Genomic DNA, 57,671 nt, shown 5'->3' on the forward strand with positions numbered 1-57,671 from the left:
GTTTAATTTAATGAAACATAAAGAAATTGTTAAATTCGAGCAGAAGATTGTCGAACTTTGAGAAAAAAGAAAGCTCTGCTGATACGATAACAGCAGAGCTTTTCCTTTATAAATTATGACTATGTTGTTTTTCGAAATTCTCAAATTGCTCTGTAGTTTCTTTTGAAGGCTGTGTTAGTAAACTAACAATTACGATTACTAGTAAACTAATAGTAAAACCAGGAATCATTTCATATAAGAATTCTTTTAAGAATTTGAATTGCGTCCATATAATAACAGTAGCGGCACCAGAAATCATACCAGCAAGTGCGCCCCACTTCGTCATACGTTTCCAATATAAGCTTAATAAAATAGCAGGTCCGAATGAAGAGCCAAATCCAGCCCAAGCGTATCCAACAAGAGCTAAAATCGTATCATTTTGTTTAAACGCTAATGCACACCCAACTAATGCAATAACAAGAACAGCCATACGGCCGACAAATACAAGCTCTTTATCAGAAGCAGAACGTTTAAAGAAAGTACGATATAAGTCTTCCGTTACAGCACTAGAAGTAACGAGTAACTGAGATGAAATTGTACTCATAATAGCTGCTAAAATAGCTGCTAATAAAAATCCAGTAATAAGCGGGTGGAATAAAATTTTCCCCAGTTCAAGGAAAATTGTCTCTGGATTGGATAGCTTTAATCCTTTGTCTGAGTAGTATGCAATACCGATAAGACCAGTAAACATAGCTCCAACAACAGAGAAAATCATCCAGCTCATACCAATTCGTCTTGCACTTTTAATTTCTTTTACAGAAGAAATTGCCATAAATCGTACGATAATATGTGGTTGTCCAACATAACCAAGGCCCCATGCGAATAATGAAATAATACCTAATACAGAAGTGCCTTTAAAAATGTCTAATAATGTTGGATCAATTGATTTAATTGTGCTAAATGCTGGACCAAGCCCATTTACATTCATAATTGTAACAGTAGGAACAAGAATAAGAGCAATTACCATAATGATTCCTTGCACGAAGTCTGTCCAACTTACTGCTAAGAAACCACCAAATAACGTGTAAGCGACAACAACGCCTGCAACAATGAATAATCCAACATGGTAGTTCATACCAAATGAATTTTCAAATAATACAGCGCCTGAAACTAATCCTGAAGCTACATAAAAAGTAAAGAAAATCATAATAACAAGTCCAGATACTAAGCGTAGCATATGGGATTTGTCTTGGAAACGGTGTTCCAAAAATTCTGGGATAGTAATAGAGTTGTTTGCAATTTCTGAGTAGGTACGTAAGCGAGGAGCGACATATAGCCAGTTTGCGTATGCGCCTAGTGTTAGGCCGATCGCAATCCAACTACTACTTAATCCAACGCTAAACATTGCACCGGGTAACCCCATTAAAAGCCAACCACTCATATCGGATGCTCCAGCACTTAATGCTGTTACTGCGGGGCCTAGTGTACGCCCGCCAAGCATATAATCTGTTAAGTTGGACGTTCGTTTATAGGCGAAATAGCCAATCACTAACATCCCGAGCATGTAAATAGAGATAGAAGTTAAAGTTAACATCTGCGTACTCATGTAGTTCCCCTTCCTTTTGTCATGTCTTTTGATGCGTTATGCATATTTATCCCGCATTAACGGGCAGTAAAACTCCCACCTTAAAATCGGCTGGGCAAGGAAGTTAGGTGGGAGATCAACTGCCCGTAAATGCCCGATTGGTTCAACTAATAATCAGTGGGGGATGGACAAAATCCCCACTGATTAAAGTTTCACTTTATAATCTATCATGATTATTCTGAAAAATCCATACAGAAATACGAATTTTCAGAAATGTAAGCGTTTTTTGATGTCATTTTACTTTTTTAGTATATAATATTCATACAAAAAACCTTATTTTTAATAGAGTATTTATTATATTTACATAAAAAGAGGTTGTTTTGTCAATATAATATTGAAAGAAGAGAAAAATAAATTTTTTTAAAAAGTATTGACTTGTGAAAAAAGTTAGGTCTATAATGAGTGCAACTTAAAAAAATGCAAGCGTTGATGAAGAAGAGTACACATGATGAACATGTCAGAGAGCTGATGGTTGGTGCGAATCAGTATGGAATTGATGTGGAATGGGCTTCGGAGCTTCCAAACCGAAACGAAAGAAGTAGGCTTTGGCGACATGATCTCATCGATACGAGAGACACGTATTGTTTTTGATACGGTAAAGTGCGTTACATTCGTAACGAATTAAGGTGGCACCACGGGAGTACCCGTCCTTTCTATAGGATGAGTACTCCCTTTTTGTGTACAAAAAATTAAATAAATGAAATCGTTGAAGTAAGAAGAGTACGTATATTGGAGACGTTACAGAGAGCCGGGGGTAGGTGGGAGCCCGGTGCGGTGCCATATACGGAATGGGCTTACGAGAGGTATGCTGAACAATTCTTTTCAGTAGGCAACCCGGGTTCCGCCGTTACAAGGATAAGGTATATATTTTGTACCTGAATAAAGCGGGATGCTTTTGCGTCCAACATGAGGTGGTACCACGGTAAATTTATCGTCCTCTACATATTTTCGATATGTAGGGGACTTTTTTATTTTTCAGATTGAGGTGAAAGGCATGATGACAAAAGAGGAATTTATGAAGCAAAAAGAACAGGGAAGAGCATTTTTAGTAATCGCTGAAGAAGAAGGAGATAGCATTACGCCAATTTCTTTATATAGACGTATGAAAGGGAAGAAGAAATTTTTATTAGAAAGCTCACAGCTTCATCAAGATAAAGGGCGCTATTCTTACTTAGGTTGTAATCCATATGGTGAAGTGAAAAGTGCTGGTACAGAAGTGGAACGAACCATTTACGGCAGGTCAGAAAAGTTGCAAAGTAACGTACTACAAGTGTTAGAAGAAGAAATCGCGTCAGCTCAAGTAGACAGTCCATTTCCGTTTTGCGGAGGAGCAGTTGGTTATATTGGCTATGACGTCATTCGTCAATATGAAAACATTGGAGCAGATTTACACGATCCATTGAATATTCCAGAAGTACACCTTTTACTGTACCGTGAGTTTATCGTGTATGACCACTTACGCCAAAAATTATCATTTGTATATGTATGCAGGGAAGATGCTTCAGCAGATTATGAAGAAGTATATGAAAGATTGCAAGTATACAAAGAGCAAGTGTTACAGGGAGAAGAAGCGGAAGTAATTGAAACAAAATCGACATTATCATTCACATCTTCTATAACAGAAAAAGAATTTTGCACGATGGTAGAAACGGCGAAAGAATACATTCGGGCCGGGGACATATTCCAAGTCGTATTATCCCAGCGTTTGCAAAGTGAATGTATTGGTGATCCATTCGCGTTATACCGAAAACTACGAATTGCCAATCCATCACCATATATGTTCTATATCGATTTTCAAAATTATGTTGTACTCGGTTCTTCGCCGGAAAGTTTGTTATCAGTAAGAGAAGATAAAGTGATGACGAATCCAATTGCTGGTACGAGACCGAGAGGGAAGACAAAGCAGGAAGATAAGGAAATTGAAAAAGAGCTGTTAGAAAATGAGAAAGAACGAGCGGAGCATATGATGCTTGTGGACCTTGGGCGGAATGATATTGGCAGAGTAAGTGAAATTGGATCCGTGACGATAGATAAATATATGAAAGTAGAAAAATATTCTCACGTTATGCACATTGTATCTGAAGTTTACGGAACATTGCGAAAACGAATGAGCGGATTTGATGCATTAGCGTATTGTTTACCAGCAGGAACAGTGTCAGGCGCTCCGAAAATTAGAGCGATGGAAATTATAAATGAGCTAGAGAATGAAAAAAGAAATGTATATGCAGGTGCAGTTGGATACGTTAGTTTTTCAGGGAATCTTGACATGGCGCTCGCCATTCGAACGATGGTCGTAAAGGATGAAAAAGCATACGTTCAGGCAGGAGCGGGTATCGTTTACGATTCAGATCCAGTAGCTGAATATGAAGAAACATTAAATAAAGCGAGAGCGCTATTGGAGGTAATGAAATGATTGTACTGATCGATAATTATGATTCATTCACATATAACTTGTATCAACTATTAGGCGAATACGAAGAAGAGATTGTTGTCGTAAGAAATGATCAAATAACGATAGAACAATTAGAAGAAATGAAGCCGAAAGGAATTGTACTTTCACCAGGACCAGGAAAACCAGAGGAGGCTGGTATTTGTATTGAAGTAATTCGTCATTTTTATAAGAACGTTCCCATATTAGGTATTTGCCTTGGCCATCAGGCGATTATATCAGCGTTTGGAGGAGAGATTGTAAGAGCAGAGCGCATTAAACACGGAAAAACATCGCGTGTGAAACATAACGGAACGTCAATCTTTTCATATGTGACGCAGCCGCTAACAGCGATGCGCTATCATTCTCTTGTTGCAGCACAAACGAGCTTGCCACAGTGTTTTGACATATTAGCGACAGCGATGGACGATGGAGAAATAATGGCAGTTCGTCACAATTATTATCCGCTCTTCGGATTACAGTTTCATCCGGAATCAATCGCGACAGAAGAAGGCGGAAAGTTAATACGTGCCTTTTTAGGCGAAGTGAAAGAGGAGGAAAGAGTATGAATAACTATCTTCGTAAATTGGTGGAGGGACAACATTTAACAGAAGAGGAAATGTATAAAGCGGGGCTTCTTTTATTAAATGAAAACATATTGGAAAGTGAAATTGCAGCTTTCTTAGTCTTACTGAAAGCGAAAGGTGAAACGGCAGAAGAAATATACGGTCTCGTTCGAGCTCTTCGCGAAAAGGCATTACCGTTTTCGAATCATATACAAGGCGCGATGGACAATTGCGGGACAGGTGGTGACGGTGCCCAAACGTTTAATATTAGTACAACATCAGCATTTGTACTGGCAGGAGCTGACGTAAAGGTTGCAAAACATGGTAATCGTGCTGTTTCTAGTAAAACAGGAAGTGCAGATTTATTAGAAGAACTCGGTGTAAATATTAGTAGTACGCCAAACGAAATTGATTATTTATTAGAGCATGTCGGAATCGCATTTTTATTCGCACCAGCGATGCATCCAGCATTAAAGCGCATTATGAAAATAAGAAAAGAATTAAACGTTCCGACGATCTTTAACTTAATTGGACCGTTAACGAATCCGGTGAATTTAGAAACACAATTTGTCGGCATTTATAAACGAGATATGTTACTACCAGTTGCGCAAGTACTACAGAAACTAGGAAGAAAACAAGCACTTGTTGTAAACGGAAGTGGGTTTTTAGATGAAGCATCATTGCAAGGAGAAAATCATGTTGTCATTTTAAAAGAAAATGAAATAGTAGAAACGAGTATTAAACCCGAGAAATACGGTTTCTCAATAGTGAAAAATGAAGAGATTAGAGGCGGAAGTTCGAAAGAAAATGCAAAGATTACACTCGGAGTATTAAGCGGAGAAAAGAGTGTTTATCGCGATACAGTTTTATTAAATGCAGGGCTTGCTCTTTTCGCAAATGGAAAAGCAAAGACGATTGAAGAAGGAATTAAACTCGCGGCACATAGCATTGACTCTGGAAAAGCATTAGCCAAATTAAACTTATTAATTGCAGCAAGTAACGAAAAATTAGAAAGGGTGAATTAAAGTGGGGACGATTTTAGACAAAATTGTAGATCAAAAGAAAAAGGAAGTTGCGGCATTATATGAAACATATACACCAGTAAAAGAAAAAAGAAAAACGCGCTCACTTGTAAAGGCTCTAGAGCAATTTACTGTCATTGCAGAAGTAAAGCGAGCATCACCATCAAAAGGAGATATTAATTTACATGTTGATGTACGAAAACAAGTGAAGACATATGAAGAATGCGGCGCTGGTGCAGTTTCTGTTTTAACAGACGGTCAATTTTTTAAAGGATCATTTTATGATTTACAAACGGCAAGAGAAGAAAGTAGCATTCCGCTTTTATGTAAAGATTTCATAATCGATAAGATTCAAATTGATAGAGCGTATGAAGCTGGTGCAGATATTATTTTATTAATCGTAGCGGCGTTAACGAAAGAGAAATTAAAAGAGTTGTATAGCTACGTACTAGAAAAAGGATTAGAAGCGATTGTTGAAGTTCATGATGAACAGGAATTAGAAATTGCAATCGAATTAAATCCGCACGTTATCGGTATTAACAACCGTAATTTAAAAACATTCGAAGTCGATTTAAGTCAAACAGAAAAGCTTGGAAAACGATTAAATGAGGAGAAATTACTTTGGATTAGTGAGAGCGGGGTTCATTCAAAAGAAGACATGCTCCGCGTTAAACGAGCTGGGGCAAAAGGTGTACTAGTTGGAGAAGCGCTTATGACATCGTCTTCTATTCATACCTTTTTTGAAGATTGTAAGGTGAACATATGAAAGTGAAAATTTGCGGGATCACTGATATGGAAACAGCAAAACGTGCTTGCGAATACGGAGCTGATGCACTTGGATTTGTTTTTGCAGAAAGTAAAAGAAAAATTACCCCAGAGCGAGCGAAAGAAATTATTGCAGAACTTCCAGCCAACGTGTTAAAAATCGGTGTTTTCGTAAATGAATCAGTAGAAGGTATCCAGAAAATTACAGAGGATTGCGGGTTAACACATGTACAACTACATGGGGGTGAAGACAATCATCAAATTAGAAGATTGAATATTCCGTCTATAAAGTCGCTAGGAGTAACTTCAGAGAGTGATATGAAAAACGCTCAAGGGTATGAAACGGACTATATATTATTTGATAGCCCGAAAGAAAAGTTTCATGGAGGAAATGGAAAGACATTTTCTTGGGGGTTACTTGCGCATATGCCAAAAGAATTAAGAGAGAAAACGATATTAGCTGGTGGATTAAACACTCTTAATATAGAAGAAGCAATTCGAACTGTTCGGCCATATATGGTTGATGTGAGCAGCGGAGTAGAGACAGAAGGAAAGAAAGATGTAGAGAAAATAAAACAATTTATTATAAAAGCGAAGGAGTGTTCTAAATGAACTACGCATATCCAGATGAAAAAGGTCACTACGGTATATACGGAGGACGATACGTTCCAGAAACGTTAATGCAATCTGTATTAGAACTAGAAGAAGCATATAAAGAGGCGATGGAAGATGAAGCATTTCAAAAGGAATTAAATCATTATTTAAAAACGTATGTCGGAAGAGAAACACCGCTTTATTTCGCTGAGAATATGACGGAGTATTGCGGAGGTGCAAAGATTTATTTAAAACGTGAAGATTTGAACCATACAGGAGCTCATAAAATTAACAATACAATTGGTCAGGCACTTCTTGCGGTGCGAATGGGCAAGAAAAAAGTTGTCGCTGAAACAGGGGCTGGACAACACGGTGTTGCAACAGCTACTGTATGTGCCCTTCTCGGTTTAGAGTGCGTCATCTTTATGGGAGAAGAAGATGTGAGACGTCAAAAATTAAATGTGTTCCGAATGGAATTACTCGGAGCGAAAGTAGAAAGTGTATCGGCAGGTAGCGGTACATTAAAAGATGCGGTAAACGAGGCGCTTCGTTACTGGGTTTCACACGTGCATGATACGCACTACATTATGGGATCTGTTCTCGGACCACATCCATTCCCGCAAATTGTCCGTGATTTCCAAAGTGTAATTGGGAATGAGACGAAAAAACAATATGAAGCGTTAGAAGGAAAGTTACCAGAAGCAGTCGTTGCTTGCATTGGTGGTGGGAGTAACGCAATGGGAATGTTTTATCCGTTTGTACATAATGGAGAAGTTGCTCTTTACGGCGTAGAAGCAGCTGGAAAAGGTGTTCATACAGAAAAGCATGCAGCAACTTTAACGAAAGGAAGCGTCGGTGTTTTACACGGATCGATGATGTATCTTCTGCAAAATGAAGAAGGTCAAATTCAAGAAGCGCACTCTATTTCAGCAGGGCTTGATTACCCGGGAGTTGGTCCAGAACATAGCTTGCTAAAAGATATTGGCCGCGTTTCTTATCATTCCATTACTGATGATGAGGCGTTAGAAGCGTTTCAGTTATTAACGAAAAAAGAAGGGATTATCCCGGCATTAGAAAGCTCGCATGCTGTCGCATACGCATTAAAATTAGCGCCGCAAATGAAGGAAGATGAAGGACTTGTCATTTGTTTATCCGGCCGTGGTGATAAAGATGTAGAGAGTATAAAACGTTATATGGAAGAGGTGTAAAAAATGGGAGTAGAAAGAATTAAAGCAGCATTTGAAAATGGTAAGAAAGCATTTATTCCGTACGTAATGGGCGGAGATGGTGGCCTTGAAAAATTAAAAGAAAGAATTCGTTTTCTTGATGAAGCAGGAGCAAGCATCGTTGAAATTGGTATCCCGTTTTCAGATCCAGTCGCAGATGGCCCAACGATTCAAAGAGCAGGGAAACGAGCGCTAGATGGTGGTGTAACATTAAAGGGCATTTTTCAAGCATTAATAGAGGTAAGGAAAGAAGTACAAATTCCGTTTGTACTTATGACATATTTAAATCCAGTACTCGCATTCGGAAAAGAACAATTCATCGAAATTTGTATAGAAGCAGGGGTGGATGGTATTATCGTTCCAGATTTACCGTATGAAGAACAAGACATTATTGTACCGCTTCTCCGAACTGCAAATATCGCTTTAATCCCACTCGTTACCGTTACAAGCCCAATTGAGCGAATTGAGAAAATTACGAGTGAATCAGAAGGATTCGTCTACGCCGTTACAGTAGCGGGCGTAACAGGCGTACGTCAAAATTTTAAAGAAGAGATTCATAATTACTTAGAAAAAGTAAAATCACATACGCATTTACCGGTAGTGGCAGGGTTCGGTATTTCAACAAAGGGACATGTAGAAGAAATGGTTACAATATGTGATGGTGTTGTCGTTGGAAGTAAAGTGATTGAGCTATTAGAAAATGAAAAACGAGAAGAAATATGTGAATTAATACAGGTAACAAAACAAAAAGAAGAGGCGTAAGTCTCTTCTTTTTGTTTTCCGCAATAAATGTTAAAATATACAGAAAATACATATAATTTAGAGGGTGAGAAAGCATGCTAAGACGTAAACTACTATATCTTCTCTTAACTGTACCACTATACGCTTGGCTCATTAGCATGACGAAAATAGAATTGATGGCTCTATTTTTAGGATATGTATTCATCTTTTCCAACTTAAATCGCATTCAAGAGCAATCTATTTTAGAAATATGTATATTTTCGATTAGTATAGAATTATTTAGTATCGTTTCGATTGTATTGTTAAATGAATTATTCCGATGGATCCACTCATTTGAATTAATGAAATTTGGGAATGTTGTATTGCAAGTCATATGTGCTTATATTGTGTTTGTTGTGTTAGACAAAATAGTCGGCCAGCAGACGGTTTTTGAGGATAATAGATAAATTATTGTGTACTCAAAAAAGAAGCCTATGTTATTAAGATATTTTATTTTGATATGATTTTTAAAACTGAATTTGGATTTCTTATATACATAGGATTTACTATTATAGCTGCAATGCAGATTGACAATAAATTTGTTTTCCATACGTGAAAACAAATTTTGTAAGCAAAAATTCCGTTAATTTTTAAGTGATTGTTTATCATTTAAAATAATTAAATAGATAGTAGCATAAATGTATATGTAATTATTATATTCCAATTAATTACATATTGTTGTTTTGTTTGAAAAAAATTACATATAATGGGTTTGTGGCAAAACTATTATAATTAGGGAGGAATACTATGAAGAAAACTAAAGGTTTGTTTTATGCAAGTCTAGCTTTATCAATTGGTTTTACTAGTTTCATTGCTCCTACTTCTAGCTTAGCTCAAACACAAGATGCTCCAGCGATTAAAAAAACTACTGGGGAATCTAAAATTAAAGATGTTAAGAAATATGATGAAATTACAGATTTAAACGTATTATATGAGAGAGCAAAAATCAATAAACAAGATTTTAAAGACAGTCTAAAATTTAAATCAGAAGCGAAAATCACCCCAATCCAACAAGGAGTTGCTATTAGTGAAAGCACATCAAATACATTAAACGCTGACGATTATCAAACTTCTCAATTACTTGAAGAAATAACTTATGCAGACGGAACGAAAAGCAAGACATATGTTGTTACTAATCTTGCTGTTATCCAAGAGGCTGAGAATGATTCTAAAAAAGGTATTGTCGCTTTAGCAGATAAATATAGAGAAAAATGAGATGACACTGGTGGTTTGAAAGCTTATAGTAGACTCTATATAAATGAAACATCAGGATGGATATCTCTTTCAAGTGTACAAGGTGGTTGGCAAATAGCAGATAGTAGTTACACTATACCAAACAGACGTGTGAGATTAAACCAATCTGGAGTTGGTGTAAATGGGGCAGTGATGAAGCAACAAGATTACTACCCAGGAGGTCTTACATTTAACTACACGGCACCTTCATGGCCAAAAGTATCAACTATTACATCAGGAGCTGGACAAGCGTATGTAGGGGCTGGACAATATGTAACAATTAAACGAGGGGGTTCTTCTTGGCAATTTAGTTGGTCAAATAACTTTTAATATTATACAAATATATAGTAAAACAATCCTCTTAAAATAGAAGGGGATTGTTTTACTATATAGAATTAAATATTAAATTGGAAGATTGTTTTTCAACAACTTATATAGGCATAGAAAAAATTGTGATTATAGGAGGAAAACATTGAAAAAATTAATTGCTTTTTTATTAATTTTTATTCCCATTTTAGGAAGCTGCTCAAAAGAATACAGTGTTTTTTCTGGAGAAAGTCAACATTGGGCAGGAAGATATTCAGTAAACATTGATGGGAATGAAGAACATGGGAATTATGATTTTCATTATAAGAATGGTGATAAAGATACAAAATTTGAGAATTTAGAAATTAGTATTAGTAGTAAATTTGAACAGACTTCTAAAAAGGTAGAGATTCATAAGGGGGCAACTATTTTTTTATCCTCTAATTGTCAGGGATGTATGGCAACTGATAAAAAGGAGAGTATAAAAGTTACCATTAAATGGAATGGTAAGAATGAAGAAACGTTCTTGTTGAAATCAAAAAAATAAAATGTTCCAAGTACTATAGAGGGACTGAAAAAGTAATTAATTAAAAAAACAAGAATTTTTATCAAAAGTCTCTTTTTTCTTATAAAATGGGCTTTTTCGGTACCCTTATACTATAACACCTAACTTTTTCATGAATAGCTGTAGTAATAAATTATTCAATTGTGTTTTTATAGGGACGTTGCAACCAACTTACAAACTCTTCTAGTCTCATACGTTTGAGATCTTTCCTAGTTTCTTGTATATATATAAGAAATATTACTTTAATGCATAACAGTACGTTTTCTATGTGTTCCTACTGGCCTCTGTATAATCCAAATACTTAATGCATTATCGCAAAAATACCTTCTTTATCTACCCATATGTACCTTTTCCTATATTCTGGTATTAACTCTTGTACACAAATCTTCCTTCCTGAAATTTTTGTACTCGGTCAACTGACCTCAATAACCCTTTTGCTGTGAGTTACTTCTTTGTCTCAAAAACTAATATATGTTCTTTTAACAGGGGATACATAATAAATAATCTCTTTCATTATAATATGTTTAATCACTCGTCTTCTTTTGTGAATCTGTTATAAAAATTTGAAAAATATTTCATCTGTTATATAATAGTTAAAAATTGTATTTTAAACGAAATGAGATGATAACATGGCCATATTGTTGGCACTTATCCCAATTATGATGATTTTCATTTGTTTATTTTTATTTAAACAAACGTCATTAAGGTCCTCGTTAATTTCTTATGCTGTGTCTGTTGGAATCGTTTTACTCTCGCCAACGTTTCAACTAGGGATAAGTGAAACTGTGCACGCAACGATTAAAGGTTCGTTAATTTGTTTTATTGTCGGATACGTTTTATTTTTTGGTATTTTTTTATTTCACCTCATGAACAAAATGGGTTACATCGATCAAGTAGCACGTTTTCTAGAAGAAGTGACGCAAGATCGTTTATTACAAATGCTTCTTATGTGTTTTGGCATTTGCCCACTAATTGAATCCGTAAGTGGATTCGGAATCGGCTTCATGGTCGCAGCACCTATTTTTCTTTCATTAGGTTATAAACCGTTTCAAGCTGTACTGCTCTCTTTTATCGGCTTACTAGCTAGTTCATGGGGCGCAATGGCAACTGGTACGATTATCGGTTCCCAGCTCATCAATATGCCGCTTACAACACTCGGTACAAATACAGCGCTATTAAGTATCCCGATGTTCGCTTATTTCGTCATTCTTTCTCTACATGTTGTTGGTGGCTGGCAGGCCGTGATTGAAAAGTGGAAGGAAGGATTCGGTTTCTTTCTATTATTTTCTCTCGGAATCTATCTTTCTAACGCATATGTAAGTGTTGAACTCGCAGGTATATTAAGTTCTATCGTTACAATTACATTTGGCTTTCTTATCATTAAATTAAAGGGCAAAAACGAACAAAATCTAATAACAGAACATGCTGCGGCAACGGAGAGAGAAGTATCTATTCTAAAAATTATTAGCTCTTATATATTTCTAACAGTTTGTATTTTACTTTCTCGCCTCGTTCCAGCATTACATGATTTGTTCCGGTCATATGCCGTTCTTGATTTAAAATCATACTCTTATAAACTGGAGCTACTATATTCACCAGGATTTTGGCTCGGTATGACTTGCTTATTTACTATTATTTTCTTCCGTATTCCATCTCATATTATGAAACAATCAATCACGCAAACAATAAAACAATGGATTCCCTTTGCGATTACGACGACAATGTTTATCGCCATTTCAGAACTAATGGGTGCATCTGGCATGCATTCATTACTGGCAAAAACAGCTGGTGAAACGTTTGGAACATTTTTCGTTTTCGTTGCTCCGTTTATCGGAGGAATCGGTGGATTTTTAACAGGTAGTAATGCAGGCTCAAATGCGATGTTTATAAAACTACAAATGCAAACTGCGCAAAATGTAGCACTCCCGTGGCAATATGTCACAACGCTTCAAAACACCGCATCATCAGTAGCGACAATTGCTTGCCCGTCACGTATTACATTAGGTGCGTATTTATGTAACATCCCGTATCGTGAAAATGAACTATTAAAGAAGACGACGTTAATGATCTTTGGTGCGGTGTTGCTCGTAGTGGTGGAGGTTATTGTTTGGTATATGTTGAGAAAATAAGAAATCCTCCTGAGAAAGGAGGATTTTCTTTTTATATGGATAATGCCTTAAGTATGTAAAGCTTCTACTAAATGAATAGGAGATGAAATGTATGCCCCTAAAAAACTACGGTGTGTTAAAAGGTACAGTTATACAATCAAAGATTGGAAAAGGGAAAACACCTCATTATCAAGTTCATTTACAAGGCGAAGCAGAAGTAGATTACCGTATTGCAATTAACGTAAAGTCGCAAAGTTATCCATCAGAAGTTTTATATTTTGCGAGTAACGATATCCGGTCAGAAGCAATTCATATTTTACCGACATTGCCATTTGGTTTTACCGAAATAAAAAACAATGAGCCGGAAGTAGCTTTAGATTATGTAAGAGGTAATTTATTTGATTCCAAGCAAATGATTCCTTTACCTGCTGAAAAAGCAGGAGTAGACAATGATTTAAATGAAAAAATAGAACATTATATAAAACGAGCGATAGAAGAAAAAGCAATTATATACGCATTCGGTGAAAGATGGGGACCAGAAGAAAATACATCTGATTCTTACTTTCATTTCGAACCAGGAAACGGTATACATGATATTCACATGAATCAAGGAAATGTAGAGAAATGGAAAGGGGATAATGGTATATGGCAAGACGGAGGCATACTCATTCACTTTGAAAAGGAAGAAGAATGGATCGGTATCTTTCTTGCCTTCCAGTCGCAATCATGGTGTACGGATGACGAGGGACATGCTCGCGTTCCCGTTGAGTATTGTGATTATAAGAGTAATAATTGAGGAGAAGAGGGCGTTCACAACGAACGCCCTCCTCTTATTTTACAAAACCCAAAACTAACAAGTGTAGAAATACAAGAGAACAATAGTGCTACGCTAGAAAACGCAATGAGGTACATATTATACTTCATCACTTTTCCAATTAGTTGGTTGCTATCATACTGAAACAATCCCGCTATGATGTTGAATAAAAATAACACGATAAACATGACGATAACACCGTCTATTGATCCTTTAATGTCTGGTTTACTTAAAGCGATATGGGCAGAAATACAAATGGCGATAAATAAAAATAGCCAAAAGGAAGGATTCAATACATTATTTATTGTAAATAAACTTTTCAATAATACGAACGTCGACAAGAGCATGTTTTGAACCATTTCTACATTAATAGAAGTAGAAGTGATTGTTTTTTCGAGAGTTGTATGAAATAAAAAATATGAATCTGGTACGAAATAGCGCATTAAAAGGATTAGTGCGGTAATACCAGAAATAATAGGCCCGATGCCGATAAAGAAGTTCCCAATTCGTTGATATACACTTTTATGATTGTATTGATGTTGTACGTAGCCTAAAGCGCCCTGACTTGTATCTGTTGGGAAAAACTGCGTTGCTACAATTTTATGACGAAATAGTACACACATAATGGCATGTCCAAGTTCGTGAATCGGAACACCAATCCAAGCTGTTAAAAGGAAGCCTTTTCTTCCGAAAGCTCTCGACCAATACATGCGCGTGAGAGATTCTAAATAGCCTAATAGAAATCCAATTACAATGATAACGCCAATTAAAGAAAATAATTGGATTACGCTTGTAAGGAGTATTTGAAAAATTGAGTTTACCAATTCCATTGCCAGTCATCCAATCTGTTAGAAACATTATTTATCCGACTTTGATGGGCAGTAAGACCCCCACCTCAAAATTCAGCGAAAGCAAAGAAGTTAGGTAGGGGATCAACTGCCCATAAAAGTCCGATTGGTTCAACTAATAATCAGTGGGGGATGAAGAAAACCCCCACTGATTAAAGTTTCACTTTATTCTGTTTCATAATAGCATTTTTTTTCAAGATTGCTAGCACATATATTTTCTTTTGGAAGGAGGATTTCAGAATCTTTTTCTTGTAGTCATGTTTTATGTACAAAGTCATATATTGAATTTGTAACACCCTATATGGTATCTGCTTAAGGGGGGAATGCGAGAATGAAATGTCTGGCGTGTCATACAGAAAATGCAACAGAGGCAAAGTTTTGCGGGCATTGTGGACATTCGTTAACGGAGGAAGCCGTAGCGAGTGAAGGTGAGCAACAGGAACGCGTAGCTTTAGCAAAGGAAACTCGACCAAATGAAACGGTAGAGCAAGCAAAGCGATTTGCGAGTGGATATTTTCAGTTTTTTAAACATGCTTTCAAAGCACCGACAGCGATTATGAAAAGCGGCAAGATTGAAGTACGAAATGGAATTGTAAGTCTTGTTCTTATTTGTTTTTTAGGAGCATGTATTTTTTATAGAATGATGAGCACAGCAGCTGCTGTTACGAGAACATTTGCACCAGATATAACGACTCCTAATTTCTTTTGGGACTCTGTAACGGTCTTTTTATTTTTACTAATTTTAACTTTATTTGTCGGATTTATTATTTTTGTAAGTGGAAAGATGATGAAATCTTCATTTTCATTTCTTGAAGTATTCGGTGTGTGGGGAACGATAGCGACGCCAGCTATTGCTATATTAGTTCTTTCTTTTCTGTTTAGCTTTTTATTAATCTTTTTCTTACCAATCTTATTAGGGCTGGCTACAACGTATATGTCAATTAGTATAATTGTCGCTATAGTAAAGCTAGATAACGGCGGATTAGACCTTATTTATACACTTCTTATCGCAAATGTTTTAATTGGAATTGCAACATTCATTGTACTGTGGTCTTACATTAGCACGATAATTCAAACCTTTACACAGGGATTCACTGGCTTCTAAAGAAAAGGTGGTTGAATAGATGGATGTATGTACAAAGTGTGGGACTCAATTTGAAGATTGAATCTTATAATGTTGAACTGAATAAATCAAGAGAATAGAACATATGAAAAAGGTACAGTGCGTAACTGTACCTTTTTTATGGTTATTTATCTGAACCAGGATCCCTTGAGAAAAAGATGTGAAAGAGAAATGTGACTTTACTGGATCCCCCTGATGTACTAGCTTGTATATGTGATAAAGGACCAGACGTTAGGGCTGCCTCGGAATGGGGTGGGACGACTATTTTGAGCGCATGATCTGATTCTGGTGAAGCAATAACAGTAATTGTATCATCAGAGAAGTTTATAATTTTAACAGAACCGACTGGAAAGATGGACTTGCCAGCATGTGATGCTGAAGCGAATTGGGTAGCTTTCCAAATATCTTGCGCAAATGTATCATCGTTAGATAACCAAGCACGAGCGCTATATATTGTTGCATTAATGGAAAATTCTTGGTCAAGTGAGACGGCGGGTTTCGGTTCTTTTGGTTCTTGCGGTTCATCTGGAAGCTGGGCGAGAAGGCCGGCGCACATGTATGTTTCACCTACTTTCAATTGTTACTGTTATAGCATATTAAACATGTTGTTTATAAGGCACGACGGTTACCTATTTAGGCATAGGTTTGTGCACTAAATTTGAAGATGAAATTCTCTTTCTTTACAATAGAAGTAGGTGTTATTTCGATAAAATATGGAAAACGTAAAGAGTATGTAAAAAAGAAGGAGTGGTAAAGTGAACTATGTCATTATTGGCGGAGATGCAGCTGGTATGAGTGCAGCGATGCAAATTGTTAGAAACGATGAAAATGCAAATGTTGTGACGTTAGAAAAAGGTGAAATTTATTCGTACGCACAGTGTGGGTTACCATATGTCATTAGTGGTGCTATCGCTTCAACGGAAAAGTTAATCGCGCGTAATGTAAAGACGTTTCGTGATAAATACGGAATTGATGCGAAAGTACGACATGAAGTAACGAAAGTAGATACGGAAAAGAAAATGGTATACGCAGAGCATACGAAGACGAAAGATGTCTTTGAATTTTCGTATGACCGTTTATTAATTGCGACCGGAGTACGTCCTGTTATGCCAGAATGGGAAGGGCGAGATTTACAAGGCGTTCATCTGTTAAAAACAATCCCAGATGCTGAGCGCATATTAAAAACGCTAGAAACGAATAAAGTTGAAGATGTAACTATTATTGGCGGCGGTGCAATTGGGCTTGAGATGGCAGAAACATTCGTTGAACTTGGTAAAAAAGTAAGAATGATTGAGCGAAATGATCATATTGGTACGATTTATGATGCGGATATGGCGGAGTATATACATAAAGAAGCAGATAAACATCATATTGAAATTTTAACGAATGAAAATGTAAAAGCGTTTAAAGGGAATGAACGAGTAGAAGCAGTTGAAACGGATAAAGGTACGTATAAAGCGGATCTTGTTCTAGTATCTGTCGGAGTGAAGCCGAATACTGATTTTCTTGAAGGAACGAATATACGTACAAATCATAAAGGGGCAATCGAGGTGAATGCATATATGCAAACGAATGTGCAAGACGTATATGCAGCTGGTGATTGTGCGACACATTATCACGTTATAAAAGAAATTCATGATCATATTCCAATTGGAACAACTGCAAATAAACAAGGGCGACTTGCTGGACTGAATATGCTGGATAAACGAAGAGCTTTTAAAGGAACGTTGGGTACAGGCATTATTAAATTTATGAATTTGACGCTCGCAAGAACAGGCTTAAATGAAAAGGAAGCAAAAGGATTACATATCCCGTATAAAACAGTCAAAGTAGATTCCACAAATATGGCGGGCTATTATCCAAATGCGAAACCACTTTACTTGAAATTACTATACCGTTCTGACACGAAACAATTATTAGGTGGACAAGTAATTGGAGAAGAAGGTGTAGATAAACGGATTGATGTGATCGCAATGGCACTCTTCAATAAAATGAGCATTCACGATTTAGAAGATGTGGACTTAAGTTATGCACCACCATATAACAGCGTTTGGGATCCAATTCAGCAAGCGGCAAGACGAGCGGAATAGCACTTTTTAAGTGCTATTTTTTTCGTTAAAGGGTAATCATCATTTTTGTCGAATGAAGAGGTTTGGGAAATAGTTACATATGGGGAAGGGGATTATTAAAAATGTTTGTAACACTTCAAACTGTTCAAGAATCAGAAAAAGAAATATTGCGTAATTTATATGCACTATATCTGCATGACCTCTCTAAGTTCACACCCAATATAACAATTGAAGCAAATGGATTTTTTGAATACGAAGATTTACATATGTTTTGGGGAAATGATGGAATCACTCCGTATTTTATTAAAAGTGATAATGAGATTGTAGGATTTTTATTACTACTGGAACGTCCATTTTTGAAGAAGGAAAACGATTTTGGTATAAATGACATTTTCATATTGAATCAATACAAGGGGAAAGGAATCGGTAAACAAGTTATTAAGAATGTACTAAAAGAGAAACGAGGGCAATATTTCGTTATCGAACTTGTGAAAAATGTACCAGCCGTTTCTTTTTGGAAGAAAGTATATAGGGAGTTAAACATCGAATTTGATGAGAAAATACAGTTAATCGACGATGAAGAATGCCTCGTTCAAACGTTTAAAATACAATGAGATTGGTGCTCCTAGTATATTACTTTGAAATTTAACTTTATTTTGAATATACCGTTCACCCTTGAAAACATAGTACGTATCGCTTATATTGTCATATAGTATTTAGTTTTTAAACAAAGCAATGAACGAACCAGGGGGCACAGTATGGCAATTAACATGAAAACAATCGAAGAATGGATTGCTGAATCAAACGCAAGACAGGAAGAAGACTTTGGAAACGTTGTTGAAGAGATGAAAGAAGTATGCATTGGACTTGATAATGCGACATTAATTTATACGAAAAACGTATTTTGTTTCGGTAAGAAAGTAGAAGTATTGTTCTTCTTCCAAGACCATGTCGTGATCGGACAAGAAAAAGACGAATATATTGAGATTGAAAAATTAAAGTATGATGCTATTACAAATAGTAATTTAAAAACAAATGACAAAAATACAACGTTAGAATTAAAGTTTTCTAACGGACAAACTATCAATTTAGATAGTTTAAATGATAACTACGGTACGAAAAACTGGTTATTTGCGAGACAAATAAAGAGTATTTTTAAATTAATCTAGTAAAAAAGCAGACCTCAAAGGGTCTGTTTTTTTACTTGGTCCCTATTACACAAAGGTATCCTCTTTCTTCATAACATTTCACGCTTGTAAATCCTGTTTTATAAAATAGGTTTACTAATTCTTCATTCGTTTTGCATTTCTCCATATGATATTGAATTTTGAAAGTTTCAGCCACTAATAAAAAGGATCCGTTTGGCTGTAGGACGCGGAATACTTCTTTTATATCTTGTTCCACATCAGGCCAGAAGTAGTGTGTTTGAAAAGCGGTAATGAGATCGAAGAAGTTCGTATGATAGGGAATAGAAGAAACGCTTGCTTGTTGAACAATGACTTTTTGTTTTTGAACATCCTTTATATTCGTCTGTATCGAATTTTTTACAGCTTGATAGGAGTAATCAATCCCGTATATTTTTCCAAGTGGAGTTCGTTTTGAAAGAGTGTGTATCGTTTTACCGCCGCCACAACCGATATCTAATATAATTGCCTCTTTCTTTATATATACTTTTTGTAATGCCCAATTGGTTAGTCTCGTATGTGCAATGTTCATAATACAAAGCATGGAAGAACCAATTGTCCCCCGAGGATTTTTTGCTTGCTGGATTAATCGTTGTAAAATGCTCAAGTTAAACTCTCCTTTTATGTAAGAATATATACTCACTTCTCTTTTTATTAAGTAAGTCCTTTAAAAAAAGCACGCCGATGAGCGGCGTGCTTCTAATTACGCAAATCCCCTTTTAACCAATTCCGCGCTCGATACGCTCCTACAGGAATTTGAATAAGTGACGTTTCATTTCCAGCATCTATCCCGTATAACTGATTACATGAATTTGTATCAAAACTAAGTAAAGGATGCCCGCCCATCCCCATTGCGGTCGCTGCAAAAACGAGTTTGTGAACGAGTATACCTGCTTCCATTTGATGAATACGGTACCCTCTATAGCCTAATGCATTTGTATAGTAATCTTTCTTTCCGACTACATGTAAGCAAAGTGGTACTTGAAAAAGGTTTACGTTATCCATCGTCATACTAGATTGAAGGGGATAACGAAGGTCCCCATATCGAAGTGATTGTATGGAATGTGTTTTACTGTTATAAGTGTAAGCGCCGTTTTCTATATCTTTTACATTATAGAAACATCCATATAATGAGACGCGCACATTTTCATTTACATACTTACCATCAATGTCATTGTAATAAGGGAAGGAGAGGCTCGCTTCTTGTAGTAAAGTAGCGAGCTCGGTTGCATCCCATTTTGTTAAAATAAAGTCAGCATCAGGGGAATACCGTTTTCGACAAAGTTGTAAGAAATCATAAGATAAACGCTCTACTTTCGGCAGTTGTACAGCATGCGCATGATGTTGATAGTGCTCTTCATGAGCTAGTGTTTGGAACTGTGCTGTCGATTCGATCATAGAAGCTTCATTTATTTTTGTTATCATCGGATACTCATTTACATGCTTTGAGCGAACGAAATGTTCATGTGCTAAAAGCGGAATTTGTTGTAACAACTCATGAGAAGTAACTGTTTTAATTTCACGGTAATCATTGTGAAACCAATTCGTTTGTGGTTCTGTACTGAAAGGAACGATAGCATACACACTTTCTTCGCCTTCTGACAGTCCGAGTAAATGATTGATTGCACGGTCTAGAAACTGAAAATACACACCATTTGTGTAACCAAATTGTTTGGCACATTCAAGTAATTGGCCGATGAGAACACCACTATCTAATCCTTGAAGACGATATGAAAAATTATTGTATTTAAAGAAGTTTTTCCAAAACATGGTGGATACGAATGCAGCACCAAAACAAGATTGTATGTTACAACGATTGCCGAGTGCTTCTGTAATATAAGAATCGAAATTTCCTTCGCGAAGTAAGATAAGTCGGTGATGCGCGGCGTCGTAATGGTAAATGCCGTCTGGATAATCGTCAATTTTTAAATATATATACAATTCATTTGGATACAAAGCGCCGCCGGAAGGGATAGATCTTCGAAATAAAATTTTCTCGCTATTTAGCTGACATAACTGGGTTAAACCAAATGAACACCAAAGATAATGACCAATCTCTTTCAAAGTAGGTGTAGCAGAAGAGTTAGGTAAAGATAATGGGATTTCTAAAGAGAGAGGAATGATAGGTACATTTCGATATAGTTTATAAGGAAGCGGTGCATCTGCCCAGTCCACTTCATGATTTGGCATAATTTCGTCTATAGAAAAATGGAGATGATGTAAAAAAGAATCCAGCTGCATAGAATCCCTCCTTTACTATGGAAACGGGTGCGGATGTGGATTTAATTGTTCAGTCGTTAAAGGTTCGTCTGTATATCCAAGTGTCATCGGTACGGTATACACTCGATCTAGCCCTGTAAGTCGAGTGAGATGGTGACCGAACGTCATCGGTAGCATGCCTGGAATAATGACTTTTACACAATGTAATCCGTTTTTTTCTATAAGAGGTACTGTTTGATCTACAACGATTACGTCAAGTCCAGATTGCTGCAGGCGGTTTAAAAGTTGATGAAGATCGGATGTTAAATCTAGATCAACTGATTGTAATGCATTCATTTCTTGGAATGTTTGCACCGGGGCATCCCCGCGTAAAAGAAAGTGAAGACGTTCTTCTGCTTCTTTCAATCCGTACAGCATACTATGATCTTCCATTTTATTTACGAGATAAGGGTCTTGTAAGCAATTTTCGTAGTGCTCTCTTTTTTCCTCAAGTTCATCGTCTGCTATAAGTAACATGCCTGCTATTTCATGGATGGCACTCTTTAAAGCGCGGATTGGGTCCAAATGAGAGCCTCCAGCACAAACAACGTTCATTCCATTTTCACGCGTATTTTTCGCGATTACCCATAAGCTTGGGATGCCGTGTTCCATCGTTGCGTTAAAAGCATGCAATTCATAACCGGTAATCGTGTACAGCCGCTGAATCATTAATTGTAATTCCGTATCATTTGCTGAACTAAGATCAAGGCGGGGAAGAGGTAATTCAGCATACCAAGTGAGCAAAAAGGCGTCACGCTCTATAACTTCTAAAATACCGTGAAAAATTGCTTCTTCTAAACTACCACCAATGGCACAGCCATTTGATGTTTCATATACGTAAGCATCTCGATGACCGAGACTATAATAAGCGATTGATTCAGGAACTAAAATTGGACGGTTTTGTGACAATGAATATCCCCATACCCAGTTTTGTTCATAGTCAGGGTCAAACGGTTTAAATGGAAAACCATCACGATTATAGTGTTCATTTGTATGTACACCGAGCGTAAGGGGATTTAGTGCATGATCCTCTAAATCATGAAAACTACCATGCACATTTGTCTTTTTCCCTCGAGGTGACATACCACAATAACGTTCTAAACCTTCTAAAATAGCAGTTGCTTCACTTATTGCAAATGAAAGAGTTCGGCCTGCAACCCCTTCATTTCCAAACATTAATGGCATGTTTATAATAACGTCAGCAAATGGTAATAAAGAATGCTGCATTTTTCCGTTCAACATACCGACTCGGTAATCTAAATAGTCCTTCGTTAAAAATGTGTTTAGTTCATGAATGGAACGACAGCGATATGTTGCATCATTTGTTTTTAAGCTCGGTTGTAATGAAATCAATGCTGCATCTGCTGTGTCATTAGGTAAATTACTACATACAGGGCAGAGCGGATCTGGAAGAAAAGAATGCCGCGTACATTGCAGTGTTTGTAAGTTTAGTAAAATGAGTTCATTTTCTAAAGAAGGATGATTATGAGTTAATATTTTCTCTGTTTCTGCGCAAATCAGATGGCACATTTGCAGAATGCCATTTTGGGTGGCACGTACATCACGCCTCGTTACGTTTTCTTCTTTTACCGCATATTTTCGTTGTAACTCCCACATTTCTTTTTGATCAAATCCAGCGATAAAGCGTCGTCCATCGGCACAATGAGTACATCCCGCAGCAGGAGGGTGAATATAAGGGCCGATAATACCTTCACCAAATGAAGTAAAACCACGTAGCCATGGAATATGATTGGAACGAAAAATTAGTTCAGCGTCATGATGAATCGTAGAAGGAGAGCCGTCGTGTAATACGAGAGCGAGGTCGATATTTTCAGGGAGTTCGTCTGCAATTGTATGTTGGCGAATGATGGAATATTGTTTGTATAATTGATCATGTACATAGTCTGCAAGAATGCCATCACCTATAAGTAATATATTTTGAGTCATAGACCGTCCTCCTTTGCAATTAATACCCCGTACACACCATCTAAGTTTTCTTTCAAAAATGATTCAATCGCTAAATCAAACACGAATGGATAAAAATGATGTTCTTCTAAATGTTGCAAGGCAAGCTGTACAGATTGCGTACTTGGAATTTCTTCTTCTGCTTGTATTTCTAACCTAAAAGAATCCGTGTCATATAAAATAATAGATGATTCAGGCAAAATATTAGTTCTGTAAGGAGTTTCTTCATTTTGAATATGAAGAAGCGATAGTTGTAGTGCGTTTCGTAACGCTAACGTCATATTAATATTAGATGCACCATACCATCGATCATGTATACCAACCCAAACGACTGGAAAGCTGAGAATCTCTTCACCCATTGCGATTTTAGGTGTTTCATGAATGGTAGCGAGGGCATCGTAATAAAATCTACAATGTTTATCATGAATGTCCGTTAAGTCGACCGTCGTAATTTCTTCTAGCATATGTGATTGTCGTTCATACAATTTATTATTTAAATGTTGTTGTAGTGCCCGGTATACACCCTCTGTCATCGTTTCTCCAGCGCCAATACCGATATCGTTATGTTCAGGAATAAGGCGGTACATAATTTCTGCTACGTATGTTTCGATTCCTACTAAACCAGCTTCTCGGCGCGCTTCGTTATGAGTTAAACCACTGCAAGTTATAAGAGGCAGGAGAGAAGCTGGGCCATCTGATAGAGGTGTAGCTACTTGAATATGGCATTGTGATAACGGTAATTGATGTAAATCTTGTTCATCCCATACATGGAATATACCAGTTTCTTTAGAAGTTAATGAATCGAAAAAACGGAATAAATCAGTTGAGGTATGTTGGTTAGACCGATGCTCAAGTTTTTCAGAAAGGTTTTCTATCGTATCAATTGTAAAACTTTCATCAGTGGCGATAGGATGTTTTATAAAAGGATGCCATGTTCCTTCAAGTGTTTCATAATTTAATAAAAAGAATTGTGGATTCTTTTCTCGATGTGAATCATCAGCAACATGTTTAAATAATTCAAAAACGATTATATTTGCTAGCATTGCAGATGTAATTGGTGAAAATGAAGCTGATGAATGTTCATTTTGTAAAGTTGTTTCATGTAGCCGATGCCATGCGGATTCCCAGCATTCTTCACGATTAGCCATTACGACAGGACCAGCTAAACCAACTGTTGATAAACAAACGGCTGGTATGAAGTTCTTTCCTATTTCCTTGCAAATCGCATGAACTGCTCTTAGTCCTTCGATATCTCCATTTTGCGAAACGTATAAAATCCAGTCGAAAGGCTCGAACACTTCATGCAGGGGACGATCATTTGTTGTATCTATTTCTTGAACAAGTACAGCATCATCTACTTCATGCGCAAGTTCTACTAGCTCGTGAATACGGTCGTAATTCGTTTCTTCATAATCTGTCACAAGGTAATGAAAGGTAGGTAATCCGGATTCTAATAAAGAAGAAACTAAGGAAGTAAGCATATCTCCAGAGCCGATTATAAGTACATTTGCATTGCGGTACGTTTCGAATTTTAAAGCGCCTGAATGAGAATCTGCTTCTAGAAATTCAATTTGCGAAGCATATCTATCAAGTAATGCACTGTTTAATTCATGAGGTGCATCTTGACTTACATCACGGACAAACCCATTTGTATATAAAATCTCTCCAATTTCAAATACACGATTTTGATAGGGGAGAGGGAGACCATCCGTTATTTCTGCTAAAGAATGATTACCGTTAAACATTGGCATTAATTTTTCAATCCAGTTATAAATTCCGTCACCGTCCATACGAAATGAACTGGCGTTATTTCGAAAATAGACACCCCCGTTTGAGTCGGGGAGGAAGAAAGTATCTTTATTTGCTTTTAGTTTTGCATGTGCTGGAAGGTTACTCATTTTAATCCTCCTTACTTTTTAGGCATACATTATTACCTTATGTCATGCGATTTGTCCCGTATGAATGCAATAAAAAAAGCTGTAGAATGATATATTCTACAGCCTGTAATAGATTATGAATCCATCAACCTTCTAATAATAATGATTTTGGATCTTCAAGCATATCTTTAACAGCAACAAGGAAGCTAACTGCTTCTTTACCATCAACAATACGGTGATCGTAAGATAAAGCGATGTACATCATTGGGCGGTTTTCCATACGTTCGTTATCGATTGCAACTGGACGTACTTGGATTTTGTGCATTCCTAAAATACCAACTTGTGGGCTGTTTAGGATCGGTGTTGACATTAGAGAACCGAACACACCACCGTTTGTAATTGTAAATGTACCACCTTGTAGTTCTTTTAGTGAAAGTTTGTTATCACGTGCTTTTTTACCTAATTCACGAATTTCGCTTTCAATTTCAGCGAAGTTTAATTGGTTCGCATCGCGTACAACTGGAACAACTAATCCATCTGGAGCTGCTACTGCAATACCGATATCATAGAATTTTTTAATGATAAGCTCGTCGCCTTGAATTTCAGCATTTAATAATGGGAATTGTTTTAATGCTGCAACAACTGCTTTTGTGAAGAATGACATGAAACCAAGACGTACATCATGTTTTTTCTCGAAAGCATCTTTACGCTCTTTACGTAATTCCATGATTGCAGTCATATCAACTTCGTTAAATGTTGTTAACATTGCAGATGTTTGTTGAACTTCTACAAGACGTTTTGCAATTGTTTGACGGCGGCGGGACATTTTCACGCGCTCAACTGGTTTTTCGAATTCAGTTTTTGCAACTGGAGCAGGAGCTGGACTTTTTGGAGCAGCTGGTGCTTCTTTTGGTGCTGCAGCATGAGCTTGTACATCGTGTGGTCTCACACGTCCAAGTGGATCTGTGCTACGTACGTCGTTTAAGTCGATTCCTAATTCACGAGCCATTTTTCTAGCAGCTGGTGATGCGATAGGACGGTTTGTATTTGGTAAACCTTGTAAAGTTGCAGTTTGTTCAGCACTTGGTGCCGCAGCTTTTGGTGCTTCAGCTGTTTCTTGTTTTGGTTGCTCAGCCAACGGTGCAGGCGTACTTACTGCAACTGGTGCTCCGTTTGCGTCTAAAATTGCGATAGTTGCGCCAACTTCAACTGTATCCCCAGGTTCGCCTAGTAACTTCGATACAATACCTGAATCTTCTGCAATGATTTCTACATTGACTTTATCAGTTTCAAGCTCAACAACGCTGCCACCTTTCTCAACTTTGTCGCCTACGTTGATAAGCCATTGTGAGATAGTTCCTTCAGTAATAGATTCTGCAAGCTCAGGTACTTTAATTTCGATCATTTTAAATGTCCTCCCCTTATTTGCCTAACGGTGTGTTTTTTCTTCTTTTGTCTTCGGTAATCTCCATTTGTTAGCCTGACCTTGGGCAGAATATCTGCCCAAGGAACAAGCTAGAAATCTTCATTGTTACTTTTTAGTTGCTGAAAACTTCAATTTCTAGTTTATCTTGACGGAAGTTATACTTCACATCTAAAGCGTGTGAAACAATTAGTTCTTGCTCAGCTTTGTGAGCGAATGGATCGCCGCCAGATGGGCTAGAGCGATCTGGGCGTCCAATATAACCTGTTTTCACTTTATCTCCAGCTAGTTCGAACAGAATTGGAGCCATGTAATGCCATGCGCCCATATTACGAGGCTCTTCTTGAACCCAAATAATTTCTTCTAAGTTTTTAAAGCGTTTAATAATAGATTGAACTTTCTCAGCAGGGAATGGGTACAACTGTTCAATACGAACGATATGAATTTCATCTAAGTTGTACTCATGCTTACCAGACTCGATTTCTGCTGCTAAGTCAATCGCCATTTTACCTGTACTTAAAACAAGACGTTTTACTTTGTTTGGTTTCATGCCAAGGTTTTCTTGTTCTAAAGCAGGTTGGAAACGTCCTTCGCTTAACTGACTAGCAGTTGAAAGCGTAAGTGGGTGACGTAATAAACTTTTCGGCGTCATCAATACTAATGGTCGAACAGCTTCTGTTCCTAAGATAGATGCTTGACGACGCAGGATATGGAAATATTGTGCCGCGCTCGTTAAGTTTGCAACTGTCCAGTTGTTCTCAGCAGCTAACTGTAAGAAACGTTCAGGACGCGCACTAGAGTGCTCTGGCCCTTGACCTTCATAACCGTGTGGTAATAGAAGAACTAAACCAGATTTTTGACCCCATTTTGCTCTTCCAGCTGAAACATATTGATCAAATAATGCTTGCGCAGTATTTGAGAAGTCACCATATTGCGCTTCCCACATAACAAGCGTTTCTGGAGCGAATACGTTATAACCATACTCGTAACCAACAACAGCAGCTTCTGATAACGGACTGTTATGAACAGAGAATGAAGCGTTGATGTTTGGTAAGCGATGTAATGGTGAATATGTTTCATTTGTATCAGTATCGTGTAATACGATGTGACGATGCGCGAATGTACCACGCTGTGAATCTTGACCAGTTAAACGAATTGGTGTACCTTCTTGTAAAATAGAAGCGAATGCTAATGATTCAGCAAGTGCCCATTCAATTTTACCGTTCTCTTCAAGAGCGTCTTTACGGCGCTCAAGAATTTTCTTCACTTTCGGATATACGTTAAAGCCTTCTGGCCAAGATAGCAGACCTTCATTAATTGCACGAAGTGAATCAAGCTCAACACCAGTATCAATTGACTGAATGCCCTTTGCAACAACATCTGGCACTTTAACGTGAATTGTTGCATCGCTCGTATCAGCTGGCGGTACTTGTGCATAGTCAGATTTTAATTGCTCTTGCGTAAACTGTGTAATTGTTTCAATTTCATCTGCATTTAGAACACCAGCAGCTTGTAATTGATCTGCATAAATTGCTCTTACAGTTGGGTGATTTTTAATCTTTTTGTACACTTGTGGTTGTGTAACTGCTGGATCATCCATTTCGTTATGACCGTAGCGGCGGTAACCAATTAAATCGATTAAGAAATCTTTTTTGAACAACATGCGATATTGAATCGCAAGATTAGCAGCAGCAAGACAAGCTTCCGGATCATCAGCGTTCACGTGAACAATCGGAATATCGAAACCTTTTGCAAGGTCACTTGAATATTTCGTAGAACGAGAATCATAGCTATCAGTCGTAAAACCGACTGCATTGTTTGCGATAACATGAATTGTTCCGCCTGTTTGATATGCATTCAATCTGCTTAAGTTGAGTGTCTCAGATACAATACCTTGACCAGGGAATGCAGCATCACCGTGAACTAAAATTACGAATGATTTTGAAGTATCTTGTTCTGGAAGACCAGATTTTTTACGATTTTCTTGAGCCGCACGTGCGAAACCTTCTACAACAGGATTCACGAACTCAAGGTGACTTGGGTTATTTGCTAATGTAACGCGAGTACTAACTTCTTCGTTACTAACGACTTGTTCTCTACCTAAATGGTATTTTACGTCGCCAGTCCAACCAGAGTTTGCTACTGCGCCTTCTATTTTTGCATGTTTGAACTCAGCAAACATGTGACTATATGGTTTTTCTAATACGTGTGCAAGTACGCTTAGGCGACCGCGGTGAGCCATACCAATCATGACATCTTCTACGCCGTTTTTAGCACCTTCTAGCACAATTTCATCTAGAACGGGTACAAGCATATCAACGCCCTCGATAGAGAAACGCTTTTGCCCAACGAATGTTTTATGCAAGAATTGCTCGAAACCTTCAACAGCTGTTAAACGTTTTAAAAGAGCAGTTCGTTTTTGATTTGATAGTGGTTGACGCAATGAATTTGATTCCACCATTTGATGCAACCACGCGCGTTCTTCACTATCTTGTATATGAGAAAATTCATAAGCTAAAGTTTGTGTATACACTTCTTTTAATCTATGAATTACATCAAGTGCAGTGTGAATACCTTCTGGTGCATCTTGCCATACTGTTTTTGCTGGAATCGCTTTCAAATCAGCGTCGCTCAGTTCGTTCATTGCTTTCTCAAGAAGAGATTGTCCATTTGCAGCATCTTCCATCGGATTGATGTGAGCCAACGTATGCCCGAAAGAACGAATCTGTTCAACAAGCTGAACGACTTTAAGAATTTTTTCAATGTTCCCTGTGTTTTGAGGAGAAAAATGTGTTGCTGTGTTGTCCCCTGTTACGACATCACCTTGAAACGAAGGAGCTCCAAAAATTTCAAAAAGCTCTTGTAATTCCGGATCAACAGAACCTGCTCCAGTTACGTAAAGATCATACTGTTCAATAACATAACCAAGGTTCGGACCGTGGAACTTGGCCCAAGGGTTTGTCGTTGTATTCTTCCTCGTCATTTGTTTAAACCTCCCAATGCATATAATCCTTTTTCCATACAAAAAGGTGCATTTTGCTCTTTTCAATAATTGATGAACCAATAATCAATGTAAATGTTTTTCTTTACTCTTATGTTATTACAATAATTTACATAATACCAAACACTATTACTTATCTGTTTTGTAAAAAAACATTCACAATAACTTATCACCCAAGTTAATCTTTCATGTTATAAAGTAATTTTACAGAAAAATAGGGTGGATATATTTGGTATACCTATACGAATAACTAAAATTGTTGCATGTAAATATAAGTATAATAGTTAGAATGTTTTGATAAAAATGAGTTCGAATTATGTATATTGAAATAATAAGCGCTTTCATTGATATTATACAACAATATAACGGAATATAGTATAAAAAATAAAAAATTATGAATTTATCGTAAACTTTATTTAGATAGTGTTAAATATTGAAAGGAAAGTGAAGGATTTCTACAAAAAAAGTTGCTAAACATAAAAAATGCTTTATAAACAGTTAGTTTCTATAAATATGACGAAAAACACCGTAAAACCAATAACACATTTCGCCGAATAAAGGGATAAATGAAATATTTTAAAAGGATAAAACAAATATGGAGATATTAAATTTTAAAAAAAGAGAGGAGGAGATATAGTAACTGTTAGTTACAGTGTTCCGTATTTTGTTTCAAAATAGACGTGCTGAAATTAAAAAGTTTCTTCTATATAAATAGAACGAAAAATAAACAAAACGGATGTAAAGGAAACTTGACGTAAAGTTTCCTTTACGTATATACTCGTTATAAGGAAGGAGGGAGAAATTTCCTTGGAAAATAAAATGGTCGAATACCGAAAAAAATTTGGACTATCTCAAGAAAAATTGGCTGAGAAACTTGGCGTTTCCAGACAAACCATCATTTCAATTGAAAAGGGAAAATACGATCCGTCACTTCCGTTAGCATTTGAAATCGCGAAAACATTTCAGACAACGATAGAACATGTATTTATTTATGAAGGAAAAGAAGGGGAGGAATAAAGATGAACTATTCACAAAAGTACTTCGTTATCATGGGAATTATTTTTCTATTCATGAGTGGATTTATGATATTAACAGGTATAATGACGCATTCCGCACCGCCAGAAGCAACTTATCCATTACTTGGTATGATGATTATGTGTTTTTGCTTAAGTTATTTACACCCACAATTTAAAGAAAAAGATGAGCGAATGAAACTTATTCGTTATAAAGGAATGTTCTTCAGCTTTTTTGCGCTAACGGCATATTATCTTCTTTTCTCTTTCGGCTTAAACTTAAAAATACTTACACTATCTGCTACTGAACTATTGAATATACTTATGGCACTTACAATGAGTACCGTCTTTATCTCATTTGTTGTTTTGGCAAAAAGATATTAAGATGGAAGAGAGAAAGGAAGATTAATATATGCAAATGATGTATGCTTTTGGCATTGGGCTTGTATTATTTTTAGCCGTATTCTTATTTATTCGTAAAGACGTGCAAGGTGGGACGTTAACGAAAAGAGGCTTTTATAAAATGATCGGCTGTTTAGTTGTTATGTTTATAGCGATTATCGTCATGATCGTTTTAATAAATCGGTCACTATAGAATGTAAAAATGTAACCTTACTTGAGTAAGGTTTTTCTTTATAGTTTAAAATCCGAAAATTCCCATTAAATCCATTTACCACATATAATGGATATTATATAATTTAATAAAATGATGGATAGGGAGAATAGTATATGAATAAAAAAACTATCTTCTTTTTATTAACATGTCTACTACTTGTAGCTAGTACTACTTATATAATATGTAACAAACGAGAACAAGTGCCACCTATGTTAGTATGGGAGGGACAGGAATACTACGTAACGCATGAACCTGCCAAAGCAGAAGAAGTCGGGCAAAGGCTAGGAGAAGTAACAAAGAAAATTGAAACAAGTGAAAAACCTATTAAAAATAGTGAATCCAACATAGTACAGGAAAAAACAGAAGTATTTACAATGATAGAAGAAGAAAAACATTCTCACTCACCTTTAATCATAAAGGAGCCTTATAGTGACGAATATAGAGTAGTAAGACCGATGTTAAAGGTACTATAAAGTGAAAAGGAGATTCATATGCAGACAGTAACTTCATATCCATGGTCGTTAAGAAAAATGTTTGTTTTTTTCCTTTGCTTCATTCTTCCACCAATCGGCGCCATTTATATTTTGAGGAATAGAGAAGCACTACAAAAGAGAGACTTCATTTTATACGTATTATTTGCTGCTATTAATATATCGCTTTGGTTGTCACTTATGATTTTTGATTGGGGCGTGTGGCTGGTGTCGGGGCATTATGTGCTTGGGGCAATTGTGATTGTTTTTTCGAATATGAATAAGAGATAAGCCAGCAATTTTAAAGTTGCTGGTTTTTATTTTGCTATTTATAATGAAGAAACAAATTTTTAATAGAGAGTAGTGGGCGTTATGAGATGGAAAGCAGGAACGTTTGAAAAAATAGAAACGAATGACTCATCTGTTGAGCAACTCATACATACATTCAAGGAACAAAATGTAAATGGTGGAGCGGTTATAAGCTGTTTTAAAGTACATAACGAAAATTTTTTCAAAGAAATACCATATTGGAAAGATGGACACGAGCACTTCTTTAGAAGAATCTGTAACTCTTTAGACATAATCAATAGCTTAGAAGAGTTAAAAATACATACGTCAGAAAAATATAAGTTTCATTTTAAAGAGCAATGGGCAGTCATGCTTGATGGTAGCATTGCCGCTCAAATTTTGTCGGGCGGAGCATATGAAACATTTAAGGAACGACCAGCTATCGCAAAACAATTAGCAGTTAATCTATGTCAATATATGTTCCAAGATCGATACGAAGATATTAAAGTATTTGAAAGCTATCACCCTTGGACAGATTGGTTTTATGATGTTGCGTGGGATGTTACTTGGATGGTGTTAGATAGTAAGGAGCAGAAAATGTGGTTCATCTGTGCTACGGATACGGATTGATAGAAGAGGGGCCTTGTAGGAAAGCTGCAAGGCTCTTAATATTTTGGGAATGAATAGAAAATAAATCATATAAATGCTATACTAAAAAATGTTTGTAATGTCAGTTTCATACTATTATATAATGCTGACTTACTAGAAAAGATAAGAGGAGAATGAGCATGCAAAAGATAAAGAAACTATTACTGTTAATGATGGTAGTAGGATTAACAGTAGGTGTTTTAGCAGGGTGTGCAAATCCAAAAGATACTACAGAAGAATTTTTAACAGCGATACAAAAAGGTGATATAGAAAAGGCTCGTACATTTGTTGAGAGTGACAAGGAATTTAACAAACTAAATGAAAAAACAGATGATGCTGAGGCAAAAGCAATGCTAAGTGCAATTACAAAAAACTTTAAATTTGAAAAGCTAGAAGAAGTATCGAAAAAGGATGACAAAGCAGAAGTGCAAGTGGAAATTACATCTGCTGATCTATCCGTTGCTGTAACAAAAGCAGTGGGAGAAGTTATGCCAATGGCCTTTGCTAGCGCATTTAGCGAAGACAAAGAACAATCTGAAAAAGCAATCGAAAAAACAATGACATCAGCGATCATCAAACATTTATCAGATAAAGATGCAATCATGGCAACTCGCAAAGTTACATTGAACTTAAAGAAAAACAAAGATGGCGACTATAAAATCGTTGCAGATGATAACTTGAAAGAAGTATTGTTTGCTAATGCGAAGTCGTTGAAGAAGATGTTTGATGGGAAGTAATTGACTTAGATAAAAAAAGAGAAACCATATCACGTAGAAGGTTGATATGGTTTCTCTTTTTTTATGACCCTGGAGAGGCTCGAACTCAGGATCTCCATCAACAATCTTTCATGATTATAGTAGATGATAAGGGATGAAAGTTGTTGTAGCTCCGTTCCATAGAGATACTATACAGGAAACAGTTGGTAAGTACACCTCAGGGGGCAAAGTGCTAGATGTAACTATTAAGGAGGTTAGTGAGATGGAATATAAAAGAGAAGCTTTTAAGCCACACAACAAAATAAAAGAGATGGATAGAAAGAGAGGAAACTAATATGAACAAATATATTAAAATAGCTGTCGATTATAAGTTTAAACCTGAGGGGAAATACACAAACAAGCACACTATAGAGAGGTAACACATGAGAAAGATATCCAGCAAGTTAAAAATGATGTGTTACACATGTTTAGTAATCTGTTTGATAAGTTAGTCTACCTCGATGGGGTTAACGTTACTGAGGTATGTGAGATAGAATACCGAGCAGGTAGAGCTGAGGAGGATGCTGAATTGAGATTCCTCCAGCAGATTACACTGGACGGTTGTGTCTCGTGAGGTAGCAATCCAAAGCTACCTCTTTAGTTTTACCTAGAAAGATAAGGCTAGGGGTAAGGAGTTTTCAGATTTTTAAGAGTATAAAAAATTATTCTGTAAAATGAATTTCCTATGGTAAAATATCCTATATAAATATTTAAAAGGGGAATGGTTATGGGGGATATAAAAGTTACTCCTGAACAGTTGCGAAAAGTAGCATGGACTATTAGATCAACTATCACGAATGCAACTGCAACACAGGAGCGACTAAAACGAGATATTGATATGATTTCTAGTAATTGGTTGGGCTCAACCTATATGAAATTTAATACGGATTTCCGTGATTCATCATTTAAAATGGCACAATTTATAACCATATTAGAGCCACTTGAGAAGTTTCTTCTTGATTCTGCTAATAAATTTGAACAAGTAGATAACATGGATGTTGCTATTGCGATGGCATCTGCTTATTTGGGGAAGCCTGTTTTAGATGGTGAAACTAATTTTTTTAATGGGGAAGCTAAACTTCAAGAGGGTAAAAGGTTTGGTTTTGAAGTAAATGGTAGTTTAGTTGAAGGGCAATATAAATTTGCGAAAGGTAATGAACTTGCTTTTAAAGCAATAGGTGGATCTTCAGAGGTCAACCTTCCTTTTGCCCTTAATTCTATTAAGGATGATGTGATGGAAGGGAAGACTATTGGAATAAAAACTGAAGTAACTGGATTAGAAGCCTCTATTCAAACAGATTCTCCAATAGGAGTTGGGGAGAACTTGAAAACAACTCAAAAATTCGCAACAGGTTCTTATATAGTTGGGGTTGATGAATATTCTTGGAAGAATGAATATGCAGTAGCGCTTCATTCGTACGAATTGGAATTAAGTAAAATAGATATTCCTGACTTTATTCCAATTTTAGGTGCATATGACGTAACCTTAAAAGGAGAATACGCAGTCGGTTCATATGGTTATAAATTTAATATAGGGAAAGAAACAGGGGGGTATGTTACTACACCAAATGGTTACGGTGGTGGGTTTTCCTTCAAGTTTAGCAAAGAGAAAAAGGAGTAATTTAATGTTCAAACAAGGAAAGGTTATTATTATAATTGGTACAATAGTAACAATCATTGCAAGTTTTATGGTACCTGCAGACATTAATACAAAAATAATAAATGTACTTGTAATACTTTTATTTGGTGTAATAGCTATGGGGTCCTCAGTGCTTATTGAACGCGTTTATCAAAAAATATATAAAAAGGGGAATAAATAGATGAAACTTTTACCAATCGGAACAGTAGTTAAGCTAGAAGAGATAGAACAATTTGTTATGATCATTGGAAGAATGGTTGTATCAGCAGATAAACGTGATTTTGATTATGTGGGTGTTCCTTATCCAGTAGGCTATCTAGGTGATGAAAAAGTATTATGTTTTAATCATGATAAAATTGTAGAGGAAATGCATAGAGGGTATATGACTGAGAGTGAATTAGTTCTACGTGAGAAATTAGTAGAATTGTAAAAAGAAACGTAAATCTTAAAGATATGATAGGAGAAACAAAATGGGGAAGATAATGAGAATCATTGTAATCATTGGCATCCTTATTCCTCCAGCGTTGCTGTGGAGTGCACCTGACATTCCTCTAAATGTTAAACTTCTGTTTACAGGTTTACAACTAACTGTAGGATTCATCGCAGTAGTAGTGTTAGAGGTAATATTAAGAAATCGAAAAAAGAAGAGGGCAAAATAGATATAAATTGTATAGACTGGCAGATAAGAATATTGGTGGCTATTCTTTTCAATAAAAGAAGCTAACAGAAGCAGGGAGAAATCCTTGCTTTATTTTTGTATAGAATTATTAAGTAGAGTATCGTTAAATTAGGATATCTGAGGGGGAGAGGGATCTGAGTTAAAGAAACAGTAGTCTTAAGAGCTATCTTACTGATTTCAACAAGTGTAAAAACTATAATTTTAATTACTATACAAACTTAAGTAGCATTTTCTTTTCAGTCCTTTCTCAGCTTTATGGAAACAAACAGAGGACTACTTCTAGCCAGCTAGTTTGCTGACTAGAAGTAGTCCTCTGTTAACTTTTGGTGTCTGATGGAGGCCTCCACAGTTTTAGCTTTTGAGAATATCCTCTCAAGCCGTGATACTATTAGGTTTTATGACCCCGGAGAGGCTCGAACTCACGACCTCCACCCTGTCAAGATATAGTCAATGATTTTCTATTATAGCCTATAGTGTCCTAGAGAGGCTTATACTAAGGGAATTCTGTTAAGAAATACATTTTTAATTTCCTCTTATATTTGTAAGATTCCTATAGTTGGTGACCATAATTGTGACCAATACATTTTTTGTTAGTCAATATGTAGATATGGTTATGGTGTAGCAGTTAATTAAAAAGCAAAATGTATAAATAATAATTATATTACTTTTTTAAACAATAATTGGTAAAATTAAAGAATTGTTAGATTGTATAAAAAGAGGAACCTTAACTAAAAGTTTATTCAAGTTTAAATTAGCAGGTTTATTAGTACTATTTGTTGATTTTTGTTAAAACTTAATATTAATAAAGATTTGAGGGAATAAAGATGGAAGATGAAAAAAAAATTAAACTAGACGATATTAAGGGAATACCAGAAATCCAGAAATATCCCAATATAATAGAGGCTGCAAAATTGGGTAATTTAATTATTTTTGTTGGTGCTGGTGTCTCAAGGTTAGTGAAATTACCATCTTGGGACGAATTCGCTATAGGTAGACTTGAAACTATTCGTGAAAAAGGGTTAATAGATTTTCGGACATATGAAAGTCTAAAAAAACTAGATGCAAAGAAATTATTGACGATTTGCGATGTGTTAATGGGTGAACAGAAAATTAAATCAAGACCCGTAGAGGAAGTATTTCAAATAAATAAAGACAATCAACAAAAATATCATGAATTATATTCTGCTTTATATTCAATGAATGCCATTTACATAACTACTAATTATGATGAATGTTTAGATAAAATCGCTATACAAGTTAAAGAAAGTGAAAGGTTAGATGAAAAGTTAGATGAAAAGGTTAATACCAAACTAAAATATGAACCAAAGCAAAGTGAATTAGGGAGAGAGATTGTATTTGAACGCTCACATCTATTAGAATCTAAGCTTAAAAATGGGAATGTAATTCATATTCATGGTAGCATAAAGCAAGAAAAACAGATGGTAGTTAACTTGAATCACTATTTAGAATGTTATGGGACCAATTCCAAGAATATATATCCGGAGTTATCAGTTTTTCTTGATAAGGTATTTAATTCCAAGTATGTAGTGTTGTTTATGGGGTATGGATTAGAGGAATTTGAAATTTTAGAGTATATGCTATCTAAAAATAATAATCCTGAAAATGTAAAAAAACATTATATGCTGTACTCAACTTATAAAGAAGACTATAAAATGGTTGATCTTCTTAACAAATATTATAATGAATTGGGTGTTGAGCTAATCCCTTATGATATTGGTCAAACTGGTTATGAACAATTAATTCATATAATTAAAAAATGGTCAACTGAATTAAGTGAAGTGAGTGAAGAACAGGATTATATGCAAAATATCTCATTTATAAAGGACGTTATTAATCGAGAAGAGAAAAATGCATTTGAGGCTGGAATGAAATCCGTAGTAGAGTTAATTGATAAGGATGAATCTCTAGGAGCATATTTGTTTGAAAATATTGATGATGTTAAGTGGTTTGATTATTTGAAAGATAAAGGATTTTTTGATCCAACAAAAGTGCCTAATCCTAAGAAGATTGGAGAGGGGTATAAGATAACATACTGGCCACAAACAGATTACCTAAAGAAAGTCGTTCGAAATGAAAGTAAAATAAGTGAAATTTTAAATATAATTAATGATATATCTAATCATAAGAATGAAGAAGAGGTGCTCGATAACTACTTTGTTTGGCTTGAATTTATTAGGATTTTAGCAGAAATCCCGAATAAGTATATAGGTTTAGAAGTGGTTGATGTTATAGAAACATGGATGAATTCAAAATTTGATCAAGATCGTATCTCTTTTAAAATTGGAGAAAAACTCCTGCCTAAATTCTTAATGTCTGATGAAGAAAAAGACATAGAAATAGCTGAGAAAATTATACAGCTATTATTAAAATTAGATCATGAAAAGAATTCACTAAGGTTAAAAAGTTTCGATTTTTATCATATCTTCAATGAAAATATTGTTAATAGAATCTCAGAAAAATGCTCTGAAGATTTATTAATAAATATGAAAGAGGAGATAAATCAGTTTCTTGGTGATTCAGAAAGTAATACAGTTTTTAATTGTGATGGTCATCAATATGTAATTAAAGTATTTAATACTACTGATCAATATAGTATTGAGTTACTAGAAAAAAGTGAAGTTATTCATAAATTTGAATTAAAAAAAGCAGGGATAGAAGAATTTGTTGAGAATGTTACAACTTTCATCAGCAATAAATTTAAGGGGAAAAGAATAGAATCTGATTTAAAGAAAATAATTAAATTTGCATATTATAGCTTATATTGTAAGGAAATTTTCTATTCTCTCCATGCTAAAGATGAAATATATAATCAAGATGGTTTAGAACTGATTCTTAATATATTTAAAAGGGTACTAGTTTCCAAAAAAGATAGTTATTTAGAGGGTTTTTTAAATAAATTAATGAATGAAGAATATTTTCTATTTCAAAAAATATTATTGTATGTTATAGGTGAAAAGTTCTCAATGTATAACGATATTTTCTGGAACTTGTTATCTGGTAAAAAAGGGAGATTTATTTTTCAAGATGGTGCTTTCGAAGATGAATTGAGAGTGATTCTAGAACAAATAAAAAATTTAAAGCCTAATCATGAAAAGCAACTAATGAATTTAATTGAAAAAGGTCCAGAATTATATTGGGAAATTGAAAATAAGGATAAATATACAGAAATTTGGAAGATGAAAAGATTAAATACATTAAAAGAACTATCACCTTTTGATGCTGAATATAGAAATTTAAAAGAGAAGAACGAGAAATTAAAGGTTGAAATGAGACCAATAATAAGAGTAGAGGAAATAAACAGAGATTCTAACTCAGTATCTATAGATGAGAATCTGCTTATAAAAAAGACAAATCATGAGCTGGCGGTATATATAAGTGAATTTAAAATAAATGATTTTGGGGAAGGTTCTACAACTGCTGACTTAGGAAGAGCAATAAAAGAAGTTACTAAAAAACATCCAAATAAAATAGTAGAAGACTTACAACCGTTTACTGATACAGCATATGATTATATCTGCCAAATATTTTCAGGTTTAAATGAAGCTTGGAGAGAGAAAAATTCTTTTGATTGGGGAAAAGTTTTAAAGTTTATTTCAGACTATGTATGTAGAGAAGATTTTTGGAATGACAAATATAGATTAAATCATGAAGTCTGGCATGCTGATTATAAAGCTACTTTAAAGTGTATTTTCTCCCTTTTAAGAGCTGGTTCGGAAAATAAAGAATGGGAGTTTGAAAGTAAACATTATACGAAAGCTAAAGAAATTTTATTAGATATCTTAAGAAAAATAAAAAATTTAGAAGAAAAAGATTTAAATAATGATCCACTATCTTATATTCTAAATTCAGTTAAAGGACAAGCATTAAGGACAGTATTATTTATGTCGCTGTATAATAAAGATAAGAACGGGAGCTGGGATAGTGCTTTTCGAGAGATATATGATGAATACATAGAGCATAAGGTTGAAGATGCATATATCTTATTAGGTTGGAAACTATCACTTTTTTATTTTTTAGACAAAGATTGGACTATTAATAAAATAGAAAAAATGAATTTTGGAGATAAAATTTGGATATCCTTTATGACAGGTTATACTCATCATGGAGGTATTTCTAGTGATATTTATACTTTAATGAAAGATCATTATAAATACGCAATTGACCATAATTTAAAGCTAAAACAAATAGCAAAGGATATTGCTACAGGTTATTTAGATAGCCGCTATGAGGATAACGAGTTATATGAAATGGTTTTGGCCACATGGAATCATGAAGCAATTGGTGAGTTTATAAGAATGTTTTGCTATCACGATGGGCATACTCCAGAAAGTGATAAGGAAAGAATAATTGAATTTTGGAAGACATTCTATAAATATTACAAGAATCGTAAATCAGGAGAATTAAGTAAAGAAGATAGAGTGCTGCTATCAGACTCATTAGATCTAATATCTATATTAGATGAGATTGAAAGAGATGATTATTATAGATTGAAAATCGCCATACCTTATGCTGAAGATAATTTTAACTCTTATGGAATAATACAAAGTTTACATGAGAGAATAGCTCCTAGTGATTCTGCAGACAAAAAATTAATTATTGGTGAGTTAATGAATGATTTGGTCAAGAGTTGTATGCCAAAATATCCTCAAGACTCAATTGAAATTCTAGTCGAATATCTTTATGAAGCTAAGGATAAGTGCATAAATAAATTAACAAATGAAATTTGTAATATTTATGCGCAAAATGGATTATATTTTTTAAATGATATACATTCAAGGTATAATGAAATAAAGTAAGTAACAAAGAGCTCAGATATTATAAAATGAAAAACGGTATTCTTTCTATTTAAGATGTAGAAGGAATACCGTTTTTTGTTTTTAAAAGTATTAGAAATTCTTTTTTGAGTATAAAAAATTTTTAACATAAAGAAGGGACTCGTTCAAGTATTCCAAAAAGAAAAAGTACTTACTTAAAACGTAAGTACTTTTATTGTAATGATAATTAATCAATAAATTTAGTTATAGATGTTATTCTACCTAAAAATTGTGAATTTATATCGCCAATTATTATAGGTTTTATTTCTTTTTTTAAAGCCACCAGTACAATTTTATCTTCAACTAAAACTACTTTTCTTATCAAGTAACTCTCATCAGACGTTGTGACTATAACATCACCATTTTCAACTTTATCAACCTCTTCAAAATGCAACATTGCTCCTTTAGGTATTAAAGGTTCCATTGAATCATCTGTCATTGTTATTGATTTAGAGGGTTGTATATTAACTTTATTGATTGTTCCTGCATTATTTAGAGTTTGTCGTACAACGTCATATCTAGTCATTTGATTGAATTGTGCTTTAATCAATGGAAGAAGATGAGGGGGTGTTTGTGTTTCAAGAATTGTTTGAGCTGTATTACTAAATAAATCAGTAATTTCAAGCAATAATTTTTTTATATATTCAGGTGATTTCTCTAAATAAGCTTCAAAAAGAAAGTCCTCTATTTGTTTTTCGAATCCACAAGCTTTTGCTATTGCGATATTAACATCATCAGATGCTGGAGGTTGCTTCCCTGTTCTAAGCTTGCTTATGTATGAGGGATTAATACTTACTCCATAAAGCATACACTTTTCTGCAATTTCTTTTAAAGTTAGGTTACTTTTTTCTATCATTTGATTTAATTTGTCATAGTAATTCAAGAGTTTCCCTCCTTATCTTAATAGTAGTTTTACATCATAAATTAGTCAAATATATCTTTAGTGACTTTTTAGTCATTTTATATTGACAATAAAATCATTTAAGGTTAATATTCAGTTAATGATTAAAAAGTCATATGTAAATTACTTTTTAGTCATTGAAAGAAAGTTTGATAAAACTTAAGATTATTTCGTGTTAAATATTGAAAAATAGAGAGAGCGGCTAAGTTTTGATATGGAGGAGTAAATCATGCTAGGTTGATTAAGCGGATCAGACCTCCTTTGAGGGCTGATCGGTTTAATCTAGTTTGGCAGAAGCTTTGTATCAAAATTAGGGAGATTAAATGGTTTCACTTCCCCGCAACCATATAACATGCGGGGTTCAAATTACAACATTAGGGTAAGGAGGAACATATATTGATTATTAAAGGTATTGATACAGTTGAATTTGGAGTTGAAGTCTTTGACTATTTTCAATCTTTTAAAAGCACATTAGATATGTTAGCTTTATTAAAATCTAAAGCTCAAGAAGAATCCAAAGAGTATGAAGTTGAAATAAATGGCATTAGTTTAAAAGTACATAGAAATGGGATTCCTTTCTATTCCTATAAGGTATCTTGTAATGATTTCCTAATGTACTTTATGGATAAGGAAATAAAAAATACGTCACCGATTAAAGTGCGGTTTCTTGCATCTTATTTATGGTCACTTGGCTTTGAAAAGGCTGTTAAAGAGTTTCTTAATTGGTTAAGTGGTTTTGGAATCTCTATAACAGATACAAAGTTATCAAGGATTGATGTATGTGTAGATAGTGATGAAACTCCTTTTACTAGATATGATTTGGAGAAAGTAGTAACTAGAGCAAGAGGGAAAGTAAATCATTTTGTAAATGATGAATATTACAATGGAAGTGAATTTAGTGGTTTTACAATAGGGCGTGGCGATCCATTGTTGGCACGTATATATAATAAAACGCTTGAAGTGAAAAAATCTCAAAAACTTTGGTTTTATGATTTGTGGAAAGAACATTTATGGGATGAAATAAAATCTGTATGGAGGGTTGAATTTCAAATTAGAAGAAAATGTCTAAAAGAATTTGGAGTTAGCTCTATAGAAGATTTTATTCTAAAAGAAAATAACATTTGGTCTTACTTAACAATGGAATGGTTAAACCTTAAGGTTCCATTAATAGATAAAAATAAAACTAGGTGGCCGCTAGATCCTAGGTGGACTATCGTTCAAAAAGCAGATTTAACACAAAATTTTTCTCCCATTATAAGAAAAAAAGTGAAAATAGGGAATACAGAACAGCTATTAGATCAAATTGCTGGTTTACTTATTTCAGTGGGAGCCTTAAATAATCATGATAGTTTAGAGGTTACTACTAAAATTGCAAAGAGATGGACTGAATCGAAGTTAAATAAGAAAAACACTACTTTTGATCAAGAAAAAATACAAAGGAGTAGGCGCTTTCTATCAACTCATTCGTGCTAAAACAGGAGGATTTTATGAATACATTAGAACAATACCCATCAGTATTAGATGTTGTACATATTCAAGAAATATTAGGAATTGGAAGAAGACAAGCTTATGAATTAGCTAACTCTGGGGATTTTCATACAGTTCGAATAGGAAGAAGAATTAAAGTATTAAAGACTGTCTTTATATCTTGGCTAGAAGGTAGCGATGTAAAGGAGGGAAATTAATTGGCTGGCTCTGTAAAAAAAGACGGTAACAGTTGGTATTATGTACTAGAACTAGGGAAAGTAAACGGGAAGAGAAGGCAAAAAAAGAAGAGGGGATTTAAAACAAAAAAGGAAGCACAAAATGCTTTGACTGAAGCAGAACATGCTCTTTTAAAAGATGGTACATTTAGTGAACCGTCTAAAATGTTGTATAAAGAATATTTAAATAGTTGGCTTGATGATAAAAAGATACTTATAAAAGAATCCACCTTTAAAACCTATAGTTGGTTAATAAATAAATATATTATTCCTAATCTAGGAAACATAGAAATTTCCAGAATAAGACCTATAGATATCCAAAAATTGTATAATGAGATAATAAAGAATAATTTATTATCAAGGGAGAATGTACAAAAAATACATTCTTTAATAAATGATTCTTTAAAAAAAGCTGAAAGGTGGGGATTAATAAAACGCAATGTTGCTTCTTTGGTTGATAGACCTAAAGCATATAAAAGTGAATTGAAAGTCTGGGATATAGGAGAGGTTAAGAGTTTTCTAAAGGTAGCAGAAAGTAGTAGATATTATATTGCATTCCTTTTGGCACTTACTACCGGAATGCGACAGGGTGAGATATTAGCCCTAAGATGGAAAGATATTGATTTTAATAATAATACACTTTCAATTAAACAGACTTTAAATCATGCAGGGAACAAAATAATAGCAGGAGCAAAAACAAAGTCTGGACAAAGAAGTATTGCATTACCTAATGAAACAATAAATTTTTTAGTAAAGCATAAAGAAATCATTGATAATGAAAAAAGGGTAGCAGCGATTTTATATATAAACAATGATCTTGTGGTATGCACAAATATCGGGACACCATGTTTACCTAGAAATTTATTAAGGTCTTTTTATAGCTTAATAGAGAAAATAGATATAACAAAGATTAGATTCCATGATTTAAGGCATACACATGCAACTTTGTTATTGAAAGAAGGTGTTCATCCTAAAGTAGTTGCAGAACGACTTGGACATTCAAATATACGTGTCACATTAGATACTTATAGTCATGTATTACCGAGTATGCAACTTGAGACTGCAAATAAAATAAATCAGCTATTATTCTAATTTATTGTACAGGAGGATGTTTAAAATGGAGAAAAATATTTTAAATGATTTATTAAAACAAAATACGCCGATTAATTTTATTGAAGGCAAAGATATAAGAGTGGTTATTCAAGATGATGATATTCAAAATGAAGGATGGAAATCAAATGTTAAGGCTATAAAACTTTTAATTGATGAGTTGCCCGTCGGATTTATTCAAAAAGATACAGAAGACTTTTTAATTAATGAAAAAATTACTTTTCTTTTACTTAATTCAATTGCTGAATTGTTGAAGGATAATGATCCTATTGGATTTATACGCAATAAAAATAATATGGAAGTAATAAACTATTTCATAGACTTAGTAAGTGATCAAAAATGGGAATCTAATCCAGCTTTTCAAGAGTTTATTTAAGAATGAAACGACGATTAAACAAAAACATTTGAAGGAGATTATTGATGTCTTATTGCTATTGTACGAAGTGTGAGAGTGTTTATAGATGTGAAGATGTAAATGTGTGTTGTGGTAATAAAATTAATTTAATTGATTGGGCAGAATTTGCTTTTATTATGGGATATCCTTTATATCCTGTTAAGAAGAAATATGCTGGGTTTCATTTAGATTTATATAAACGTTTAGATGCTAAATCTATGTATAATCTTAGGGAATATGATCCTGAACTTTTTTATTATGAGTTTGATGGCTGGAAAGAGAGTGAATTAAAAAAACATAAATAATAACGTAATATTATTATAATTTGATTAATAGTTTAGGATAAAGTCGTAGAATAAATATCCGAATTGTATCCTTTACGAAATGATTTAGGACAACGTCCTAAATTATTTTGTAGAGGACAGCAAGCGGAGCGCGGTAGTAAATGAACAACTTTATGGTAGGGTGACCAATATGTGACCAGAGAATCTGTGAAGGCTTTAAAATTAATAAGTATAAAATAGAAACCCCTTGACTATCAAGGGGTTTTTCATATGACCCCGGAGAGGCTCGAACTCACGACCTCCACCCTGTCAAGGTGGCGCTCTCCCTACTGAGCTACGGGATCTTCAAAATGCTTATGTAACAGCATCTTTAATCATTATGTTAAAACAATTATATATAATTAACTGAAATTTTACAATATTTTTATAGTAATCTTTTGAACCGGAAGAATTTGGAGTCAATTTAGTAGTGTATTAAGGAATATATAAGTAGAGAATGTAATGAAAAGTGGGTTCAAATAGAGCGGTTATATCATTTTTTTCGATACCAATTCAAAGGACTTTCATCACTCAAATCAACAAGAAAAGGGAATAAGAAGTGTAAAGGTAAGCTTAAAAGTTCTGGCATAGCGTTTACGGTTTTCTTTGATAAATATTGCCTTCCGAAACAATACGGACAATCTTTTTCAAATGCCATGAGTATCGACCATACATCTTTTACTTTCCATTTCGTTTTACAATACGTACAACGCGCCATGAAATTCCTCCTCGGTTTTCGATATTTTTTAATATATTCCATTTCATTGTGATAAAGTCAAGTGTATTTCGTGTGATAAAATGTGTGTTTTTTATAAAAGATAATAAAGCTATTAAATTTCATCACACGAAACAAGCATACCCCGCCCTAAATCCAAACCGGGAGTATGCTTGCTTAATTTTCAGTATAGTGTACTGCATTGTACTCAACATATAACAATAAAGCTAAGGTTTATTCAATGATCATGCCCGATTGGTGAAGGTTAATTATATGTCCGGCGTTTACACATTGCCCAAATAACTTCGCGTTAAGTTTGGGAGAATAATTTTTCCATTCTTACTGTATTTGTCGAATAACTCTGATAGGAGAAGAACAAAGTTTTTATACTCTTCTTCATTTTCCTTTGGAGCATAGGACGCCGATAAATTCCTTCCTAAAAATCCATCATAATCAAGAAGTAAATCATTTTGATATTCTTTAAACTCATACTCTCCATCTTTAAAGAAGCTGTTAAATGCTTCTGGAGTTTCATCTATTCCACCGCTAAAGCCTTTAAAGGTTGGACAGGTTTTCTGGCAAATTTCTGCGTTCTCTTTAATAAGTGGACTAGTTACATCTCTACTATTCCAAACAAGAGCAACATTTGCCTTTTGTTTCAAAATTCGTTGGCATTCGATTTTGAAAGTTTCTTTATCAAACCAATGAAATGCTTGAGCAACAGTTATTAAATCCACACTATTTTCCTTTAAAGTGGTATGTTCGGCAGTTGCTTTTATAGATTGAAAACGAGAATATTGGTTTAACGATTGTTATGCCATTTTTCTCATGTCATCATTTGGCTCCACTCCAATAACATGTAAACCACTTTCAAGCAGCTGGCGGCTAAATATCCCCGTACCTGAACCAATATCGGCCACAATCTGATTCTCATTTAGTTCGTTAGCTGAAAGCAAATACTCAATATATTCATTGGGATAACTAGGTCGATATTTCGCATATATATCGGCCTTGTCAGTAAAATTTTCTGTTGTTTTCACCGTACTACCTTCTTTCCCGCGATATTATGTATAGAAATAGGAACCAAATAGTAATTTCTGCATCAGTCTCTAAGTCTACAATGTAAAAGTCCAGCTAAATGGAGCTGCCTTAGTTCCCTTATTCAAATTATACTATTTTATATGATATCTTCCAAAAGACCATGAGTTCTTATTCATCTAAATGGTCTAATTGTTGAATAATATGACCACTTGTATATCGCACGAGGGGTATGTAGGATAAGAGCTTCGCATTTTCAATATGCAAATTGGCCAATATATCCTTTTTACAATTTACTTAAAATCATGTATAACAGAGATACAAGATTATTTTACCCCGCTATTTGCGGGCAGTAAGATCCCCGCTCAAAATTCAGCGAAAGCAAAGAATTTAGGTGGGAGATTAACTGCCCGTAAAAGCCCGATTGGTTCAACTAATAATCAGTGGGGAATGAAGACCCCCCACTGATTAAAGTTTCACTTTATAAATATTCAGAAGTAGAGGGAGAATTATTGTAATGGTAAGGAAGACGTTCAAGATGCGCGTATCTAGAAATAGAACGATTTCAATTAATGGCTCAATTCTTGATGTGGATGTTACACATGATGAGTTTTTACAAGAGTTTGTTGAGTGGGTTGATTCTAAAGGTTGGTCGTTTATGGGAATGACAGATGAGATTACACCTGAGGAAGCTAGTCAAAAATTAATAGATTCATTAATTGATGAGAAGGATAAGAAAGAATAATTCTTTCTTATTTTTTATTGTATATTTATGTTCTTTATCGTAAAAGTATGATATAGTAAAAAACAGTGAATATTCTTCCAATTTAATACAAATTACATATAGATTGGTAGATTCAATTTTTAAACTGTGAGAGTATAGGGAAAAGGGAGAGTCATATGGTAAATTTAAAGAAAATTTTGGCTTTTATTACCGTTATTTGTTTATTTTTTTTGACACCTATGACGTTACGTGCTGAGACGAATGTTGGAGTGAATCCAGAACAAGTGGCACCACCACCTAAGGAAGGGCCAAATGTTTTTAGTCAGTTTGCAACTACGATCGATGCGAAAACTGGAGATATTTTGTACGATAAAAACGCACATCATCGGGCGTTTCCGGCTAGTATGACGAAAGTGTTAACGGCGATTTTACTTATGGAGCATACGAAGCCAGAGGATCAATTTACGTTTTCACAAGTAGCATTAGATCAAGAGAAGAGTAATTATCAAATTGAGTTTCAACCTGGTGAGACGATTAATAGAAATACTGCACTTATGATTTTAATGGTGCTAAGTGCGAATGATGTGTCATATGCAATTGCAGAGCGTATTGGCGGAAGTGTTGAGAATTTCGCTAATATGATGAATGAGAGAGCGAAGCAATTAGGGGCTACCGATAGTCATTTTGTAACACCAAATGGATTGCATGATCCGAACCATTATACTACGCCATATGATATGGCTATGATTACGAGAGGTGTGCAAAAGTACCCTGAGATTTTGCAAGCGATGAATACGAAAAGGACGACAGTTACGACATCTAGGCAGACGGTGTCTATTTTTAATAAATCTACTTATTTTGAAAATCCATTTAGTATTGGCGGTAAGACAGGTTTTACAAATGAAGCGCGCAATACGCTCGTTCTATTAAATGAGAAGGATGGAAATCGTATTATAAATGTAGTAATGGCTTCTCAAAGACCTGAAATTTATGAAGATTTAAAGCAGATGGCGGACTATTCTTTTGGTCAATTTGTGAAGCAAACGGTACTAGATAAACATAGTTGGCATCAAAAGACAACGTATTTAAATAAAGACATTGATAGCGAACTTGAGCAAAGTGCAGAACTTATGCTTAAGAAAGATGAAGGAAAAAACGTAAGGACAATTTTCCGTGCGGCTTCATTAGATAAAGATTCTTTATATCATAAAGGAATTCATCGTGGTGAGGTAGTTGGGGCAGTTGATATCACAAAGAATAATCAAACAATTGCGACGGTTAATGTTCTTTCTAAAGAAGATGTTACTTTTGCAATGCCTAAAAAAGATACGATTGAGCCTGAAGTAAACGAATCAAACGTGAAAATAATAAGCATTGGGATAGGTGCTGCCATATTATTTGGAGTCATTTTATTTGTAGTGCTACGCCGAAATACAAAAGGAATGAAAGCAGAAGAAAAATAAATTACTAGTTAAAAGGCTGTGAAGAGACTTTGTCACAGTCTTTTTTATATATCGAAAATAACTAATAATTGTAAATTTTCTTATTGCATTTCCGGTATGTTCGTTATATTATTTAGTTGTGTTCTTGTTAAAGAACGGAAGTGAATATTGCATACTTCAAATAATATAAAACAACGGAGAGGGAGAGATACGATGAAATTAATTTGGAAGGTGATTAGCAACGTTATCTCATTTGTTTTATTTGCATTGATGATTTGCTTAGCTTTTGTAGTTATTTCTTCAAAAGCGAGCGGCGGAGATCCAACAGTGATGGGATATCAATTTAAATCAGTGTTATCAGGATCGATGGAACCGACATTTTTAACAGGATCAATCATTGCGATAGAGCCGACGAAAGATGGTTCTAAATATAAAAAAGGTGATGTTATTACCTTTAAAGAGAAAGATGAAAAAATTATCACTCACCGTATTATCGGTGTGAAAGATACAAATGGAAAAGTAATGTATGAAACAAAAGGGGATAACAACAACGGTGCTGATTTAGAACCAGTACTTGCGGAGAATGTAATTGGAAAATATGCGGATATTACAGTTCCTTATGCAGGCTATGCATTAAATTATGCGAATTCAAAAGCTGGAGCTGCTTTACTTCTTATTATTCCAGGAGTCTTTTTGCTAGGATATTCCGCTATTACTATTTTTAGTGCGATTCGTAGCATAGACGGAGAAAAGAAAGAGAAAAAAGTAGAACAATCCGTCTAGTTCATTTGGTTATACTTTCCGTTTAGGAAGTTGACAAATATATAAATCAAGGGGATATGGACATGACTTTAAAGAAAAAATTAGGGATGGGTATCGCATCAGCAGTATTAGGAGCGGCATTAGTTGGCGGAGGAACATTTGCATACTTTAGCGATAAAGAAGTGTCAAATAATACATTTGCGTCTGGTACGCTTGATTTAGCATTAAATCCATCAACAGTTGTTAATGTATCGAATTTAAAGCCTGGTGATACAGTTGAAAAAGAATTTAAATTAGAAAATAAAGGGACACTAGATATTAAAAAAGTACTACTAAAAACAGATTACAATGTAGAAGATGTGAAGAAAGATAATAAAGATGATTTTGGTAAACATATTAAAGTAACATTCTTAAAAAATGTAGACAAGCATGAAACAATCGTAAAAGAAACAACGCTAGATAAATTGAAGGGTGACACACTTACTGCGGTAAATAACGATTTAGCTGCTTGGTTCTGGGATGAAAAAGGTATTTCAGCAGGTAAATCTGATAAATTCAAAGTGAAATTTGAATTCGTTGATAATAAAAAAGATCAAAATGAATTCCAAGGCGATAAGTTACAATTAACTTGGACGTTTGATGCACAGCAAGGCGATGGTGAAACAAAATAATAAGGACAACAAAAAGAGACTATCGAAAGTGATAGTCTCTTTTTCTGCTAAAAGTGAAATGTAAAAAGAAACATAATTTGTATATCATTTTATAATTCACTTTATTATAATAAAGATATAGTTCTTGATAAAGAACAAGTTGTTCGATAGGAGAGATTAAAATGCTGAAGCAACCGCGTAAATTCAAAAAGATGCTTATATTGCCATGTTTGTGTTCTATTACTTTTTATTTAGGCTCTCAAATGATGACTTATACAGAAGCAGCTTTCGTTCATGAAACGAAAGTAGCGGCTACTATTTCTACAGCAAGTATTTTTCCAAAAACAGTTGATCAATTAATAGAACAAGCTAAGCAGCATAAGGAAGTTATTTTGCATGAGTATAAAGAGATGAAATCAAAATTAAATGTTAGATCCACTCAGGAGATAGAACAGGCGCTTGTTATATGGAAGCAAGGACGCGAGAAGATAGCTGCTGAGAGAGAATCGTTACAAAAAGTATATAAATCAATAGAAGAACCGTATAATCAAGTACAAGAAGAGTTAAAAGGACATACAACTGAATCGAATAAGCAAGTATTCTCGTATGTGAATGCTGGCTTCCATATAGTAAAAGAAAACTGTGAGTATATTGATAAAGAAGTTAATTTACAAGTGATTGATAAACAAATTCAAGATTTTGAGAAGTTACTAGTAGATGAAACAGCAAAACAAGTGAGTGAGGCTGAGAAGCAAAAAGAACTAGAAGAGAAGAAACAAGAGGAAGCGAAAAAGCTAGAAGAGAAGAAACAAGAGGAAGCGAGAAAGCTAGAAGAGAAGAAACAAGAAGAAGCAAAAAAACTAGAAGAGAAGAAACAAGAGGAAGCGAAAAAGCTAGAAGAGAAGAAGAAACAAGAGGAAGCAAAAAATCAAGAAGAGAGTAAGAAACAAGAATAGCAAGTAAAATACAGCGACATATAGAGAGAATAGCGGTTATAAAGCCGAGTAGGTGAGAGAATATTGCGACTCACCTATTCGGCGTGTCTTCTTTATTTTAACAATCTACGTCAAAAAACAGATATGAGAAAATTAATTGGCAATATGATGTGAAGATTAATAATTAGTATAGATAGGGAATATTAATTAAAGTTTTTCTTTATTTCTCATTTTTTCGGAAATTTCTAAATAATATTGAGAAATAAAAATAACTGAAAATATTAATAAATATGTGTTGTATTTATATAATAATGTTCGTTATAATGAACATAAGGTTTTTAAAAAAGAACACATATTAGCTAAGCTAATATAGTTTTAGTTACATCTCTTATTTTAAATAAGAGATAGCAATAAAAATATAAAAAACAGCTAGGGGGAATTGATTGTGAGTCTGAAAAAGAAATTAGGTATGGGAGTTGCATCAGCAGCATTGGGGTTATCTTTAATTGGTGGAGGAACGTTTGCATACTTTAGCGATAAAGAAGTATCGAACAATACATTTGCAGCTGGGACGTTAGATCTTACATTAGACCCTAAAACGCTTGTAGATATTAAAGATTTAAAACCAGGGGATTCTGTTAAGAAAGAGTTCTTATTAAAGAATAGCGGTTCATTAACAATTAAAGACGTTAAATTAGCGACAAAGTATACTGTGAAAGATGCAAAAGGCGATAATGCTGGTGAAGACTTTGGTAAGCACATTAAAGTGAAATTCCTTTGGAACTGGGATAAACAAAGTGAACCTGTATATGAAACAACTTTAGCAGACTTACAAAAAACCGATCCAGATCTTTTAGCTAAAGACATCTTTGCTCCTGAGTGGGGAGAAAAGGGTGGATTAGAAGCTGGTACAGAGGATTATTTATGGGTACAATTTGAATTTGTAGATGATGGAAAAGACCAAAATATCTTCCAAGGCGATTCATTGAATTTAGAATGGACATTCAATGCTAACCAAGAAGCTGGCGAAGAAAAATAATAAAAAAGCGGGTATCCCCCGCTTTTTTTATAAAGAAAAAAGAAGTGCTGATTGTAAGCACTTCTTTCTATTTATTATTTTTGATCTTGCTTCCATTTTGTAAATTCAAGAAATTCACGAAATTGTTCTTTGGAGACGCCGGAGTTCATTGCATCTTTAACGAGCTGTGTCCATTCGGAGTCTAAGTGATTTTCCTTTGTTGTTTCATCATGAAGTAAAGTATCAACTGGAATTTGTAGAACTGCTGCAATTTTTTCAAGAAACTGAATGGAAGGGTTTTTTTGTAAATTTCGTTCTATAGAACTAATGTAAGATTTAGCAACGCCAGCTTTTTCGGCAAGTTCAGTTAATGAAATACCTTTTTGTAAACGCAGGCGTTTTATACGTTCTCCAATCATATTTGCGCACCTTTCTATCAATATGTCGTCGTCTTATGATGTCATTATTATAACATAAACTTCGCTAAAAAGAACAAACCTATTGAGCCTGAGTGGCCGGCTTCATACGTTGGAAAAAATGTTCGATATCTTGCAAGGCGATACCAGCGTCTAGAGCTTCAAGTATTAAATCAATCCATTCTTGATCCAATGCGTCAGTCTTATCTTTGTACAAATGTAATTCCTCCCTAATTATCGGTCATAACTGCTGCTACAGAATACGTGATAATACAATCAGATTTTGTATTTTTATGTAGTGAATTATCAAATATTTTGTAGATAAAACAAAGATAAAATCCCCATTAAATTCCCTCTATGGCGATTATAAAGTTTCTGACAAATATTTTCAATATTTTCAGAAAACATTGTTGAATTGTGATATATTCGTATGCTAACTATGGAATTTTTACAAATATATTAAAAACATTACATAATATGACTAAATATTGAAAAAATATTGAATTTTTAATAAAATTCAATTTGTAATACATATTATTTATTAGGGGAGGAAATAAGGGATGAACAAGAAACCGTTCAAAGTTTTATCATCAATCGCTTTGACAGCTGTATTAGGTCTTTCATTCGGAGCGGGTGGCCAGTCTGCATATGCTGAAACGCCTGTTAATAAGACAGCTACGAGCCCAGTTGATGATCATTTAATTCCGGAAGAACGTTTAGCAGATGCGCTAAAAAAACGTGGGGTAATTGATTCGAAGGCTTCAGAGACAGAAACAAAGAAAGCTGTCGAAAAATACGTAGAGAACAAAAAGGGTGAAAATCCTGGGAAAGAAGTATCAAATGGGGACCCACTTACGAAAGAAGCATCTGACTTTTTAAAGAAAGTGAAAGATGCAAAAGCAGATACGAAAGAAAAGTTAGATAAACCTGCGACAGGAACACCTGCAGCGACAGGGCCAGTTAAGGGTGGTCTAAATGGTAAAGTACCAACATCTCCAGCAAAGCAAAAAGCGTACAACGGTGATGTTCGTAAAGATAAAGTACTCGTTCTACTTGTAGAGTACGCTGACTTTAAACATAACAATATCGATAAAGAACCTGGTTATATGTATTCGGAAGACTTTAACAAAGAACATTATGAAAAAATGTTATTCGGTAATGAGCCATTCACATTAGATGATGGAAGTAAAATTGAAACATTTAAACAATATTATGAAGAGCAATCTGGCGGTAGTTATACAGTAGACGGCACGGTTACAAAATGGTTAACAGTTCCTGGTAAAGCTGCTGATTACGGTGCGGATGCTGCAAGCGGCGGTCATGATAATAAAGGACCAAAAGGACCACGTGATTTAGTAAAAGATGCATTAAAAGCAGCTGTAGATAGCGGTATTGATTTATCAGAGTTCGACCAATTCGATCAATACGATGTAAATGGCGATGGAAATCAAAATCAACCGGACGGTTTAATCGATCACTTAATGATTATTCATGCAGGTGTTGGACAAGAAGCAGGCGGTGGTAAATTAGGTGACGATGCAATTTGGTCACATCGCTGGACTGTTGGACCGAAACCATTCCCAATCGAAGGCACACAAGCGAAAGTTCCGTATTGGGGAGGAAAGATGGCAGCATTTGACTACACAATTGAGCCAGAAGATGGCGCAGTTGGTGTATTCGCACATGAATATGGTCATGATTTAGGTCTTCCAGATGAGTATGATACACAATATAGCGGTCAAGGTGAGCCGATTGAATCTTGGTCTATTATGAGTGGCGGTAGCTGGGCTGGTAAAATTGCAGGAACAACGCCAACAAGTTTCTCACCGCAAAATAAAGAGTTTTTCCAAAAAACAATCGGTGGTAACTGGGCAAATATCGTAGAAGTAGATTACGAGAAATTAAATAAAGGTATCGGTTTAGCAACATATTTAGACCAAAGTGTTACGAAATCTAACCGTCCAGGTATGATTCGTGTAAACTTACCTGATAAAGATGTAAAAACAATTGCCCCAGCATTTGGTAAACAGTATTACTACAGCACAAAAGGTGACGATCTTCATACGAAGATGGAAACACCACTGTTCGATTTAACGAATGCAACGAATGCAAAATTTGATTTCAAATCATTATATGAAATTGAAGCAGAGTATGACTTCCTTGAAGTACATGCTGTAACAGAAGATGGTAAACAAACGTTAATTGAAAGACTTGGTGAGAAAGCTAATAGTGGAAATGCAGATTCGACAAATGGAAAATGGATTGACAAATCATATGACTTAAGCCAATTCAAAGGTAAGAAAGTAAAATTAACATTTGATTACATTACTGATGGTGGTTTAGCATTAAATGGATTTGCTCTTGATAATGCTTCATTAACAGTAGATGGTAAAGTAGTATTCTCTGATGATGCAGAAGGGACACCACAATTAAAATTAGACGGCTTCGTTGTATCTAACGGAACTGAGAAGAAAAAACATAACTATTATGTAGAGTGGAGAAACTATGCTGGTGCAGATAACGCATTGAAATTTGCACGCGGTCCAGTATTTAACACTGGTATGGTTGTATGGTATGCGGATTCAGCTTACACAGATAACTGGGTTGGCGTACACCCAGGACACGGTTTCCTTGGCGTAGTGGATTCTCATCCAGAAGCAATTGTAGGAACTTTAAATGGTAAACCGACAGTTAAGAGTAGTACACGATTCCAAATTGCTGATGCGGCGTTCTCATTCGACAAAACACCAGCTTGGAAAGTTGTATCTCCAACGCGTGGAACATTTACGTATGATGGCTTAGCGGGTGTACCGAAGTTTGATGATTCAAAAACGTATATTAATCAACAGATTCCAGATGCAGGGCGTATTTTACCGAATCTTGGCCTGAAGTTTGAAGTAGTAGGACAAGCTGATGATAATTCTGCAGGTGCTGTTCGTTTATATCGTTAATACAGTAAAACTACCGAGAGATTTGCTTTCGGTAGTTTTTTTGTGAGCAATGAATTTTATATAAAAGAAGAAATTATATATAATGTAACTTTATGAATAGAAATTTATTATATATGAAGTCTATATAAATAATGAAAGAATTGGATAAAAATAGTGGGAGAAGGTGAATGAATGAGTGTTTCTTCTATTGTAAATAAACAAAAAGCATATTTTTATAATGGCCATACGAGAAGTATAGAAGTGAGAAAGAATAATTTGAAGAAGCTTTATGAAGGCATTCAGCGTTTTGAAGAAGAAATATTTCAGGCGTTGAAATTAGATTTAAATAAGTCAGTTCATGAGTCGTTTACAACGGAAGTGGGATATGTATTAAAAGAAATTTCCTTTCAATTGAAGCATATTTCATCGTGGAGTAAACCGAAGCGTGTTCGAACAGCGCTGACTCATTTTGGATCAAAGGGGAAAGTAGTACCTGAACCGTACGGTGTGACACTTATTATTGCACCGTGGAACTATCCGTTTCAATTAGCAATTGCGCCACTTGTAGGAGCTCTAGCAGCTGGAAATACAATCGTTTTAAAACCGTCGGAGTTAACGCCAAACGTTTCCAAAGTGATTACAAGGATGTTAGAGGATTTATTCCAAGAAGAGCTTGTAGCGGTAGTAGAAGGCGGCGTTGAAGAGAGTACAGCTTTGCTGAAGGAACCATTTGATTATATTTTCTTCACAGGTAGTGTGGGCGTGGGGAAAGTTGTCATGGAAGCAGCAGCAAAACAGTTGACGCCGCTTACGTTAGAACTTGGCGGGAAAAGTCCATGTATTGTACATAAAGATGCGAAAATAGATGTAACGGCAAGAAGGATTGTGTGGGGAAAGTTTTTAAATGCAGGGCAAACGTGTGTAGCACCTGATTATATGTATGTGCATGCTTCCGTGAAAGAACAGTTAATTGAAGCGTTGCGACATGAAATTGCGGAGCAGTATGGGAAAGAGCCACTGCACAATGATAATTATGTACGAATTGTGAGTGAGCGTCATTTTGAACGTTTATGTACGTTTTTGAAAGATGGGAAAACTGTAATTGGTGGGAACTATAAAAAAGAGACTTTACATATAGAACCAACAGTGTTAACTAATGTTACATGGAAAAGTTCCGTTATGGAAGATGAAATTTTTGGTCCGATTTTACCAATCATAGAGTATGACAATATAGAAGATGTAATTGGCACAATCCAGCAACATCCGAAGCCGTTAGCGTTATATGTATTTTCTGAAGATAAAGAGGTACAAAAGAAAGTAACGAGTAATATTTCGTATGGCGGAGGCTGTATTAATGATGTCGTCTATCATCTTGCAACACCATATTTACCTTTTGGTGGCGTCGGAAGTAGTGGATTAGGGAGTTATCATGGGGAAGAAAGTTTTCGGACTTTTTCACATTATAAAAGCATTTTAGCCCAATCTACGGCATTCGATATGAAAATTCGCTACTCTTCTACAAAAAGTGCTTTAAAATTCATACGAAAGTTGTTAAAATGATGATGGTGTTTATCAGTAGGCGTAGCCGTATGATAAAAGCCCCTTCGCAATGGAAGGGGTTTTTCTGTTCGACATTATGTATCAGGCGAAAATGAATCAAACATACTACATAAAGAATAGAAGTGAACGCTTGCTAAATAACCATTTTTGTTTGGATCGAAACAAAAAATAGTCTATAGAACATAAATATTTATTCATGAATATAAAAATTTAAATTTGAGGTAGATAGGACGGGAAAATGAAAAAGATTATTAAAGTTGAAGCAGTAGAAAAACATTTTGGAAATCAAGTGATTATCCCACCGCTTTCTTTAGATATTAAAGAAGG

General features: G+C 35.0%; 57 protein-coding genes, 1 tRNA gene, 1 pseudogene and 2 other annotated features (1 of these 61 running past the window's edge). Of the genes and pseudogenes, 44 read left to right on the forward strand and 15 right to left on the reverse strand.

Features of this window, described 5'->3' with window-relative positions; genetic code table 11:
- Positions 1-106: 106 nt before the first annotated feature.
- Positions 107-1,585, reverse strand: coding sequence for a sodium/proline symporter PutP (putP, locus tag BGI23_RS06245; RefSeq protein WP_070805509.1), 1,479 nt, complete (start codon positions 1,583-1,585; stop codon positions 107-109).
- A 456-nt stretch (positions 1,586-2,041) separates the two neighbouring features.
- Positions 2,042-2,279: a binding site (T-box leader), on the forward strand.
- Positions 2,280-2,321: 42 nt separating this feature from the next.
- Positions 2,322-2,566 (forward strand) — a binding site (T-box leader).
- 52 nt (positions 2,567-2,618) lie between these two features.
- Here putP and trpE point away from each other — a divergent pair.
- The 13 genes from trpE to BGI23_RS06310 all read left to right on the forward strand — a co-directional run bounded on the left by trpE (position 2,619) and on the right by BGI23_RS06310 (position 14,013).
- On the forward strand, positions 2,619-4,037 hold the full coding sequence (trpE, locus tag BGI23_RS06255; RefSeq protein WP_070805510.1) for an anthranilate synthase component I: 1,419 nt from the start codon (positions 2,619-2,621) through the stop codon (positions 4,035-4,037).
- Positions 4,034-4,621 (forward strand): aminodeoxychorismate/anthranilate synthase component II, encoded by a 588-nt coding sequence (locus BGI23_RS06260; RefSeq protein ID WP_000636346.1) that lies wholly within the window; start codon positions 4,034-4,036, stop codon positions 4,619-4,621. The genes trpE and BGI23_RS06260 overlap by 4 nt, the downstream gene beginning before the upstream one ends.
- The gene (trpD, locus tag BGI23_RS06265) at positions 4,618-5,643 is read left to right on the forward strand and encodes an anthranilate phosphoribosyltransferase (protein ID WP_070805511.1); all 1,026 of its coding nucleotides are present in this window, start codon (positions 4,618-4,620) and stop codon (positions 5,641-5,643) included. Before BGI23_RS06260 ends, trpD begins: the two co-directional genes overlap by 4 nt.
- 1 nt (position 5,644) lies before the next feature.
- Positions 5,645-6,406, forward strand: a complete 762-nt coding sequence (gene trpC / locus BGI23_RS06270; protein WP_070805512.1) for an indole-3-glycerol phosphate synthase TrpC — start codon at positions 5,645-5,647, stop codon at positions 6,404-6,406.
- Complete coding sequence (trpF, locus tag BGI23_RS06275) at positions 6,403-7,017, forward strand: N-(5'phosphoribosyl)anthranilate isomerase (RefSeq protein ID WP_070805513.1); 615 nt, start codon at positions 6,403-6,405, stop codon at positions 7,015-7,017. The genes trpC and trpF overlap by 4 nt, the downstream gene beginning before the upstream one ends.
- Positions 7,014-8,207 carry a tryptophan synthase subunit beta gene (gene trpB, locus BGI23_RS06280; RefSeq protein ID WP_070805514.1) on the forward strand — a complete coding sequence of 398 codons (1,194 nt, stop codon included), beginning with the start codon at positions 7,014-7,016 and terminating at the stop codon, positions 8,205-8,207. Before trpF ends, trpB begins: the two co-directional genes overlap by 4 nt.
- A 3-nt stretch (positions 8,208-8,210) precedes the next feature.
- Positions 8,211-8,987 (forward strand): tryptophan synthase subunit alpha, encoded by a 777-nt coding sequence (trpA, locus tag BGI23_RS06285; protein WP_070805515.1) that lies wholly within the window; start codon positions 8,211-8,213, stop codon positions 8,985-8,987.
- Positions 8,988-9,061: 74 nt separating this feature from the next.
- Positions 9,062-9,412, forward strand: a complete 351-nt coding sequence (locus BGI23_RS06290) for a DUF4029 domain-containing protein (protein WP_070805516.1) — start codon at positions 9,062-9,064, stop codon at positions 9,410-9,412.
- A gap of 340 nt (positions 9,413-9,752) precedes the next feature.
- A complete protein-coding gene (locus BGI23_RS28620) occupies positions 9,753-10,220 on the forward strand; it encodes a hypothetical protein (RefSeq protein ID WP_255369082.1) in 468 nt (155 codons plus the stop codon).
- Between the two features lie 15 nt (positions 10,221-10,235).
- The gene (locus BGI23_RS28625; RefSeq protein WP_255369083.1) at positions 10,236-10,568 is read left to right on the forward strand and encodes a hypothetical protein; all 333 of its coding nucleotides are present in this window, start codon (positions 10,236-10,238) and stop codon (positions 10,566-10,568) included.
- Between the two features lie 142 nt (positions 10,569-10,710).
- Positions 10,711-11,091 (forward strand): hypothetical protein, encoded by a 381-nt coding sequence (locus BGI23_RS06300; RefSeq protein WP_000733134.1) that lies wholly within the window; start codon positions 10,711-10,713, stop codon positions 11,089-11,091.
- 647 nt (positions 11,092-11,738) lie between these two features.
- On the forward strand, positions 11,739-13,238 hold the full coding sequence (locus tag BGI23_RS06305; RefSeq protein WP_070805517.1) for an L-lactate permease: 1,500 nt from the start codon (positions 11,739-11,741) through the stop codon (positions 13,236-13,238).
- 91 nt (positions 13,239-13,329) lie between these two features.
- Positions 13,330-14,013 carry a DUF2278 family protein gene (locus tag BGI23_RS06310; protein WP_070805518.1) on the forward strand — a complete coding sequence of 228 codons (684 nt, stop codon included), beginning with the start codon at positions 13,330-13,332 and terminating at the stop codon, positions 14,011-14,013.
- 14 nt (positions 14,014-14,027) lie between these two features.
- Here the strand turns inward: BGI23_RS06310 and BGI23_RS06315 are convergent, their stop codons facing one another.
- Positions 14,028-14,861, reverse strand: a complete 834-nt coding sequence (locus tag BGI23_RS06315; RefSeq protein WP_070805519.1) for a hypothetical protein — start codon at positions 14,859-14,861, stop codon at positions 14,028-14,030.
- A 349-nt stretch (positions 14,862-15,210) separates the two neighbouring features.
- Between BGI23_RS06315 and BGI23_RS06320 the strand changes: the two genes are divergently transcribed.
- Positions 15,211-15,984: a zinc ribbon domain-containing protein gene (locus BGI23_RS06320; RefSeq protein ID WP_070805520.1), complete on the forward strand. Its 774-nt coding sequence runs from the start codon at positions 15,211-15,213 to the stop codon at positions 15,982-15,984.
- 142 nt (positions 15,985-16,126) lie between these two features.
- Here the strand turns inward: BGI23_RS06320 and BGI23_RS06325 are convergent, their stop codons facing one another.
- Positions 16,127-16,558: a hypothetical protein gene (locus tag BGI23_RS06325; protein WP_000332405.1), complete on the reverse strand. Its 432-nt coding sequence runs from the start codon at positions 16,556-16,558 to the stop codon at positions 16,127-16,129.
- 199 nt (positions 16,559-16,757) lie between these two features.
- Between BGI23_RS06325 and BGI23_RS06330 the strand changes: the two genes are divergently transcribed.
- The 3 genes from BGI23_RS06330 to BGI23_RS06340 all read left to right on the forward strand — a co-directional run bounded on the left by BGI23_RS06330 (position 16,758) and on the right by BGI23_RS06340 (position 19,240).
- Positions 16,758-18,092 carry an FAD-dependent oxidoreductase gene (locus BGI23_RS06330; protein ID WP_001110224.1) on the forward strand — a complete coding sequence of 445 codons (1,335 nt, stop codon included), beginning with the start codon at positions 16,758-16,760 and terminating at the stop codon, positions 18,090-18,092.
- A gap of 101 nt (positions 18,093-18,193) precedes the next feature.
- Positions 18,194-18,685 carry a GNAT family N-acetyltransferase gene (locus BGI23_RS06335; RefSeq protein ID WP_000498238.1) on the forward strand — a complete coding sequence of 164 codons (492 nt, stop codon included), beginning with the start codon at positions 18,194-18,196 and terminating at the stop codon, positions 18,683-18,685.
- Positions 18,686-18,829: 144 nt separating this feature from the next.
- Complete coding sequence (locus BGI23_RS06340; RefSeq protein WP_070805521.1) at positions 18,830-19,240, forward strand: DUF3908 family protein; 411 nt, start codon at positions 18,830-18,832, stop codon at positions 19,238-19,240.
- Positions 19,241-19,271: 31 nt separating this feature from the next.
- Here BGI23_RS06340 and BGI23_RS06345 read toward each other — a convergent pair whose 3' ends face one another.
- The 6 genes from BGI23_RS06345 to odhA all read right to left on the reverse strand — a co-directional run bounded on the left by BGI23_RS06345 (position 19,272) and on the right by odhA (position 29,762).
- Complete coding sequence (locus BGI23_RS06345; protein WP_070805522.1) at positions 19,272-19,862, reverse strand: class I SAM-dependent methyltransferase; 591 nt, start codon at positions 19,860-19,862, stop codon at positions 19,272-19,274.
- Between the two features lie 92 nt (positions 19,863-19,954).
- Positions 19,955-21,496, reverse strand: coding sequence for a SagB family peptide dehydrogenase (locus BGI23_RS06350; RefSeq protein ID WP_070805523.1), 1,542 nt, complete (start codon positions 21,494-21,496; stop codon positions 19,955-19,957).
- Positions 21,497-21,511: 15 nt separating this feature from the next.
- On the reverse strand, positions 21,512-23,461 hold the full coding sequence (locus tag BGI23_RS06355; protein WP_070805524.1) for a TOMM precursor leader peptide-binding protein: 1,950 nt from the start codon (positions 23,459-23,461) through the stop codon (positions 21,512-21,514).
- A complete protein-coding gene (locus BGI23_RS06360) occupies positions 23,458-25,377 on the reverse strand; it encodes a putative thiazole-containing bacteriocin maturation protein (protein ID WP_070805525.1) in 1,920 nt (639 codons plus the stop codon). Before BGI23_RS06360 ends, BGI23_RS06355 begins: the two co-directional genes overlap by 4 nt.
- Before the next feature lie 124 nt (positions 25,378-25,501).
- Positions 25,502-26,761: a 2-oxoglutarate dehydrogenase complex dihydrolipoyllysine-residue succinyltransferase gene (gene odhB / locus BGI23_RS06365; protein ID WP_000569915.1), complete on the reverse strand. Its 1,260-nt coding sequence runs from the start codon at positions 26,759-26,761 to the stop codon at positions 25,502-25,504.
- Between the two features lie 133 nt (positions 26,762-26,894).
- Entirely contained in the window at positions 26,895-29,762 is a 2,868-nt protein-coding gene (odhA, locus tag BGI23_RS06370; protein ID WP_070805526.1) for a 2-oxoglutarate dehydrogenase E1 component, read from the reverse strand.
- An 825-nt stretch (positions 29,763-30,587) separates the two neighbouring features.
- On the opposite strand from odhA, the gene BGI23_RS06375 reads away from it, so the two are divergent.
- The 13 genes from BGI23_RS06375 (at position 30,588) to BGI23_RS06435 (ending at position 40,705) form a co-directional block, all read left to right on the forward strand.
- Complete coding sequence (locus tag BGI23_RS06375) at positions 30,588-30,797, forward strand: helix-turn-helix transcriptional regulator (RefSeq protein WP_000428510.1); 210 nt, start codon at positions 30,588-30,590, stop codon at positions 30,795-30,797.
- Between the two features lie 2 nt (positions 30,798-30,799).
- Complete coding sequence (locus tag BGI23_RS06380) at positions 30,800-31,177, forward strand: hypothetical protein (RefSeq protein WP_048553869.1); 378 nt, start codon at positions 30,800-30,802, stop codon at positions 31,175-31,177.
- Between the two features lie 28 nt (positions 31,178-31,205).
- Positions 31,206-31,388, forward strand: coding sequence for a DUF3976 domain-containing protein (locus tag BGI23_RS06385; protein ID WP_001178301.1), 183 nt, complete (start codon positions 31,206-31,208; stop codon positions 31,386-31,388).
- A gap of 134 nt (positions 31,389-31,522) precedes the next feature.
- Positions 31,523-31,882, forward strand: coding sequence for a hypothetical protein (locus BGI23_RS06390; protein ID WP_070805527.1), 360 nt, complete (start codon positions 31,523-31,525; stop codon positions 31,880-31,882).
- Positions 31,883-31,900: 18 nt separating this feature from the next.
- A complete protein-coding gene (locus tag BGI23_RS06395) occupies positions 31,901-32,170 on the forward strand; it encodes a hypothetical protein (RefSeq protein WP_070805528.1) in 270 nt (89 codons plus the stop codon).
- Positions 32,171-32,251: 81 nt separating this feature from the next.
- A complete protein-coding gene (locus BGI23_RS06400; RefSeq protein ID WP_070805529.1) occupies positions 32,252-32,797 on the forward strand; it encodes a hypothetical protein in 546 nt (181 codons plus the stop codon).
- Between the two features lie 158 nt (positions 32,798-32,955).
- Positions 32,956-33,552, forward strand: coding sequence for a hypothetical protein (locus BGI23_RS06405; protein WP_001169483.1), 597 nt, complete (start codon positions 32,956-32,958; stop codon positions 33,550-33,552).
- Between the two features lie 133 nt (positions 33,553-33,685).
- Positions 33,686-33,865 carry a hypothetical protein gene (locus BGI23_RS06410; RefSeq protein WP_000869915.1) on the forward strand — a complete coding sequence of 60 codons (180 nt, stop codon included), beginning with the start codon at positions 33,686-33,688 and terminating at the stop codon, positions 33,863-33,865.
- A gap of 426 nt (positions 33,866-34,291) precedes the next feature.
- The gene (locus BGI23_RS06415) at positions 34,292-35,191 is read left to right on the forward strand and encodes a WXG100 family type VII secretion target (protein ID WP_003266526.1); all 900 of its coding nucleotides are present in this window, start codon (positions 34,292-34,294) and stop codon (positions 35,189-35,191) included.
- A gap of 4 nt (positions 35,192-35,195) precedes the next feature.
- Positions 35,196-35,390 (forward strand): hypothetical protein, encoded by a 195-nt coding sequence (locus BGI23_RS06420; RefSeq protein ID WP_000476178.1) that lies wholly within the window; start codon positions 35,196-35,198, stop codon positions 35,388-35,390.
- Complete coding sequence (locus BGI23_RS06425) at positions 35,391-35,639, forward strand: DUF4176 domain-containing protein (protein WP_000771624.1); 249 nt, start codon at positions 35,391-35,393, stop codon at positions 35,637-35,639.
- A gap of 40 nt (positions 35,640-35,679) precedes the next feature.
- Positions 35,680-35,868 carry a hypothetical protein gene (locus BGI23_RS06430; RefSeq protein WP_070805530.1) on the forward strand — a complete coding sequence of 63 codons (189 nt, stop codon included), beginning with the start codon at positions 35,680-35,682 and terminating at the stop codon, positions 35,866-35,868.
- A gap of 844 nt (positions 35,869-36,712) precedes the next feature.
- A complete protein-coding gene (locus BGI23_RS06435; protein WP_070805531.1) occupies positions 36,713-40,705 on the forward strand; it encodes an SIR2 family protein in 3,993 nt (1,330 codons plus the stop codon).
- A gap of 205 nt (positions 40,706-40,910) precedes the next feature.
- Here BGI23_RS06435 and BGI23_RS06440 read toward each other — a convergent pair whose 3' ends face one another.
- Positions 40,911-41,606 (reverse strand): XRE family transcriptional regulator, encoded by a 696-nt coding sequence (locus BGI23_RS06440; RefSeq protein ID WP_070805532.1) that lies wholly within the window; start codon positions 41,604-41,606, stop codon positions 40,911-40,913.
- Between the two features lie 414 nt (positions 41,607-42,020).
- On the opposite strand from BGI23_RS06440, the gene BGI23_RS06445 reads away from it, so the two are divergent.
- Genes BGI23_RS06445 through BGI23_RS06465 form a run of 5 tightly spaced genes read left to right on the forward strand, consistent with a single transcriptional unit; the run spans position 42,021 to position 45,136 of the window.
- Complete coding sequence (locus BGI23_RS06445) at positions 42,021-43,097, forward strand: replication initiation factor (RefSeq protein WP_070805533.1); 1,077 nt, start codon at positions 42,021-42,023, stop codon at positions 43,095-43,097.
- Between the two features lie 14 nt (positions 43,098-43,111).
- On the forward strand, positions 43,112-43,309 hold the full coding sequence (locus BGI23_RS06450) for a helix-turn-helix domain-containing protein (protein ID WP_001093894.1): 198 nt from the start codon (positions 43,112-43,114) through the stop codon (positions 43,307-43,309).
- A complete protein-coding gene (locus BGI23_RS06455; RefSeq protein ID WP_070805534.1) occupies positions 43,310-44,419 on the forward strand; it encodes a tyrosine-type recombinase/integrase in 1,110 nt (369 codons plus the stop codon).
- A gap of 25 nt (positions 44,420-44,444) precedes the next feature.
- Positions 44,445-44,813, forward strand: a complete 369-nt coding sequence (locus BGI23_RS06460) for a hypothetical protein (protein ID WP_000414270.1) — start codon at positions 44,445-44,447, stop codon at positions 44,811-44,813.
- Positions 44,814-44,857: 44 nt separating this feature from the next.
- Positions 44,858-45,136 carry an aldehyde dehydrogenase gene (locus BGI23_RS06465; protein WP_070805535.1) on the forward strand — a complete coding sequence of 93 codons (279 nt, stop codon included), beginning with the start codon at positions 44,858-44,860 and terminating at the stop codon, positions 45,134-45,136.
- Positions 45,137-45,386: 250 nt separating this feature from the next.
- Here the strand turns inward: BGI23_RS06465 and BGI23_RS06470 are convergent.
- The 3 genes and pseudogenes from BGI23_RS06470 to BGI23_RS06480 form a co-directional block, all read right to left on the reverse strand.
- Positions 45,387-45,459 (reverse strand) — tRNA-Val (locus BGI23_RS06470).
- Between the two features lie 188 nt (positions 45,460-45,647).
- Positions 45,648-45,872: a hypothetical protein gene (locus BGI23_RS06475; RefSeq protein ID WP_070805536.1), complete on the reverse strand. Its 225-nt coding sequence runs from the start codon at positions 45,870-45,872 to the stop codon at positions 45,648-45,650.
- Positions 45,873-46,153: 281 nt separating this feature from the next.
- Positions 46,154-46,909 (reverse strand): annotated as a pseudogene (locus BGI23_RS06480) (class I SAM-dependent methyltransferase).
- Between the two features lie 515 nt (positions 46,910-47,424).
- Here BGI23_RS06480 and BGI23_RS06490 point away from each other — a divergent pair.
- The 6 genes from BGI23_RS06490 to calY all read left to right on the forward strand — a co-directional run bounded on the left by BGI23_RS06490 (position 47,425) and on the right by calY (position 52,459).
- Positions 47,425-47,652, forward strand: coding sequence for a hypothetical protein (locus BGI23_RS06490; protein WP_000251864.1), 228 nt, complete (start codon positions 47,425-47,427; stop codon positions 47,650-47,652).
- Between the two features lie 155 nt (positions 47,653-47,807).
- A complete protein-coding gene (locus tag BGI23_RS06495) occupies positions 47,808-49,094 on the forward strand; it encodes a D-alanyl-D-alanine carboxypeptidase family protein (RefSeq protein WP_070805538.1) in 1,287 nt (428 codons plus the stop codon).
- A 192-nt stretch (positions 49,095-49,286) separates the two neighbouring features.
- Complete coding sequence (gene sipW / locus BGI23_RS06500; protein WP_000767806.1) at positions 49,287-49,856, forward strand: signal peptidase I SipW; 570 nt, start codon at positions 49,287-49,289, stop codon at positions 49,854-49,856.
- A 62-nt stretch (positions 49,857-49,918) separates the two neighbouring features.
- A complete protein-coding gene (locus BGI23_RS06505; RefSeq protein WP_000172849.1) occupies positions 49,919-50,506 on the forward strand; it encodes a CalY family protein in 588 nt (195 codons plus the stop codon).
- A 161-nt stretch (positions 50,507-50,667) separates the two neighbouring features.
- Positions 50,668-51,441, forward strand: a complete 774-nt coding sequence (locus BGI23_RS06510; protein WP_070805539.1) for a DUF4047 domain-containing protein — start codon at positions 50,668-50,670, stop codon at positions 51,439-51,441.
- Between the two features lie 424 nt (positions 51,442-51,865).
- Positions 51,866-52,459 (forward strand): biofilm matrix protein CalY, encoded by a 594-nt coding sequence (calY, locus tag BGI23_RS06515; RefSeq protein WP_070805540.1) that lies wholly within the window; start codon positions 51,866-51,868, stop codon positions 52,457-52,459.
- A gap of 74 nt (positions 52,460-52,533) precedes the next feature.
- Here the strand turns inward: calY and BGI23_RS06520 are convergent, their stop codons facing one another.
- Together BGI23_RS06520 and BGI23_RS06525 are read right to left on the reverse strand one after the other, a co-directional pair.
- The gene (locus BGI23_RS06520) at positions 52,534-52,857 is read right to left on the reverse strand and encodes a helix-turn-helix domain-containing protein (RefSeq protein ID WP_000578880.1); all 324 of its coding nucleotides are present in this window, start codon (positions 52,855-52,857) and stop codon (positions 52,534-52,536) included.
- A 79-nt stretch (positions 52,858-52,936) separates the two neighbouring features.
- Positions 52,937-53,071: an anti-repressor SinI family protein gene (locus BGI23_RS06525; protein ID WP_000276215.1), complete on the reverse strand. Its 135-nt coding sequence runs from the start codon at positions 53,069-53,071 to the stop codon at positions 52,937-52,939.
- Positions 53,072-53,414: 343 nt separating this feature from the next.
- Here BGI23_RS06525 and inhA1 point away from each other — a divergent pair, with 343 nt between their 5' ends.
- From inhA1 to potA, 3 genes are all read left to right on the forward strand, one after another.
- Positions 53,415-55,805 carry a M6 family metalloprotease immune inhibitor InhA1 gene (inhA1, locus tag BGI23_RS06530; protein ID WP_070805541.1) on the forward strand — a complete coding sequence of 797 codons (2,391 nt, stop codon included), beginning with the start codon at positions 53,415-53,417 and terminating at the stop codon, positions 55,803-55,805.
- A 171-nt stretch (positions 55,806-55,976) separates the two neighbouring features.
- Positions 55,977-57,344 carry an aldehyde dehydrogenase gene (locus BGI23_RS06535; protein ID WP_070805542.1) on the forward strand — a complete coding sequence of 456 codons (1,368 nt, stop codon included), beginning with the start codon at positions 55,977-55,979 and terminating at the stop codon, positions 57,342-57,344.
- A gap of 238 nt (positions 57,345-57,582) precedes the next feature.
- Positions 57,583-57,671 carry the 5' portion of a spermidine/putrescine ABC transporter ATP-binding protein PotA gene (gene potA / locus BGI23_RS06540; RefSeq protein WP_000720320.1) on the forward strand. 895 nt of this gene lie beyond the right edge of the window, so 89 of the gene's 984 nt are visible here — the first part of the coding sequence; its start codon is at positions 57,583-57,585; the stop codon falls past the right edge of the window.

It is taken from the genome of Bacillus sp. ABP14 (genome assembly GCF_001831375.1).
Lineage (GTDB): Bacteria > Bacillota > Bacilli > Bacillales > Bacillaceae_G > Bacillus_A > Bacillus_A paranthracis.

Coding starts and splice junctions, on each gene's coding strand:
- sipW (WP_000767806.1), top strand. CDS start 49,287: ATGAAATTAATTTGGAAGGTGATTAGCAACGTTATCTCATTTGTTTTA.
- BGI23_RS06390 (WP_070805527.1), top strand. CDS start 31,523: ATGAATAAAAAAACTATCTTCTTTTTATTAACATGTCTACTACTTGTA.
- BGI23_RS06385 (WP_001178301.1), top strand. CDS start 31,206: ATGCAAATGATGTATGCTTTTGGCATTGGGCTTGTATTATTTTTAGCC.
- BGI23_RS06505 (WP_000172849.1), top strand. CDS start 49,919: ATGACTTTAAAGAAAAAATTAGGGATGGGTATCGCATCAGCAGTATTA.
- BGI23_RS06520 (WP_000578880.1), bottom strand. CDS start 52,857: ATGATTGGAGAACGTATAAAACGCCTGCGTTTACAAAAAGGTATTTCA.
- BGI23_RS06315 (WP_070805519.1), bottom strand. CDS start 14,861: ATGGAATTGGTAAACTCAATTTTTCAAATACTCCTTACAAGCGTAATC.
- trpE (WP_070805510.1), top strand. CDS start 2,619: ATGATGACAAAAGAGGAATTTATGAAGCAAAAAGAACAGGGAAGAGCA.
- BGI23_RS06395 (WP_070805528.1), top strand. CDS start 31,901: ATGCAGACAGTAACTTCATATCCATGGTCGTTAAGAAAAATGTTTGTT.
- BGI23_RS06340 (WP_070805521.1), top strand. CDS start 18,830: ATGGCAATTAACATGAAAACAATCGAAGAATGGATTGCTGAATCAAAC.
- trpF (WP_070805513.1), top strand. CDS start 6,403: ATGAAAGTGAAAATTTGCGGGATCACTGATATGGAAACAGCAAAACGT.
- BGI23_RS28620 (WP_255369082.1), top strand. CDS start 9,753: ATGAAGAAAACTAAAGGTTTGTTTTATGCAAGTCTAGCTTTATCAATT.
- inhA1 (WP_070805541.1), top strand. CDS start 53,415: ATGAACAAGAAACCGTTCAAAGTTTTATCATCAATCGCTTTGACAGCT.
- BGI23_RS06260 (WP_000636346.1), top strand. CDS start 4,034: ATGATTGTACTGATCGATAATTATGATTCATTCACATATAACTTGTAT.
- BGI23_RS06535 (WP_070805542.1), top strand. CDS start 55,977: ATGAGTGTTTCTTCTATTGTAAATAAACAAAAAGCATATTTTTATAAT.
- BGI23_RS06425 (WP_000771624.1), top strand. CDS start 35,391: ATGAAACTTTTACCAATCGGAACAGTAGTTAAGCTAGAAGAGATAGAA.
- BGI23_RS06310 (WP_070805518.1), top strand. CDS start 13,330: ATGCCCCTAAAAAACTACGGTGTGTTAAAAGGTACAGTTATACAATCA.
- BGI23_RS06495 (WP_070805538.1), top strand. CDS start 47,808: ATGGTAAATTTAAAGAAAATTTTGGCTTTTATTACCGTTATTTGTTTA.
- BGI23_RS06420 (WP_000476178.1), top strand. CDS start 35,196: ATGTTCAAACAAGGAAAGGTTATTATTATAATTGGTACAATAGTAACA.
- BGI23_RS06475 (WP_070805536.1), bottom strand. CDS start 45,872: ATGGCGCGTTGTACGTATTGTAAAACGAAATGGAAAGTAAAAGATGTA.
- trpB (WP_070805514.1), top strand. CDS start 7,014: ATGAACTACGCATATCCAGATGAAAAAGGTCACTACGGTATATACGGA.
- odhA (WP_070805526.1), bottom strand. CDS start 29,762: ATGACGAGGAAGAATACAACGACAAACCCTTGGGCCAAGTTCCACGGT.
- BGI23_RS06460 (WP_000414270.1), top strand. CDS start 44,445: ATGGAGAAAAATATTTTAAATGATTTATTAAAACAAAATACGCCGATT.
- BGI23_RS06350 (WP_070805523.1), bottom strand. CDS start 21,496: ATGCAGCTGGATTCTTTTTTACATCATCTCCATTTTTCTATAGACGAA.
- BGI23_RS06325 (WP_000332405.1), bottom strand. CDS start 16,558: ATGTGCGCCGGCCTTCTCGCCCAGCTTCCAGATGAACCGCAAGAACCA.
- BGI23_RS06400 (WP_070805529.1), top strand. CDS start 32,252: ATGAGATGGAAAGCAGGAACGTTTGAAAAAATAGAAACGAATGACTCA.
- putP (WP_070805509.1), bottom strand. CDS start 1,585: ATGAGTACGCAGATGTTAACTTTAACTTCTATCTCTATTTACATGCTC.
- BGI23_RS06405 (WP_001169483.1), top strand. CDS start 32,956: ATGCAAAAGATAAAGAAACTATTACTGTTAATGATGGTAGTAGGATTA.
- BGI23_RS06465 (WP_070805535.1), top strand. CDS start 44,858: ATGTCTTATTGCTATTGTACGAAGTGTGAGAGTGTTTATAGATGTGAA.
- BGI23_RS06320 (WP_070805520.1), top strand. CDS start 15,211: ATGAAATGTCTGGCGTGTCATACAGAAAATGCAACAGAGGCAAAGTTT.
- BGI23_RS06490 (WP_000251864.1), top strand. CDS start 47,425: ATGGTAAGGAAGACGTTCAAGATGCGCGTATCTAGAAATAGAACGATT.
- BGI23_RS06410 (WP_000869915.1), top strand. CDS start 33,686: ATGAAAGTTGTTGTAGCTCCGTTCCATAGAGATACTATACAGGAAACA.
- BGI23_RS06360 (WP_070805525.1), bottom strand. CDS start 25,377: ATGAGTAACCTTCCAGCACATGCAAAACTAAAAGCAAATAAAGATACT.
- BGI23_RS06435 (WP_070805531.1), top strand. CDS start 36,713: ATGGAAGATGAAAAAAAAATTAAACTAGACGATATTAAGGGAATACCA.
- BGI23_RS06380 (WP_048553869.1), top strand. CDS start 30,800: ATGAACTATTCACAAAAGTACTTCGTTATCATGGGAATTATTTTTCTA.
- BGI23_RS06335 (WP_000498238.1), top strand. CDS start 18,194: ATGTTTGTAACACTTCAAACTGTTCAAGAATCAGAAAAAGAAATATTG.
- BGI23_RS06430 (WP_070805530.1), top strand. CDS start 35,680: ATGGGGAAGATAATGAGAATCATTGTAATCATTGGCATCCTTATTCCT.
- BGI23_RS06355 (WP_070805524.1), bottom strand. CDS start 23,461: ATGACTCAAAATATATTACTTATAGGTGATGGCATTCTTGCAGACTAT.
- BGI23_RS06290 (WP_070805516.1), top strand. CDS start 9,062: ATGCTAAGACGTAAACTACTATATCTTCTCTTAACTGTACCACTATAC.
- BGI23_RS06510 (WP_070805539.1), top strand. CDS start 50,668: ATGCTGAAGCAACCGCGTAAATTCAAAAAGATGCTTATATTGCCATGT.
- BGI23_RS06305 (WP_070805517.1), top strand. CDS start 11,739: ATGGCCATATTGTTGGCACTTATCCCAATTATGATGATTTTCATTTGT.
- trpD (WP_070805511.1), top strand. CDS start 4,618: ATGAATAACTATCTTCGTAAATTGGTGGAGGGACAACATTTAACAGAA.
- trpA (WP_070805515.1), top strand. CDS start 8,211: ATGGGAGTAGAAAGAATTAAAGCAGCATTTGAAAATGGTAAGAAAGCA.
- odhB (WP_000569915.1), bottom strand. CDS start 26,761: ATGATCGAAATTAAAGTACCTGAGCTTGCAGAATCTATTACTGAAGGA.
- BGI23_RS06415 (WP_003266526.1), top strand. CDS start 34,292: ATGGTTATGGGGGATATAAAAGTTACTCCTGAACAGTTGCGAAAAGTA.
- BGI23_RS06450 (WP_001093894.1), top strand. CDS start 43,112: ATGAATACATTAGAACAATACCCATCAGTATTAGATGTTGTACATATT.